Genomic DNA, 53627 nt, shown 5'->3' with positions numbered 1-53627 from the left:
GCCCACCCACTTTCAGCCCGTCCCGGTTCGGGCGGACATGGTTGGCATGGTGGATCATCCAGGCCGAAAGCCAGAGCAGCTTGCGCTCCATGGCGTGCATCAGCCGCAGCCGCTCGCCTTCCGACTCGCGGTCGGCCCGCACCAGGTTGGTTGCGCCATTCGCCAGGACGTTCACCGGGGGTCCTCCCGCATTCTCGGACAGGCCGCATCTGGCCCTGCCTGCCCCCGCTCGGCAAGGGCGCAGCCATCGTTGCGGCATCGGCGCCGCTTGCGGTTGAGCCGGTCACTGGCTAATGCGCTGGATCGAACACGCCGCGAAAGGCCATAGCCGGCGCCATGCCGTTCAACAAAACCATGTTCGGCCGCCTGTCGCTGCTGCTGATGGCGATCGGCTTCGCCGCGCTGCTCACCACCAAGGTCGGCATGCTCTGGCTGGTCGAGGAGACCCGAAGCTTCGCCACCGGCGTCATCACCACCCAGGAAATCCGCACCGCCGCCGGCCGCGTCCTCTCCCTGGTCCAGGATGCCGAGACCAGCCAGCGCGGCTACCTGCTGACCGGCGAGGACGCCTATCTCGAACCCTACCGCCACGCCATGACCGAACTGCCGCGCGAGATGCCCGCGCTGGTCGGGCGCATAATCGCCGATGGGGGCGATCAGGCGGCTGCCCGCACCCTGCAGCGGCAGGTGGAGGCGAAACTCGCCGAACTGGCCGAGACCGTCGCCCTTGGCCAGGCCGGCGACCGGGAGGGCGCCCTGGCCTTGGTCCGCACCGACCGCGGCAGGGCGGAGATGGATGCCATCCGTCAGGTCGTCGCCGGCATCGAGGCCCGCAGCCTCGCCCGCGGCCGGGCCCGCAGCGAAGGACTGGTCAGCAATGGCCGCCTCCTGCTGCTCGGCTCGGCCGGCGCCCTCCTGCTGATGCTCGCCGTCACCATCGGCGCCGGCCTGCTCGCCCGCCGCTACACCCGGGCGCTGGAGGTCGCGCAGGCCGAAGTGGTCACCGCCAATGCCTCGCTCGAAGCGCGGGTCGCGGAACGCACAGCCGCCCTCGCCGCTGCCAATGACGAGGTGCAACGTTTCGCCTATATCGTATCGCATGACCTACGCGCGCCCCTGGTGAACGTCATGGGCTTCACCACCGAGCTGGAGGCAGCCGTCGAGCCGCTCGCGGCGCTGCTGGCCGCCGCCGAGCGGGAGGCGCCCGCCCTCGTCACGCCCGAGGCTCGCGCCGCGGTGTTGGAGGACATCCCCGAGGCGGTCGGGTTCATCCGCTCCTCCACCGCGCGGATGGACCGGCTGATCAACGCCATCCTCCGCCTCTCGCGCGAGGGGCGCCGGCTGCTGCACCCGGAGCCGATCGACTTCCAGGCGCTGCTCGGCGGGCTGGTGGCGACGCAGCGGCACCAGCTCGACGAGGCGGGCGCCAGCGTCAGCCTCGCCCCCGGCCTGCCACGAATCCACAGCGACCGGCTGGCGGTGGAGCAGATCTTCGGCAACCTCATCGACAATGCGGTGAAGTATCTCGACCCGGCCCGTCCCGGCCGCATCGCCATCCGCGGCCGCACCAGCGGCAGCCATGTCGTGGTCGAGGTCGAGGATAACGGGCGCGGGATCGACCCGCGCGACCATGGCCGGATCTTCGAGCTTTTCCGCCGCTCCGGCCGGCAGGACAGGCCAGGCGAAGGCATCGGCCTCGCCCATGTGCGGGCGCTGGCCCGCCGTCTCGGCGGCGATGTCGAATGCCGTTCGGTCCCCGGCCACGGCTCCACCTTCCGCGTGACCCTGGCGCTCACCGCGCCCGCCCAGCCGCAGACGCCGGGCGCAGCAGAGGACATCCCCACATGAACGCTGCCGCCCAGGCCGTCACCATCGTCATGGTCGAGGATGACGAGGGCCATGCCCGCCTGATCGAGAAGAACCTGAAGCGCGCCGGCGTCTTCAACGAGGTGCGCCATTTCCTCGACGGCACCTCGGCGCTCGACTTCCTGATCGGCCAGGGCCGGCCGGAGCACCGGCCGCTGCTGGTGCTGCTCGACCTCAACCTGCCGGACATGTCGGGCTTCGACATCCTGGCCAAGCTGAAGGCCGATCCGCAGCTCAGGCCGGCACCGGTGATCGTACTGACCACGACGGATGACGAGCGCGAGATTCGCAGATGTTACGAACTGGGATGCAGCGTCTATATCACCAAGCCGGTCAACTATGAGACCTTCGCCCAGGCGGTGCGCCAACTCGGCCTGTTCCTGGCGGTGATCCAGGTGCCCCCCACACCATAGGCCGCCCCATCCCTCCCATGGACCCGATGCCCCGCCGCATCCTCTACATCGACGACGAGCCTGGTTTGCGCCGCCTGGTGCAGCGCGACCTGGAGCGGCACGGATATGCGGTGGTCACGGCGGCCGATGGCCCCAAGGGCCTGGCACTCGCCGCGGCGGAGGCCTTCGACGCGATCTGCCTCGACCACTACATGCCAGGCCAGGACGGGCTCGACACCCTCACCCAGCTGCGCGGGCTGACCACGCAGCCGCCGATCATCTACGTCACCGGCTCCGACGAGGGCCGCATCGCCATCGCCGCGCTGCGCGCCGGGGCGGCGGACTACGTCATCAAGGAGGTTGGCGGCGACTTCCTGGCGCTGCTCCGCACGGCGATCGAGAGCGCCATCGAGCGCGAGGCGCTGCGCCGCGCGCACGACGCCGCCGAGGCCGCGGTGCGCGAGGCCCGCGACCGCGCCGAGGAACTCGCCAGCCAGCGCGCCATGCTGCTGCGCGAGGTGAACCACCGCGTCGCCAACAGCCTCCAGCTCATCGCCTCCCTCGCCCGGCTGCAGGAGGGCTCGGTGCAGGACCCGGCGGCGCGCGAGGCGCTGGCCGCCATGCGCAACCGCATCGCCGCCGTCGCCCAGGTGCATCGCCGCCTCTACACCTCGGACGACGTGCGCAGCGTGGCGTTGCACGACTACCTGGCCGGGCTGGTGGAGGAGATCGCCCGCTCCGTCGGCGGCCGCGCCATCGGCTTCGAGGCGGAGCCGATCGAGGTGCCGACCGACCGCGCCGTCTCGCTAGGCGTCATCCTCACCGAGCTCGTCACCAATGCGCTGAAATACGCCTATCCGGCCGGCGAGGACGGGCCGATCACCGTGCGGTTGGAGCGGCGGGACGACCATGGGCTGCTCGCAGTGCAGGACCGGGGCGTCGGTGCCACGGCCACGCCATCGGCCACCGGCACCGGCCTCGGCCGACGCATCGTCGAAAGCCTGTCGCACAGCGTCGGCGGGCTGGTGACGCAGACCGCGGGGCCGGGTGGCACCGCGGTCTCCATCCGTTTCTCCCTGGCCTAGGCGTTCCTCCGCCACCAGGCCGCAGGGTTCAGAACGAGATCGACAGCGACAGGGAGCCGAAGACGAATTCTTTCTTCTGCCCGACGAATTCCTTGCTGCGGAAGTTCTGCGTGTAGCTCAGCCGGACGTTGTGCCAGAAGATCGCCCCGCCCAGCTCCAAGTCGCCGACGAAAGGCCGATGGTCGACCGAGCGGCTGTCCCGGTAAGTGTTGCCTTCGAGGAAGATGTCCCGCGCCACCGCCCTTCCGCCGGCCCCGGCGAAGAGGTACCAGCCGAAGCCCTCGCCCACCGCGGCCGGCGTGTCGGCGATGGTCGGGCGGATGCGTGGCGCGCCGAAGTCGCGGTCCAGCCCCTGGCCGATGCGGACGCGCCCGCCGATGCCAGCATAGGTCTGCACCGTCCCGGCGGCGAGCGTCACGCTCGGCAGCGTGTCCACGCCGAGCCCGCCCGGCAGCGTGGCGACCGGGATGCGCCAGATGCGGTCGTAACTCAGGTTGAAGACCGGCTCGTCACGCAACTGGTAGCGCCAGCCCCGTGCCTCCCGGTCGCCGAGGACGGAATGCACCACATCCTGCGTCGGCCGCGCCAGCGAGCTCGGTCCCACCACGCCGACCTGCAGGCCGAATCGGTCGAGCGTCGTCTGCGTCCGCCGGTCGAGCGAGATCTCGCCATAGAGGTAGCCGGCATAGGGCCGGTCGCGCGGATCGGGATCGCGCAGGCGGGTGTCCGCCGGGGTGAACATGCTCTGGCCGAAGCCGAGGCCCCAGCGGCTGCGCGCCGGGCCGAACAGCTTGCCCAGCGCCTCGTCCAGCGCCGCCATCGGCCCCGGCAGATTGTCCTCGGCCGAGGCCCAGTTGAAGCGGAAGCCGTTGCTGTACCAGCGGTCCGTGTTGCGGGCGTAGCTGTCGTTCTCGGAAATGATGCTGACGGATCCGCGCCGGTCCGGCGCCGGAAGGTCCTGTGCCGCGGCCGTGCCGGCGAGCAAGGTAAGGGCAGGCAGGGCTGCGGCAAGCGATCGCTTCATTTGTCCCATCCCAGGAGAGACGCTAGATGTACCCCCTCGGACGCCGGGCGCAAAGGATGGGTGGCCGAGTGGTCTATGGCAGCGGTCTTGAAAACCGCCGTGGGTGCAAGCTCACCGTGGGTTCGAATCCCACCCCATCCGCCCGGCCTGACCGCGGCCTCTGAGGGCCAGGACCGCCCCGGGCCGCACCCCCTCCCCGACCGCCGCGATTCGCCTGCCCTTTTGATCCCGATCAATGCAGCGCCCGGCCCCGGGCCGCAGGATCGGCGCCACAGGACGCCGCCGGATGCGGGTCCCGCCACGGAGGGGAGCGGCGCGCCGCGCGGCCCGCTCCGGTCCCTGCGGATGCCGCCGGGCAAAGTCAGGAGAATTCCCCATGGCTAGCTTCATGAAAGCCGCCGTCGTCCACGAATTCGGCAAGCCGCTCGTCCTGGAGGCGGTGACCGTGCCGACCCCCGGCCCGGGCCAGATCCTCGTGAAGATCGCCGCGACCGGCGTCTGCCACACCGACCTGCATGCGGCGGAAGGCGACTGGCCGGTGAAGCCCAAGCCGCCCTTCATCCCTGGCCATGAGGGCGTCGGCCATGTCGCCGCGGTCGGCACGGGCGTCCGGCATGTCAGGGAGGGCGACCGCGTCGGCGTGCCGTGGCTCTACACCGCCTGCGGCCACTGCCGGCATTGCCTCGGTGGCTGGGAGACGCTTTGCAAGGATCAGCAGAATACCGGCTATTCGGTGAACGGCAGCTTCGCCGAATACGTGGTTGCCGATCCGGACTATGTCGGCCACCTGCCCGGCAACGTCTCCTTCATCGACATCGCGCCCATCCTCTGCGCCGGCGTCACCGTCTACAAGGGCTTGAAGGTGGCCGACATCAGACCCGGCGACTGGGTGGTGATCTCAGGGATCGGCGGGCTCGGCCATCTGGCGGTGCAGTATGCCAGGGCGATGGGCTTCAACGTCATCGCCGTGGACATCGACGATGCCAAGCTCGACCTCGCCCGCCAGCTCGGCGCGGCGCTGGCGGTCAATGCCATGCAGGAGGACCCGGCCGCCTTTGTGAAGCGCGCGGTCGGCGGCGCGCAGGGCGTGCTCGTCACCGCGGTCTCGCGGAAGGCCTTCGAGCAGGCGATGGGCATGGTCGGCCGCGGCGGCACGGTCTCCTTGACCGGCCTCCCGCCCGGCGACTTCCCGCTCTCGATCTTCGACACCGTGCTCAACGGCGTGACCGTCCGCGGCTCGATCGTCGGCACCCGCCTCGACCTGCAGGAGGCGCTCGACTTCGCCGCCGAGGGCAAGGTCAAGGCAACGGTCTCCACCGACCGGCTCGAGGCCATCAACGACATCTTCGCCCGCATGCACAAGGGCGACATCCAGGGCCGCGTCGTCATCGACTTCGCGCAATAGGAGCCGGATCGGCGCCTATCCTAGTCGGGCCCGAGCACGAAGCGCAGCCCCCGGTTCACCGCCACCGGAATCTCGGAGAAATGCGTCTCGCCGGGGATCTGCTCGAAGCGCGCGGCGATGCCGAGGTCGCGCAGCCGGTCCGTCATCTCCCGCGCCCGTGCCGGGATGCGCAGGCGTCCCTGGCTCTCCCGCCGCATCGCCGCATCGCCCGCCGTCGCCTGGAAGGGCGCCAGCCGCTCCTCGAATTCACCGGCGCCGAGCAGCGCCCGCGGCTGCCCCCGCTCGCCTGGCGGCAGCGCGGCGAAGCGCCCCTGCGCCTGGGCGATCAGCTCCGCGTCGAATTGCAGCGAGGGGCTCATCGCCACCCAATGGGTGAAGGCGCGCGGCCGCGCCAGCAGCGACCAGACCACGCAGAGCCCGCCAAGCGAATGGCCGAAGACCCCCTGCCGCGACCGGTCGAGCGGCACCTGCGCGGCGACGAAGGGCTGCAGCTCCTCCTCGATGAAGCGGAGAAAGCCCTCCGCCCCGCCGGTGCGCCCCTTCTCCGGCGGCGGCGTCAGGTCGAAGGCGCGGCGGCGGTCGTCATAGGCCGCCTCGGTCGGGTAACCGATGCCGACCAGCACGCCGTCGCGGATGCCGGTCTCGCCGGGGAAGGCCGCCTGCACCCGCAACGCGTCGCTGGCGATGCCCATCACCGCATTGGCATCGAGCAGGTAGAGCGCCGGCCAGCCCGAAGCCGGCGCCGGCCCGTCCGGCCGGCGAAGGAAGATGCGCCAGGGCGGCCGCCCGCCAGCACGCGGGGCGAGATCGATCTGCCGCACCCCGGCCAGCATCGCCGGCGCCCCGTTCTGCGCCGACGCGGTCCCGCCGAACGCCGCTGCACCGGCCAGGCCGAGCGCCGCCCGTCGCGACAGCGCCATCAGCACACGGCCCCCTTCGGCAGTTCCCGCTCCACCAGCCGGGCCAGCAGCGCGGCGCCGTAGGGGATAGCGGAATCGTTGAAATTGTAGTGCTGGTTGTGGACGGTCGCGCTGTCGCCGTTGCCGACATGCAGGTATGCGCCCGGCACGCGCTCCATCATGAAGCTGAAATCCTCCGAGCCCATCCCCGGCGGCTTGGTCCGGTCCACCTTCGCCTCGCCCACCAGCTCGGCGGCGGCTGCAGCAAAGCGCTCGGTCTGCTCCGGCGCGTTGATGGTGGGGGCGAAGATCAGGCGGAAGTCGAGGCTCGCCTTGGCACCAAGCCCGGCCGCGACGCCCTCGGCGACGCGCTGCATCCCTTCCTCGAGCAGCCCACGCGCCCGCTCGCTGAAGAAGCGCGCCGTGCCGGAGAGCTTCGCCGTCTGCGGGATGACGTTGTAGGCATCGCCCCCCGTCACCTTGGTGATGCTGAGCACCGCCGTCTCCATCGGCGGCATGTTGCGCGAGACGATGGATTGCAGCGCGGTTGCGATGTGGCAGGCCGCCAGCACCGGGTCGGTGCCCGCCTCCGGCCGCGCCCCGTGCGAGCCCTTACCTTCGACGGTGATATCGAAGAAGGCCCCGCCCGCCGCGGTCGGCCCGCTGCGGATCGCGTATTCGCCGACGGGCAGCCCCGGCCGGTTATGCATGGCGAAGACCTGGTTGCATGGGAAGCGCTCGAACAGCCCGTCCTGAAGCATGGCGAGCGCGCCGCCGCAGCCCTCCTCGCCCGGCTGGAAGATGAAATTGACCGTGCCGTTGAAGGCCCGCGTCTCCGCCAGGTACTGCGCCGCGCCGAGCAGCATGGTGGTGTGGCCGTCATGCCCGCAGGCATGCATCCGGCCGGGCGAGGTGCTACGATAGGGCAGGTCGTTCGCCTCCTCCATCGGCAGCGCATCCATGTCGGCGCGCAGCCCGATCGCCGCCTCGCCATTGCCCGAACGCAGCACGCCGACCACACCCGTGCCGCCGACGCCGCGATGCACCTCGATCCCCCATTCCTCCAGCTTCCGGGCCACCAGCTCCGCCGTGCGGTGCTCCTCCATCCCGAGCTCCGGATGGGCGTGGATATCCTGGCGGATGGCGGCAAGCTCCGCCTGGCGGCGGACGATGGTGTCGAATGCGGTCATGCGGGTGTCCTCGCGGCTCTCTCGCGCCGAGCAGACCCCGCCGCGCCGCCCCCCGCAAGGGTGGCACGGTCGGTTTTGCTCCGGATTAATCAGGCAGCAATCGCATTGATCGACACCAGCATCCAGGACCAGCCCCGCAGGAATCCGCACCGACATGACCCCCGCTCCGCTGAGCGATGACCCGAATGGCCGCCACCGGGACCCGGTAACCGGCACGGTCACCGAGGAGGCCCTGCTGCATTTCCTGGAGGCGGTGCTCGCCATGGCGGAGCCGGTCGGCCCGCAGGTCGGCATGCTCTGCCTCGGCATCGACGGGCTGGAGGGCATCACCGCCCGGCACGGCGTCGCGGTGCGGGACGCGGCCCTGCTCGGCGTGGCCGACCGGATGCATGAGCGCATCCGCGTGCAGGATCTGGTCGGGCGGGTGGACGGCGGCTTCGGCATCTGCCTCGCCGATATCTTCCCCGCCCAGGCGGTCGCAGCGGCCGAGCGCCTGCTGCGCTGCATCCGCGCCATGCCGGTGCCGACGCCGATCGGCGCCCTCGCCCTCACCTGCAGCGTTGGCCTGGTGCTGAGCCGGGGCGGAGCGGACCAGGCTCCGCTCCTGCTTGATCGGGCACGCGACCTGCGCGAGGCGGCCCGCCGGTCCGGCGGCGACAGCCTCGTCACCTCCCTCCAGGGCCGGCCGGGCTAGCAACCCTTCCGCATCGGTGCCCACCCGAAGCCCACGGGTGGTGTTGCGATGGTCCTCAGCGGAACCAGGCCCCGCCGCGGATCACCGCCGCCAGCACCACCCCATAGGCAACGAGCCCCGCCGCCAGCGCGGCGAAGACCCAGGCGAGCGAGCCGGTGAGGTGGAGCGCCAGCCAGCCGCCGCCCACCGCGATCACCAGCCGGATCAGCCCGGCGAGCAGCGGCCAGCCGAGCTTCCCTGCCCCCTGCGACGCGAAATAGAGCGACAGCCCCAGCCCGAAGAAGCCATAGGCCGGTCCGACCACCCGCAGATAGGCCGCGCCCGTCTCCAGCATCCGTGGGTCATGGCCGAAGAGGCCGAGCCAAGCCTCCGGCCAGGCCGCCGCCGCCAGCCCCACCGCCTCCGTAACGAGGAAGGCGAGCGCCCCGCCGGTCAGCGCGATGCGCAGCGCCCGCGCCCCCTGCCCCGCCCCGATATTCGTGCCCACCAGCGCCACCAGCGGTGCGCCGAGGCCGAAGACCAGCGGGATCAGCAGGTATTCCAGCCGCGTTCCCGTGCCGTAGCCGGCCACCGCATCCGGCCCGCCGGCCCGCGCCACCACCGCTGTCGTCAGCGCGATGGTCAACGTCGTCTGCAAGGTGCTGACCGAGGCGACCGCCCCGACGCCGAGGATGTCGCGGAACAGCGCCCAGCGCAGCCGCGCCCACCGCAGCCGGGCGATGCTCCGCCCGGACAGCACCGCCCAACCGAGGATCGCGGTCGAGAGGCCGGTGCCGATCACCACCGCCCAGCCGCCGCCGGCGATGCCCAAGGCGGGCACCGGCCCGTAGCCATGGATCAGCAGCGGCGAGAGCGGCACCAGCACCGCCACGCCGATGACGATGGAGACCGAGGGCAGCAGCATGGCGCCGGTGCCGCGCAGCACGCTGGCGAAGGCATTGCTCAGCCAGACCAGCACCGCCCCGCCGAAGACCACGTCGGAATACTGCAAGGCCGCCTGCAGCGAGCCGCCCTCCCCACCCAGCAGGGCATAGAGCGCCGGGCCGAAGGCGAGCAGCAGCGCGGTGAATCCGAGCCCGAGGACGCCGTTGATGACCAGCGCATGCAGCACCAGCGCATCCGCATCCTCCTGCCGCCCGGCACCGAGCGCCCGGGCCACGGCCGAGGCGATGCCGCCGCCGACCGCGCCGCCGGAGAGCATCTGCATCATCATGAAGCCGGGGAAAACCAGCGCCATGCCGGCCAGCGCATCGGTGCCGAGGTGGGAGACCCACCAGGTCTCGATCAGCCCGACCGAGGCCTGGGCCAGCATCACCAGCGTATTCGGCCAGGCAAGGCGCAGCAGGGTCGGCACCACCCTCCCATGCAGCAGCATGCGGGTGCGCGGGCTCATCACCGCGGCGCCCATGGCCGGCACGCCGAGGCCCGTTGCGGCGCCGCTCATGACGCGCGCCCGGCGCGGGCGTTGTAGACCTGGAGTTGGGCGAATGCGGCGGCGAGCATCGGCGATGCGAGCCCGCAGGCCCGCCCGCGGCGGACCAGGTCGCCGACCACATGCTCGGCCTCGACCCTCGGCGCGCCCTGCTGGATGTCGCGCATCATCGAGGCCGCCCAGCCGGATTGCGGGTCGGTCAGGATGCGGTCGGCATGGGCGATGGCGGGCGGGCGCGGGGCATGGCCATGCGCAGCGGCGATGGCACGGGCCTCGGCCAGCAGGAGGCGGGCAAGGGCCGGACCATCCTCCGTCGCCATCACCTCGCCGACGGTGCCGCGCATCAGGCAGGTGAGCGCGGCGCCCGGCGCCAGCATGCACCACTTCTCCCAGAGATCCTGGACGATCTCCGCCGAGGCCCGCGCCGCGACCGAACCCGCCGCGAAGGCCTCGGCCAGCGTCCGCACCGGCGGGGTGATCGTGCCGGAGCGGTCGCCAAGCACCAGCGTGTCCATCGGGCCGATGTGGCGAATGGTGCCATCCGGCTCCATCATGGTGGCGATCATGGCGACGCCGCCGAGCACCCGCGCCGCGCCGAACCTGCCATCCAGCTCGTCGAGATGCGCGATGCCGTTCAGCAGCGGCAGCACCAGGCTTCCCTGCCCGACCGCCGGGGCAGTGGCCTCCATCGCCGAGCCGAGGTCATAGGCCTTGCAGGTCAGCAGGACGATGTCGAAGAGCCGGTCGACCTGCCCGGACTGGAGCACCGGCAGGCGCTGCCGCCGGACCTCGCCCCGGCTGGCGATCACCAGCCCGTCGCGCTCCAGCTGCGCCGCCCGGCCGGGACGGACCAGCAGGCTGACATCCGCCCCCGCGTCCGCCAGGCGCGATGCATAATAGCCGCCGATGGCCCCGGCGCCGAGAAAGAGGATCCGCATCGCCGCTCCTTTTGATGACGAACGCCATCTAAACGCTATGATTGGCCCCGTCACCAAACCCTGTCAACACCCCCATCGCCAGCGGCATCCAGCCCATGACACAGAGGCTTCGCCCCGGCCTCGGCTTCGGCCTATGATGCCAGGGTGAACCTGCTCGCCCCGCCCCGCGCCCGACTGCCTGTCGAGGTCGTCTTCGACCTGGTCTGCCCCTGGTGCTTCCTCGGCATCAGGCGGCTGCGGCGAACCCTGCGCTCGCGCCCGGACGTGGCGGCGGAGCTGATCTGGCGGCCCTTCCTGCTCAACCCGGATTTCGCGCCGCAGGGCGTGCCGCGGCAGGACTACCTCGTGCGGAAATTCGGCGGCGAGGACCGTGCCCGCCGCCTGCACGGCACCATCGCCGAACTCGGCCGGGCCGAGGGCATCGAATTCCGCTTCGACCGCATCCGCCGCGTGCCGCACTCGCTCGATGCGCATCGGCTGGTCCGCTGGGCGGGCCGTTTCAATGCCGCCGACCAGCTCGTCGATGCGATCTTCGAGGCCTATTTCACCGAGGGCGCCGATATCGGCGATGCCCACGTGCTTGCCGCCATCGCCGGCCAGCAGGGGCTGGACGCGCCGCTCGCCCGCCGCTTCCTCTCGACCGTCGCCGAGGTCGAGGCCGTCCATGCCGACAACCTCCGCGCCCATCGTCTCGGCATCAACGGCGTGCCCTGCTTCGTCGTCGCCGGCCGCAGCGCCATCGCCGGCGCGCAGGAGCCCGAGGTGCTGGAGCGCCTGCTCGACATCGCGCTCGTCGAGAGCTAGCCCGCGACCGGCACCCTTCCCTCGATCGGATACTGCGGGTCGTTGTAGCCCGGCGTCGAGGGATGGCCCGGCGGCACCAGCCGGTCGACCAGCGCCTCATCCTCGGCGGTGAACCGGTAGTCGAGCGCCGCCAGATAGTCCTCCAGATGCGCCTCGGTCCGCGGCCCGAGGATGCTGCCGGTGACGAGCCGGTTGTTCAGCACCCAGCCAGTGGCGAAATGCACCGCCGTCGTGCCGGCGCGCTCCGCATGCTTGCGGATCACCTGCGCGATCTCGAGCGATTCCGGCCGCAGCTCCGTCTCCAGCATCCGCTTGTCCTGCCGCGCCGCCCGGCTGCCCGCCTCGGGCTCGGCGCCCGGCCGGTACTTCGCCGTCAGCACCCCGCGCGCCAGCGGCGAATAGGGGAAGATGCCCAGGCCGAAATGCGCCGCCGCCGGAAGCTGCTCCACCTCCGGCTGCCGGTTCATGGCGTTGTAGTAGGGCTGCGAGACCACCGGCCGGTCGATCCCCAGATCGTCGCAGAGCCGGCAGATCTCGGCGATCCGCCAGGAGCGGTAGTTGGAGACGCCGAAATGCCGGACCTTCCCCGCCCGCACCAGGTCGGCCAGCGCCCGCACCGTCGTCTCCAGCGGCGTCGCATGGTCCTCCTTGTGGAGGTAGAGGATGTCGATGAAGTCGGTGCCGAGCCGCCTGAGGCAGGCCTCCGCCCCCTGCACCACCCATTTGCGCGACAGCCCGCCCTCGTTGCGGCTTGGCCCGACCTTGTTGGCGATCTTCGTCGCCACCACCCAGTCGTGCCGCCGCGTGGCGATGGCCTGCCCGACGACCTCCTCCGACCGCCCGCCGTTATAGGCATCCGCCGTATCGAGGAAGTTGATCCCCGCTTCGGCGGCGCGCGCGATCAGCCGCCCGCTGGTCGCCGCATCCGTCGGCCCGCCGAACATCATGGTGCCGAGGCAGAGCCGGCTGACGCTGAGGCCGCTGCGGCCGAGGGTTCGGTATTCCATGAGCGCCTCCCCGGCATCATCCGGACCCGGATGACGCCAGTCTATCATTGGCGGAGCGGATTCACGCGACGGGCGCCAGCGCCCCTCTGCGACCCACTCCGAAGGCGGCCAGTCAGGCCGCCCCCGGCAGGCGCGTCAAGCCGCCGCGTAGCGCGTCAGGGCGAGATCCCCGGAGTCGATCTCCGGCGTCCGCCCGGTGACGAGATCGGCCAGCAGCCGCCCGCTGCCGCAGGCCATGGTCCAGCCGAGCGTCCCATGCCCGGTATTGAGGTGCAGGTTGCGGTAGCGCGTCGGCCCCACCACAGGCGTCCCGTCCGGCGTCATCGGCCGGAGGCCGGTCCAGAACTTGGCCTGCGCCAGGTCGCCGCCGCGCGGGAAGAGGTCGCCCACCGAATGCGCCAGCGTCTCCCGCCGCGGTCCACGGAGCTTCAGGTTGAAGCCCGCCAGCTCCGCCGTCCCGCCCACGCGGATGCGGTCGCCGAGCCGGGTGATCGCCACCTTGTAAGTCTCGTCCATCACGGTGGAGACCGGCGCGCCCGCCTCCTCGGTGACCGGCAGGGTCAGCGAATAGCCCTTCACCGGATAGACCGGCACGGCGACGCCGAGAGGCCGCAGCAGCGCCGTCGAATAGCTCCCCAGCGCCACCACATAGGCATCGGCCGTGACCCTGCCCTGGTCGGTGAAGACGCCGGAAACCCGGTCCCCCTCGCTCTCGATCCCCTGGATGGTCACGCCCTGGCGGAACTCCACCCCCGCCGCCGCGGCCATCGCCGCCAGCCGCTGGGTGAAGACATGCGCATCGCCCGTCTCGTCCCCCGGCAGGCGCAGCCCGCCGACGAATTTGCCCTCCACCAGCCCGAGCGCCGGCTCCGCGCCGACGCAACCCTTCGGATCGAGCATTTCGTAGGGCACCTGGAAGGCATCCAGCACGGCCGTGTCGCCGCCCACGGCGTCGAGCTGCTTCTGCGTGCGGAAGAGCTGCAGGGTGCCCTGCATCCGCTGGTCATAGGCGATGCCCGTCTCGGCGCGCAGGTCGCGGAGGCAGTCGCGGCTGTACTCGGCGAGGCGGACCATGCGCGCCTTGTTGGTCGCATAGGCATCCTCGGTGCAGTTGGCGAGCATCCGCGCCAGCCAGGGATAAAGCCCGCCGCGCGCCTGCGGCCAGAACACCAGCGGCCGGTGCCGCATCATCAGCCATTTCAGCGCCTTCACGGGAATACCCGGGCCCGCCCAGGGGGCGGAGTAGCCCGGCGAGACCTGCCCCGCATTGGCGAAGCTGGTCTCCATGCCGGCGGCCGGCTGGCGGTCGATCACCGTCACCTGGTGGCCTGCCCGCGAGAGATACCAGGCGCTGGTCACCCCGACCACGCCGCTGCCGAGCACCACAACGCGCATCGCCGCCTCCGCCTCGTTCCCGACTCAGCCTAGGCGCCAGGACATGCGAATTTCACGCCAGACCTTCGCAAGATCTGTCAGCTAAGACCGGAATGGCGCATGATCTGCGTCGATTTCGCAGAAAATTCGATGCAGACCCTGGACGACACCGACCGCGCCATCCTCCGCCTGCTCCGTGCCAATGGCCGGATGAGCAATGCCGACCTGGCCGAGGCCGTGGGCCTCTCCGCCTCCGCCTGCCTCCGCCGGGTGCGGCTGCTGGAGCATCGCGGCACCATCCGCGGCTACACCGCGCTGATCGAGGAGGCGGCACCGCGCGACCTGGTGGTGGTGATCGTGCAGATCACCCTCGACCGCCAGACCGACGACCACCTGAAGCGCTTCGAGGAGGCGGTGCGCCGCTGCCCCGAGGTGCGGGAGTGCTACCTGATGACCGGCATCGCCGACTACCTGCTGCGGGTGGAAGCGCGCGACGCGGCGGATTACGAACGCATCCACAAGGAGGCGCTGTCGCGCATGCCGGGCGTCGCCCGCATCCAGTCGAGCTTCGCCATCCGCACCGTCATCCGGGGGACCGCATGATCCAGATCGCCAGCGACGCGCTCACCGCCGCCATCAAGCCCGAGGGCGCCGAGCTTTGCCGATTGCGGGATGCCGCCGGCCGCGAATTCCTCTGGAACGCCGGCCCCGCTTGGCCGCGCCATGCGCCGGTGCTCTTCCCCATCGTCGGCCGCCTCGCGGGCGACGGCCTGAACCATGCCGGCCGCCGCTACCCCATGCGCCAGCACGGCTTCGCCCGCGACCGAACCTTCACTCTGATCGACCAGGCGCCCGACCGCTGCGCCTTCCGCCTCACCGACGGCGCGGAAACCCACGCCGCCTACCCCTTCGCCTTCGCCCTCGACATCCACTACGCCGTCGCGGGCGGGCGTCTCTCGGCCGACTACCGCCTCTCCAACCCCGGCCCCGAGCCCCTGCCCGCCTCGCTCGGCGCCCATCCCGCCTTCCGCTGGCCGCTGCCCGGCGCCGAGGGCCGCCCCCATGCCCTCAGCTTCGAGTCCGACGAACCCGCCCCTATCCGCCGTCTGCAGGACGGCCTCCTCCTCCCGGAGCCACAGCCGAGCCCCATCGAGGGCCGCCGCCTCGCCCTCTCGCCCGCGCTCTTCGAAGCCGATGCCATGATTCTCGACCAGCCGCACAGCCGCGCCGTCGAATACCGCGCCGAGGGCGGCCCAAGGGGCGGGAGCGGCCTCCGCTTCGCCTTCACCGGCTTCCCCCATCTCGGCCTCTGGTCGAAGCCTGGGGGGGCCGACTTCCTCTGCATCGAGCCCTGGCAGGGCTTCGCCAGCCCGCTCGGCTGGGACGGCGAATTCACCGACAAGCCCGGCCTCGTCACCCTCCCTCCCGGCGGCGAGTTCCGCGCCGGCTGGTCGGTCGAGCTGCTGTAGGGGGTGGCGCGCCCGGCGGGATTCGAACCCACGACCACACGCTTAGAAGGCGCGTGCTCTATCCAGCTGAGCTACGGGCGCAATCGGGTTCAGTGCGTCCAGTTCTCGGGACGGCCGAAGCGGAAGTTGTCCGCATAAACCTTCGCCTTGATGCGGACCGGCTTTGGCTCCTCGACCTCGTAGGGGATGCCGTTCGCCTCGGCATAGGCGATCGCATCCTCCTTGCTGTCGAAGTTGAGGCTCACCTGCGCATTGGTGTCGCCCGAGCCGGCCCAGCCCATCAGCGGGTCCAGCCGCTGCCGCTCGCCCGGCTCATAGGCCAGGGTCCAGCCCTGGGAACGCCCGCGGCCGGACTGCATGTGGGAGCGAGTCATGACGAAGATGCGGGCAAGCTGCGGCATAGGGCACCCTTGTTGCAGGTATCGGGGCGAGAGGATTCGAACCTCCGACCCTCTGCTCCCAAAGCAGATGCGCTACCAGACTGCGCCACGCCCCGACTTGGGCGGGAAACTAGGCCGTCCGCCGCCCCGCGGCAACAGGAGAGGCGGGCACCGCCTCCCCATCTCGCCTAGCGCATCGGCCAGGAATACATCAGCCCGCCATTGGTCCAGAGCCGGTTCAGCCCCCGCTCCAGCCCGATCGGCGTTTGCGGCCCGAGATTGCGGTCGAACAGCTCGCCGTAGTTCCCGATCGCCCTGATGGCATTGGCGGCCCAGGCCGGGTCCAGCTTCAACGAATTGCCGAGCACCGGGTCGACGCCGAGCAGCCGCCGGATCTCCGGGTTGGGGCTGCCCTTCATCTGCTCGAGGTTGCCGCTGTTGACGCCGAGCTCCTCCGCCTGGATCAGCGCCGAGAGCGTCCAGCGCACCACGTCGAACCATTCCTGGTCGTCGCGCCGCACCACCGGCCCATAGGGCTCCTTGCTGAACCGCTCCGGCAGGATCACGAAATTGGCCGGATTGGTGAACTGGCTGCGCAGCGCCGCGAGCTGCGTCGCATCCGTGCCGATGGCGTCGCACCGGCCGGATTGCAGCGCCGTCGCATTGTCCTGCATCCGCTCCTGCAGCAGCGGCGTGAAGCGCAGGTTGTTGGCGCGGAACCAGTCCGTCGTCACCAGCTCGTTCGTCGTCCCCGGCGAGAGGCAGATGGTCATGCCATCCATCCCCTTCGACTCGGTGATGGCCGCATCCTTCCGCACCATGAAGCCATGGCCGTCATAGAGGTTGACCGCGACCATCCGCAGGCCGAGCGAGGTGTCGCGCGTCATGGTCAGCGTCGTCTGGCGGATCAGCACGTCGATCTCGCCCGATTGCAGCGCGGTGAAGCGCTGCACCGCCGTAAGCGGCGCGAAGCGCACCTTGGCCGGGTCGCCGAAGAGCGCGGCGGCGAGGCCGCGGCAGAGATCGGCATCCATTCCCCGCCAGGTGCCCTGGCTGTCGGGCAACGAGAAGCCGGCAATGCCGACATTGACGCCGCAGTTGAGCACGCCGCGGGCCTTGACCGCGTCGAAGGTCTGCCCCGCCTCCGCAGCACCGGTGAGGCCGAGCGCGAGGGCCACGCCGGCCAGTATCCTTTTCAACATGGTCCGGGCCTCAGCGGATCGGGGAGAAGGGGGTGGGCTTCAGCACCATCGTGGTCTGCTGCTTCAGCGCGCCGAGCGGCGCTGTCGCCTTCTGGAACTCCGCCCAGCCGGGGTCGGCCGCCATCGCCGTCCGCCGCTTGTCCCGGTCGCCGAGCGAGCTGTAGGCCCAGGCGAAGACGGCCTGGTTGATCGGCCCGCATTCGGTCACGGCGAACCAGAGCAGCTGGCCGAGCAGCCGGTCCTGCACCGGCTTGCCGAGGTCGCGATAGGCGTCGATCCAGGCCTGCGCCTTGCCGGGGTGGAAGTCGTAGGTGCGATGGTCGACCCACATCTCCCCGCCCTCGATCTTGCGCTCGAAGGGCTGGCCGACCTTCTGCAGGGGGGAGAAGGGCACGGTCTTCAGCAGCTTCGCTTCCTGCGCCATCAGCGCGCCGCTGTCGCGCCCCTCCTTGAGGAAGCGCTGCCATTCCGGGTCGGCGTCGCGCCGGCCCATGCCGCGCTCGCGCTCGTCGATGTCGTCGAAGCCGCGGACGAAGAGGACGCGGTTGATCTGGCCGAATTCGACGGTGAACATGCCGATCAGCGGCGTCAGCGTGCGGGAAGAGGCCGGGCCGCCGATGTCGCGGTAGAGCGCCAGCCAGGCGGGCAGCTTGCCCGGATGCATGGTGTAGATGCGTTGCTCGAGGAACATGGGCTCTTCCCTCCCGTCAGGATGGGCGGAGTGCCGCATGTCCAGGCGCCGCGGTCAATCCGCGGTCAGCGCCCTGCCTCCGCCTCCGGCAGCCGGGCGCCGACCTGCCGTGCGCCCGCCTCCGTCACCTGGAACAGCACCAGCCCCGCCGGCGTGGCGGCGCCGCGCTCCATCAGCCCGCGCTCGACCAGCCGCCCGGCGACCGGATCGTCGCCCGGGGCGGGGTAGTGGTTGCGATAGGGCCTGGCGGCGCGATCGAGGCCGAGGGCCTGGCGGATCGCATCGCCTTCTTCGGGGTCGAGCGAGGGCATACGGGGCGAATGCCCCGCCCCCGCCCGGGTTCCCTCAGACCAGCGGCGCCAGCTCGTCGAGCCGGCGGAGGATGCCGTCGCGGTCGAGGTCCGGCACCTCCAGCAGCACCCGCTCGATCCCCGCCTCGCCGTAAGCGGCGAGCTTCCCGGCCTCCGGCGGCGCCCGGAAGACGGTGATGGAAAGGCTCGCGGGATCCCGCCCCGCCCCCTCCGCCACCCGCCGCAGCCGCTCGCGCGCGACCTTGGGGTCGAAATCGCCACCCGCCCGCGGAAACCAGCCCTGGCAGAAGGCCGCGACCCGCTTCAGCGTATAATCCGTCTCGCCGCCGAGCAGCACCGGCGGATGCGGCCGCTGCACCGGCTTCGGGTAGCACCAGACCGGATCGAAATCGACGAACTCCCCATGGAAGCTCGCCTCCTCCTCCGTCCAGAGCGCCTGCATCGCCCGGATGCGCTCCTCCATCAGCCTGAAGCGCGTCGGATAGCGGGCGCCGTGGTTCTCCATCTCCTCGACATTCCACCCGCCGCCGACGCCGAACAGGAACCGCCCGCCCGAGAGCCGGTCGAGGCTGGCGACGGACTTGGCGGTGATGATCGGGTCCCGCTGCGGCACCAGGCAGACGCCGGTGCCGAGCAGCAGTGTCTTCGTCGCCGCCGCCGCGAAGCTCAGCGCGACGAAGGGATCATGCGTGTGCTTGTACCGCTTCGGCAGCTCGCCCCCGCCCGGGAAGGGCGAGCGCCGGCTGACCGGGATATGCGTATGCTCGCAGAGGAAGAGCGAGTCGAAGCCCCGCTCCTCCAGCGCCCGGGCCAGCTCCCCGGTCTCGATCCCGTATTCCGTCGGGAAGTAGAAGACGCCCGTGCGCATGGTGCTCACCCCTTAGCGTTGCGGCATCGCCGTCGGGACGACGGTCTGGATCAGGCTGCTGTCCAGCGCCTCATAGGCATGCAGGTTGATGACGTCATACAGCTCCGCCCGCGTCTGCATCCTGTCGACCAGCTTGTGCGTCCCGCCATTCTCTCGGATCGACTGGAACAGCTCCTCCATCGCCTTGTTGGCGACGCGCGCGGCGGAGACCGGCCAGATCACCATCTGGTAGCCCATCTCCTCGAACTCCTGCGCGGTGAAGAAGGGCGTGCGGCCGAACTCCGTCATGTTCGCCAGCAGCTTCACCTCCGGGTAGCCCTCGGCCCGGATGCGGCGCGAGAATTCGGTGAACATCTCCCGGCTGTTCAGCGCCTCGGGGAAGATCGCATCCGCCCCGCTGTCGAGATAGAGCTTGGCCCGCGCCAGCGCCCCATCCATCCCCTCGCTCGCGGCGGCGTCCGTGCGGGCGATGATGTAGAGATGCCGCCGCGCCTTCCGCGCCGCCGCGACCTTCGCCGCCATGTCATGCGCGTCCGCCATCTTCTTGTCGTTCAGATGGCCGCATTTCTTCGGCAGCAGCTGGTCCTCGAGATGCACCGCGGCGGCGCCGGCATCCTCGAAGGTGCGGACCATATGCATGACGTTCAGCGCTTCGCCATAGCCGGTATCGCCATCGACCAGCAGCGGCAGCGCGGTCGCGCGGGCGATCTGCCGGATATGGAAGGCGACCTCGTCCACCGTGATCATCCCGAGATCCGGGATGCCCATCGACAGCGTCATTGCCGCCCCCGAGAGATAGAGCCCCTCGAACCCCGCCTTTTTGGCGAGCAGCCCCGCCATGCCGTTATGCGCGCCGGGCAGCTGGAGGATCTGCTTCCGCTCCAGCAGCCGGGCGAAGCGATGGCCGGCGGGCTCCTCCGGGTTGTCGGCGCCGATGACGTAGGGCATGGGACGGTTCCTCAGCGGAAGAAGACGAAGGTCGCCAAGATGAAGGTCGGGACGAGAAAGGCAACCGCCCAGCCGCAATAGCCCGGCATCCGCACCCCCGCGCCTCAACGAGGGCTGCCGGCCCCCCACGGGAATAGCTCCACCGGACAGTGAGGCCAGGGGCCGCGCCCCTCCGCCATCCGCCCCCGCCATACCCCGACCTTCCTGGGCCAGGCCATCTCCGCCGCCAGAGTTTGAACCCGGCCCGATTGCCCCGCGTTGCCCCCAGGCATTGAACGAACCCCCACCCGGACCGATACGGGGTGGGGTTCCCCTCACCCGGCCCGGCCACTAAGGTCCGCGAAAACCCAGGAGACACGCATGGAAATGACCGGCGAGCGGCGCATCCCCGCGCCGCGCCAGCAAGTCTGGGAAGCCCTGAACGACCCGCAGGTCCTGCAGGCCTCCATCCCCGGCTGCGAATCGGTCGAGCGGGTCGGCGACGACCAGTTCCAGGCCAAGGTGGCGCTGAAGCTCGGGCCGATGTCGGCCAAGTTCGGCGGCAAGGTGAAGCTCGAAAACCTCAACCCGCCCGCCAGCTACACCATCAGCGGCGAGGGCAATGGCGGCGCCATGGGGTTCGCCAAGGGTGGCGCCGATGTCGCGCTGGAGGAGCTCGGCCCCTCCGAGACCCTGCTCACCTACAACGTGAAGGCCCAGGTTGGCGGCAAGATGGCCCAGCTCGGCGGGCGGCTGATCGACAGCACCGCGAAGCAGATGGCTGACCAGTTCTTCAACCGCTTCGCCGCCCAGCTGACCCCGGCGCCCGAGCCGGAGGCGGCACCCGCCCCCGCCCCCGCGCCGGCCATGGCGGAGCCCGCCGCCGCCAGCGCCGAGATCCGCGCCCCCGCCATGGCCGGGACGGACACGGAATACCTGCGCGATGCCGGCGGCCCTGGTCCCCTCACCCAACACGGCGCCGACGGGCCGAGCGCAGCCGGCAAGCCGGTCCACCGCCCCAACCCGCGCCCGGTCGACCCGGTGGCGGTGCAGCCGCTCCGCCTGCTCGGCTCCTTCCAGCCCTTCGGCCTGCCGCTGCAATTCTGGGGCGGCTGCGCGGCGATGCTGATCATCCTGGCGCTGCTCTTCCTGTGAGCGACATCCCGGGGAGCGTCGAGGCCACCCAGCAGCTGCTCGCCGCCGGCGGCTATGTCGCCGACCGGGCCTTGTCGACCACGGTGCATCTCGCGCTCCGCATGGGCCGGCCGCTTTTCCTCGAGGGCGAGCCCGGCACCGGCAAGACCGAGATCGCCAAGGTCCTGGCCGGCGGCCTGCCCCGCCGGCTGGTCCGCCTGCAATGCTATGACGGGCTCGACCTCGGCGCGGCGGCCTATGAGTGGAACCACGCCAAGCAGCTGATCTCGATCCGCCTCGCCGAGGCGAGTGGCGAGACGACGGACCGCGAGGCGCTGGAGCGCGGCATCTACGACCGCCGCTTCCTCCAGGAGCGCCCGCTGCTCCAGGCCCTCAGCCCCGAGGGCGGGCCGGCGGTGCTGCTGATCGACGAGCTGGACCGCGCCGACGAGCCGTTCGAGGCCTTCCTGCTGGAGCTGCTGGCCGATTTCCAGCTCTCCATCCCGGAGTTCGGCACGGTGAAGGCCGCCATCCCGCCCGTCGTCATCATCACCAGCAACCGCACGCGCGAGGTGCATGACGCCATCCGCCGCCGCTGCCTCTACCATTGGGTCGACTACCCCGACGCCGCCCGCGAGCGCGCCATCCTCAGGATCCGCGCGCCGCATGTGCCGGAGGCGCTCTCGGCCCAGGTCGTCGCCTTCGTGCAGCGGCTGCGCGGCGGCGAATACTTCAAGCTGCCCGGCGTCGCCGAGACCATCGACTGGGCCTCCGCGCTCGCCGCGCTGGACGCGACCGAGCTGGAGCCCACGGCGGTCGACGAGACGCTCGGCGTGCTGCTGAAATACCAGGACGACATCGCCAAGCTGCGGGGCGCCGAGGCGGCGAAGCTTGTCGCCGAGTCGAAGGCGGCGTGACCCTCGCATGAGCGATATGCCGGGCAATCTTGGCCAGGCGATGCAGCTCGCCAGCGCCGGCATCGGCGCCGGCCGCGGGGCGCTGGCGGGCAACCTGCTTGCCTTCGGCCGCCTGCTGCGCCGCGCCGGCCTGCGGGTCGGCACCGCCGACCTGCTGGCCGCCGGTGAAGCCCTGCGACTGGTCGATATCGGCGACCGGCGCCAGGTGCATGCGGCGCTGCGCGGCGTCCTGGTCCACAGCCGCGACGGCTTCGAGATCTTCGACCAGGCCTTCCTGCTGTTCTGGCGCGACCCGGAGGCCGGCCGCAACGCCGCCGCCATGGCGATGCTCGACGGCTTCAAGGAGCGCGACAAGCCACCACCCGCGAGCCGCCGCCTCGCCGAGGCGATGACCCCGCCGCCCCAATCCGCCACACCGCCCCAGCCGCCCGAGGACCGCCCGCCGGTCGAGGTGGCGATGACGGTGAGCGAGCGCGAGCGCCTGCAGTCGATGGATTTCGAGGCGATGTCCGCCGCCGAGATCGCCGCCGCCAGGCAGGAGATCCGCCGCCTCGTCCTGCCGCTGGACGAGCGTCCCACCCGCCGCTTCCGCCCCGACTCCTCCGGTCCCGTCACCGACCTCCGCGCCACCCTGCGCGAAAGCCTCCGCATGGGCGGCGAGATCATGAGCCTGGAGCGCCGCCGCCGCGTCCACCGCCCGCCGCCCCTCGTCGCCCTCTGCGATATCTCCGGCAGCATGTCGCGCTATGCGCAGGTGCTGCTGCACTTCCTGCATGCGGTGACGAATGACCGCGACCGCGTCAGCTCCTTCCTTTTCGGCACGCGCCTGACCAACGTCACCCGCCAGCTCAAGAGCCGTGACGCCGAGGTCGCCTTCGAGCTCGTCTCCCACATCGTCCCCGATTGGTCCGGCGGCACCCGCATCGGCGAGAGCATCGAGCTGTTCAATCGCCTCTGGTCGCGCCGCGTGCTCGGCCAGGGGGCCGTCGTCCTGCTCATCACCGACGGGCTCGACCGCGAAGGGGCGAAGGGCCTCGCCGAGGCCACCGACCGCCTCCGCCGTTCCTGCCGCCGACTGATCTGGCTGAACCCCCTGTTGCGCTGGGAGGGCTTCCAACCCAGATCACAGGGCATCCGGGCGATGCTGCCGCATGTCGACGAATTCCGCCCGGTCCACAACCTGCAAAGCCTGCGCGCCCTGGTGGCGACGCTGAGCGGGCCGCAGCCCGTAAGGAGACTGGTGGCATGAGCGATTCCGAAGACGTGCTGGCAACCGCCGCCGCCTGGCGCGCGGCGGGTGAACCCGTGGCGATCGCCACCGTCGTCGAGACCTGGGGCAGCTCGCCCCGTCCGGCCGGCTCGCGCCTGGCCGTCAGCGCCTCCGGCCGGCTCGCCGGCAGCGTCTCCGGCGGCTGCATCGAGGGCGCCGTGGCCGATGCCGCCAAGCAGACCATGACGAGCGGCACCCCCCAGCTCCTCGATTTCGGCATCTCCGACGAGCGCGCCTGGGAAGTCGGCCTCGCCTGCGGCGGCAAGCTGAAGGTCTTCGTGGAGAAGCTCTCGTGACACCCGAGGTCCTGGCCGCGCTGGAGGCGGCGAAGGCGGCCAAGCGCCCGGTAGCCCTGCTGACCCGCCTCTCGGATGGCGCCCAGCACCTCTGGCCCGATACCGAGGTCGCGCCGCCCCTCGCCGAAGCCGCCGCGAAGGCTTTGGCGGAGGACGCTGCCGCCAACCTCACCCTCGACGGCCAGGCCTGGTTCATCCACCCGCACAACCCGGCCCTGCGGCTGATCGTGGTCGGCGCCGTCCATATCGCCCAGGCCCTGGTGCCGATGGCGCTCGCCGCCGGCTATGCGGTGACAGTAGTCGACCCCCGCCGCGCCTGGGCCACTGCCGAGCGCTTCCCCGGCATCACCCTGATCCATGAATGGACGGACGACGCCGTCGCCGCCCTCGCGCCCGATGCCCGCACCGCCGTCGTGACGCTGACCCACGACCCGAAGCTCGACGACCCCGCCCTCGAGGCCGCGCTGACGTCGGACTGCTTCTACATCGGCGCCCTCGGCAGCCGCCGGACGCACGCCAAGCGTGTCGCCCGTCTCACCGAGGCCGGCCACTCCGCCGAGGCCATTGCCCGCATCCACGCCCCCGTCGGCCTCAACATCGAGGCGGTGACGGCACCCGAGATCGCGCTCTCCATCCTCGCCGAGGTCGTCGCCACCCGCCGCGGCGCGGCGCTGGCCCGTCGCCCGGCGCTCGCCGCATGATCTTCGGGCCGACCCCGCTCGACGAGGCGCGCGGCGCCGTCCTCGCCCACACCGTCCGCCTGCCGGGCAGGGTACTGAAGAAGGGCACGGTGCTCGACCAGGAGGCCGTCGCCGCCTTGCAGTCCGCCGGCCATGGCAGCGTCATCGCCGCCCGGCTCGAGCCCGGCGACGTGCCGGAGAACGAGGCCGCCGACCGTCTCGCCAATGCGCTGATGGGCCCGCTGCTCGCCCGCTCCCGCGCCTCCACAGGCCGGGTCAACATCCTGGCCGATGCCGCCGGCCTGCTCGTCATCAACCCCACCACCGTCAACCGCCTCAACGCGCTCGACGAGTCGCTGACCGTCGCGACCCTCGCCTCGCACATCCCCGTCGCGGCGAAGGAGATGCTGGCGACCATCAAGGTCATCCCCTTCGCCACGCCCGGCCCGGTGCTGGAGGTGGCGGAGCTGATCGCCCGCACCGGCCCGCCCGCCATCGCCCTCCACCCCTTCCGCCCGCTCAAGGTCGGCCTGGTGCTGACCGAGCTGCCTGGCGTGAAGGAGAGCGTTATGGAGGGCGCCATCGAGGCGACGCGCGACCGGGTCGAGGCGCTCTGCGGCACCCTGCTGCCGCCCGAGCGCACCCGGCACGAAACCCAGGCCATCTCCGATGCGCTCAACCGCCTGCGCCGCGCCGGCGCCCAGTTGCTGTTGGTAGCCGGCGCCTCCGCCGTCGTGGACCGGCGCGATGTCGGTCCCGCCGGCATCGTCCGCTCCGGCGGCGCGATTGATCATTTCGGCATGCCGGTCGATCCCGGCAACCTGATCTGCCTCGGCCATATCGACGACATCCCGGCCCTCGTCCTTCCCGGCTGCGCCAAGTCGCCCAAGCTGAACGGCATCGACTGGGTGCTGCAGCGCCTCTTCGCCGGCCTGTCGGTGACGCCGGCCGATGTCATGGGCATGGGCGTCGGCGGGCTGCTGAAGGAGATGGAGGCCCGCCCCCTCCCCCGCGACCACGCGCCGCAACCCGCCGGCCCCGCCCCGCGCCGCGGCCGGAAGGTCGCCGCCCTGGTGCTGGCCGCCGGGCGCAGCCGCCGCATGGCGCCGCTCAACAAGCTGCTGGTGCAGGATGACCAGGGTGTCCCAATGGTCGCCCGCGTGGTGGAAAATGCGCTCGCCTCCCGCGCCCGCCCCGTCGTCGTCGTCACCGGCTACGAGCATGAGCGGGTTGAGGCGGCGCTCACCGGCCGCGGCGTCATCTTCGCCCATGCCGAGGACTATGCCGAGGGCCTCTCCGCCAGCCTCAAGGCCGGGCTCGCCGCCCTGCCGAAGGACATCGAGGGCGTCGTCATCTGCCTCGGCGACATGCCCCTCGTCGCCGGCCCGATGATCGACCGGCTGCTCGCCGCCTTCGACCCGGAGGAGGGCCGCGCCATCGTGATGCCGACCTTCCGCGGCAAGCAGGGCAACCCGATGCTCTGGGCCATGGAATTCCTGCCGGAGATGATGACCATCACCGGCGATGTCGGCGCCCGCCACCTGGCCGGCAAGCATGCCGACCGGGTCGCCGAGGTGGAGATGGCCGACGACGCCGTGCTGCGCGACTTCGACACCACGGACGCGCTCAAGAAGGCGCCGGGCTTCGAGAAGGTCAGGTAGAGGCCGCGCGAACCCACTCTGCCCAGGCCAGCGCCTCCCGGTCCTGGCCGAAGCCGGCGACCACCTGCGCCCCGAGCGGCAGCCCCCGCGGCCCCGTGCCGACCGGCACCGTCACGCAGGGGACGTGCAGCAAGGTCCAGAGCGAGTTGAAGGCCGGGTCGCCGGTCCAGCCGAGTCCTTCCGGCGCTTCGCCCGGGGCGCTCGGCGTCAGGATGGCGTCGAACCCGGCCATCACCCCGGCGAAGGCCGCCCGCGCCACGGTGAAGGCAGCGCGCGCGTCCAGCAGCGCCGCCCGCCCCTGGCGGCTTCCCCAGTCCAGCCGCTCCCGCAGCCCTTCGGTGAGCTGCGCCGCCGCATGGTCGAGTTCCCAGGCCAGCGCCTCGGCCGACTCGCCATTCATCACCAGCGCATGCGCCTCGTAGCCGGCGAGGACTGCCGCCGGCAGCTCGACGGCCTCCACCTGGGCTCCGGCCCGCGCCGCGGCAGCCGCGACCCGCTCGATCGCCTCCCGCGTCTCCGGCGCCGCCTGTTCTGCCGCCGGTCCCCAGCAGAGGCCGATCCGCGGGGCCCGTCCCGGGCGCCGCTCTTCCGGCGTGCCGTAATCGCCGCCGGTCAGCCCTGTCATGACCAGTGCCGCATCGCCCACGCTTCCGGCGATGACGCCGATCGTGTCGAGCGATTCCGCCATTACCTTCATCCCCGCCCGGTGCAGCGTGCCGAAGGAGGGCTTGAACCCGACCGCCCCGCAATAAGCAGCCGGCCGGATGATGCTGCCTGCCGTCTGCGTCCCGAAACCGGCGTGGAAGAACCCCGCCCCCGCCCCCGCCGCCGAGCCGGAGGAGGAGCCGCCCGGCGTATGCGCCGGATTGTGCGGGTTGCGCGTTGGCCCCGGGTGCCGCGTGGCGAATTCGGTCGTCACCGTCTTGCCGAGGATCACCGCCCCCGCCCGCCGGGCAAGCGCGACGCAGGCGGCATCGGACCTAGGCCGGTGCCCGGCCCAGACGGGCGAGCCGTATTGCGAGGGCTGGTCTGCCGTATCCAGCACGTCCTTCACCCCGAAAGCGAAGCCGGCCAGCGGCCCTGCCCGTCCCGCCTTCACCGCCCGGTCGACCGCCGCCGCCTGGCGCAGCGCCAGCGCCGCGTCGAGATGGACGAAGGCCCGGACCTCCGGCTCGCGCGCCGCGATCCGGTCAAGCAGCGCCTCGGTCAGCGCGGTGGCGGAGAGGCGGCCATCGCGGACGCGCCGGGTGGCCTCGAAGGCGGAGAGGGTCGCGGTATCGGTCATGGGGTGAGCTTAGGGCAAACCCCGGATGGCGCGACAGCGCCCGCGGCGGTTTCCGGCGCCCAAAAGAATCGCCTGCCGCAACGCCGCTGGCACCAGCCCCCTGCAGCCCCCAGATTGAAGCCGATGCCCCTCCCCATCCGCGTGGCAGAGGCGCCGAACGGCGCGCTCACCTACGCCATCCCCCTGCCGCCCGAACGCCTGCCCCCGGTCGCCCCGCGCCAGCTCCTCGCTGCCTGGGAGCTGGCCCGCGAGGCAGCCGACCGCCAGCAATGGGGCAAGCCGCGCCGCCTGCTCTTCCCCCGCGCCGAAGGCGAGCCGATGGAACTCGCCATCGCCGACCGCGACGCCGCGGCCTGGGCGGAGGCCATCGACTCGGCGGTGGGGCTGGATACGATCGGCGGCCTCAGCCTCTGCCTCCGCCTGCTCGCCCTGGTCGAGATCCTCGGCCGGGCGCCCTGGCTCACCGCGCTTTTCGCCGTAACCCGCCAGGGAATCGACCTGCACCCCGCCCTGCTTTCCGCCGCGGCCGCCATGCCGCTGGACGGCGGGGCGCGGTTCGACGAAACCGGTCTGCGTCGGCTATTGTCCCGGCCGCTGCCCGCGGGCGGCGCTTCGAGCCTGGGCCGCATCGCATGACGGATGACCTGATGACACGCCTCTTCCCCCTCGGCCTGCTCGCCCTCCTCGCCGCCTGCTCGGGTGGGCCGGACCCGGCCGTGGTGCCGCTGACGGGCAATGCCGTGCCGAGCCGTGCCGCCATCGCCCCCGGCCCCGGCGCCGTCCCCACCGTGCCGCCGCCGAGCGCCGCGCTGCGCGACCAGGCCGCGCTCGCGGCCGCCTGCCGGGCCGATGCCGACCGCATCGTCACCTTCCGTGACCGTGGCCAGCTCATGCGCGAGGACGAGCGCGACGCCCGCATCGGCACCGATGCCAGCATCTATGCCCGCCGCAGCGAGACCGACCGGCTCGGCCGCATCTACGAGCGTGACCGCATCGCCGCCGACTGCGTGCAAGAGAACAGCCGGACCGCGCCGCGGCGCTGATGGCGTTCGGTGGCCTGGCCGCCTTCGGTGCGCTGGGCCGCGCCCTTTCGCATCGCGACGCGCGGCTGTTCTTCGGCGCCTCCCTCACCTCCTGGACCGGGCTCTGGGTCCACCAGATCGCCGTCGCCTGGCTCGCCTGGGAACTGACGCGGAGCGCCTTCTGGGTCGGCATGGTCGCCTTCTGCGACCTGGCGCCCGCCGTCATCTTCAGCCCCATCGCCGGCGCCGTCGCCGACCGGATGGACCGGGTGAAGCTCACCATGGCCTCCCAGGCGACCATCGCGCTGGAGGCGGCGGCGATCGGCACGCTGCTCGCCACCGGCCACCTCTCCATCGGCCTGCTGCTCGCGCTGGAGGTGGTGAAGGGCACCGCCTCCTCCTTCGCCCAGCCAGCGCGGCAGAGCCTGATGCCCGGCCTCGTCCCGCGCGCCGACCTGCCGGCCGCCGTCGCCTGCAACTCGCTTTGCTACAACGTCGCCCGCTTCATCGGCCCCGCCATCGCCGGGCCGCTGATCGCCACCGCCGGTGTCGTCCCTGCCGTCTTCCTCAACAGCCTCGCCTATCTGGCGGCGACCCTCACCATGCCCAGCCTCCGCGTCGATGCCGCCCAGCGCCGCGGCCAGCCCTCGGGGGCCGGCGTCCTCGCCGACACCCTGGCCGGCTTCCGCTATGCCGGGCGGCACCCGGGCATCGGCCCGCTGCTCGCCTTCGCCGCCGTCGCCGCCGTGTTGATGCGCGGCGTGCAGGAGATCCTGCCGCCCTTCGTCGAGCGCCTCTTCGCCCGCGGCGCCGACGGCCTGGCGATGCTCACCGCCTGCATCGGCATCGGCGCGCTCTTCGCCGGCCTCTGGGTCGCCGGCCGCGGCAAGCTGGAAGGCGCGGTGACGCTCGCCATCGCCGCCGCCGCCTGCCAGGCGCTCTTCACCATCGGCTTCGTCTCGACCGGAATCTTCCCCGTCGCCCTGCTCTGCGCCGCGCTGATGGGCGCCAGTGCCTCGGTCCACGGCATCCTGGTACAGACCCTGGTGCAGAATGCGTCCGACGCCTCGATGCGCGGCCGGGTGCTGAGCCTCTGGGGCATGATCACCCGCGCGTGCCCGGCGAGCGGGGCGCTGGCGCTCGGCACGGCCGGCGAGTTCCTCGGCCTCCGCTGGCCGACCATCGGCGCCATGCTGGCCGCGCTGCTGGTGGTGGGCTGGGGCTGGCGGCGGAAGCCTGCGATGGTGGCCTCGCTCGAGACGAGAAGCTGACCGGAGGACACGAGACCATGGACGACCTGCCGCTCCCCGCCGGCATCAAGGCGCGCTTCATCGACGGCATCAACGGCCTCCGCATGCACCTCCTCGAGGCCGGCGACCCGCAGGCGCCCTGCCTGCTGCTGCTGCACGGCTTCCCCGAGCTCGCCTATTCCTGGCGCAAGGTGATGCTGCCGCTGGCCGAGGCCGGCTACCACGTCGTCGCCCCCGACCAGCGCGGCTATGGCCGCACCACCGGCTGGAGCGCCGAATACGACGGCGACCTCGCCCCTTTCCGCCCCTTCAACATCGTCCGCGACGCCATGGGCCTCGTCGCCGCCCTCGGCCATGACGGCGTCGAGGCGGTGATCGGCCACGACTTCGGCTCGCCCATGGCCGCCTGGTGCGCGCTGCTCCGCCCCGACCTGTTCCGCCGCGTCGTGCTGATGAGCGCGCCCTTCGCCGGCCCGCCCGCCCTGCAGGAAGGGGCGACGCCCCGCCCCGCCGCCCCCGACATCCATGCCGCGCTCGCCGCGCTGCCGCGGCCGCGCAAGCACTACCAGTGGCACTACTCGACGCGCGGGGCGAATGCCGAGCTGCAGCACGCCCCACTGGGCCTGCACGCCTTCCTGCGCGCCTACTACCACGCGAAGAGCGCCGACTGGCCCGACAACCGCCCGTTCCCGCTCGCTGCCTGGACGGCGGAGGAACTGGCCAAGCTTCCCGGCTACTACGTGATGGATCTCGCCAAGGGCATGGCCGCGCAGGTCGCCCCCGACATGCCCTCGCCGGAGGCCATCGCCGCCAACCGCTGGCTCCCCGAGTCAGAGCTTGCCGTCTACGCCGCCGAATACGCCCGCACCGGCTTCCAGGGCGGCTTCCAATGGTACCGCTGCGGCACCTCGCGCCGCTTCGAGGCCGAGCATCAGCTGATGGCCGGCCGTCGCATCGCGCAGCCCTCGCTCTTCATCGCCGGCGCCAGCGACTGGGGCATCCGCCAGATGCCCGGCGCGCTGGAGCGGATGCAGCGCGAGGCCTGCGCGGACATGCGCGGCTGCCACCTGATCGAGGGCGCCGGCCACTGGGTGCAGCAGGAGCAGCCGGAGCGGACGGCAGCCCATCTGCTGAATTTCCTCCGCCCTTCCTGAGCGGCAGCGGCGCGGTTAGTGTCCCGGCCGAAACGCAGGACACCTCATCATGTTGAACACCGCGATCATCGGCATGGGCCGCTGGGGCCGAACCCTGGTGGAGAGCGTGCAGCGGAAGAACGGGGCGGGCCTCCGCTTCGTCGCCGGCACCACCGGCACCCTGTCGAAGGCGACGGACTGGGCCGCCGAGCAGGGCATCCGCCTGCACCCAAGCTACGAGGCCGTGCTCGCCGACCCCGAGGTGAAGGCCGTGGCGCTCGCCACGCCGCACAAGCAGCATGCCGAGCAGGTCATCGCCGCCGCCGCCGCCGGCAAGCATGTCTTCGTCGAGAAGCCCTTCACCCTCAGCAAGGCCAGCGCCGAGGCCTGCGTCGCCGCCTGCCGCCAGGCCGGCGTGGTGCTGGCCCTCGGCCACAACCGCCGCTTCCTCCCCGCGACGCTCGAGATGAAGCGCATGCTCGCCGAGGGCGAGCTCGGCACCGTCCTGCATGCCGAGGGCCATATCAGCGGCCCCGGCGCCTTCGCCTGGAAGCCCGGCATGTGGCGCGCCGACCGCGAGGAGAGCCCGCTCGGCGGCATGGGCGCCATGGGCATCCACATGATCGACATGCTGGTGAACCTGATGGGCCCCATAGGCGAGGTCACCGTGCAGTCCTTCCCCCGCGTCTCGCCGCATATCGACGACACCACGGCGATGCTGGCGCGCTTCGCCTCCGGCGCCACCTGCAACTTCGCGACGCTATCGCTGACCGCGCGCTACTGGCGCGTCGCCCTGTTCGGCACCAAGGGTCATCTGGAGATGCAGGGCCAGGACCGCCTCGTCTTCACCCCCGTCGAGGGCCAGGGCTGGGCCCGCGACTTCGACAAGGTGGATATCGAGGCGGCCGAGCTGGAGGCCTTCGCCGCCGCCACGGCCGGCGGCCCCGCCTACCCGCTGCCCGTCGAGCAGGCGATCCACGGCGTCGCCGTCTTCGAGACGATGATCGGCGCAGCGGCCTCCGGCAGCACCTACGCGGTAGCCTGAGCGGGGGCCTGACCGCGCGTCTTGTCGCTGCCGTGACCCGGCCCTAGAACGGCCCTTCCTTGAAGGAGGGGCAGCCGATGTCGAAGATCACCCGCCAGGGCAGCAACACGATTCTCTCGGGTTCCGTCGAGTATCATAATTTCGTCTACCTGGCCGGCATGACCGCCGACGACCTCTCGCTGGACGTCACCGGCCAGACGAAGCAGGTCCTCGACAAGATCACCGCCGCGCTCGAGGCCAACGGCACCGACACCACCCGCCTGCTGACCGCGCAGATCTGGCTGAAGCACATCACCGACCGCGATGCGATGAACAAGGTCTGGGTCGAGTGGCTTGGCGATGCCGGCCGCCCGGCTCGTGCCTGCGTTGAGGCCAATATGGCCGATCCTCGCCACTTGGTTGAGATCATGGTCACTGCCTGCCGCTGACCAGGCATGACTCGCATGGGCGGCACCTCCGGGTGCCGCCCTTTTCGCGACTGTTGCATGCCAGCCGTCACACTGTTGCAAAACTCATTTCTGAGACCTCGTCTAGGACGATCCTCCGTTCACGGACCAGTAACCGGCGCCTCTTCGGGTAAATCACGCCGGATTCCCCAAGGTTTTCCCGCTCCCGGTTGCGCGAGACATTTGCGACCCGGATAACCCCGATTGTGTCGCGAGGTTACAGCGTCGCGAGGGGAAGCGGCCCGCGCGTGCAGGGGGATGGGTATGCGGATGCATCGTACGGCAATGGCGTGGTGCGTGGTGATCGGTGCGCTGGCGGCGTCGGGGGACGCCATGGCCACGCAGCGGGACCAAGCCCAGCAGCGCCCTGGCCCGGACGCGGTGCCGAAGGTCGGCATGACGGCGCATCAGGCCTATGTCGTGCCGCACCGGGCCACGAGCCGCCTTCACACCGCCCGCCGCAACCAGGTCCGCCTCGCCGCCGCCCTGGCCGAGAGCGGCGGCATCTCCTGCGTCCCCTATGCCCGCGCCGTCACCGGCATGCAGGTCAGCGGCAATGGCGGCGACTGGTGGTCCAATGCCGCCGGCCTATATGATCGTGGCCAGCGGCCGGAGCCCGGCTCCGTCATGGCCTTCCGCGCCACGGGTGGCATGTCCCGCGGCCATGTCGCCGTGGTCCGTCGCGTGGTTGCCCCACGCGAGGTCCGCATCGACCATGCCAATTGGGGCGGCCCCGGTATCCGCCGCGGCACGGTCATGCAGGATGTCAGCGTGATCGACGTCTCCGACCGGAACGATTGGTCCGAGGTGCGCGTCCAGTCCGGTCGCGACGACAGCGCCTTCGGCCGCGTCTATCCGACCTATGGCTTCATCTACAACCGTCCGGACGACGGCGCGAACACCGGCACCGCCTATGCCGGCCTGCAGCTCCGCCACAGCACCCGCTACGAGCAGGTGGCGGAGACGCTCGAGGGCTACGGGGCCCGCGCCTACAGCCAGCAGGGCTTAGTCCCGCTCCGCAGCGCACAGGCCCGCACCGCGCGGTAGGCGATCGCGTCTTGCGCCCCCGCGCCGGCATGTCACTGTCCGGGGAATGACGCGCTTCCGCCCTGCCGGCTGATGGTCCTCGAGATCCGGGACCTCGCCGTTACCTTCCGCACCGATCGCGGCCCGCTCCGGGCCGTCGATGGCGTCTCCTTCGCGGTGGAAGCCGGCCGGACGCTGGCCATCGTCGGCGAAAGCGGCTGCGGCAAGTCGGTCACGGCGCTCGCCGCCATGGGCCTGCTTCCCGGTAATGCCCGCCTCTCCGGCTCCATCCGCTTGCGTGGGCGGGAGATGGCGACGCTCGCCCAGGCCGAGTGGCGCCGCCGCCGCGGCCGGGAGATTGCCATGGTCTTCCAGGAGCCGATGACCAGCCTCAACCCCGCCTTCACCGCCGGCGAGCAGATCGCCGAGGTGCTGCGCCTGCACGAGCGCTTGGGCGAACGCGCCGCCTTCGACCGCGCCATCGCCCTGCTGGATCGCGTCCGTATCCCCGATGCGGCGCGGCGTGCGCGGCAATACCCGCACCAGCTCTCGGGCGGCATGCGCCAGCGGGTGATGATCGCCATGGCGCTTGCCTGCCGGCCCCGCCTGCTCATCGCCGACGAGCCCACGACCGCGCTCGACGTCACCGTCCAGGCGCAGATCCTCGCCCTGCTCGACGAGTTGAAGCGCGAAACCGGCGCGGCGGTCGTGCTCATCACCCATGATCTCGGCATCGTCGCCGACCATGCCGACGATGTGGTGGTGATGTATGCCGGCCGCGTCGCGGAGCGAGCCCCGGCCGCCCGCCTCTTCGCCCGCCCCGAGCACCCGTATACGGTCGGCTTGCTCGGCGCCGCCCCGCGCATCGAGGGCGGCCCCTCACGCCTCGCCAGCATCGAGGGCACCGTGCCCGACCTGCTGCGCCCGCCCGAGGGCTGCCGCTTCGCCCCGCGCTGCCCCTTCCGCGGCGCCGACTGCATCCGCCAGCCACCTCTCGCCGAGGTCGAGCCGGGCCACGCCACGGCCTGCTGGCGCGCCCCGCTCGACCGCGTGCTCGCCGCATGAGCGAGCCGCTGCTGGAGCTGCGCAACCTCCGCAAATACTTCCCCCTGCGCGACGCGCTTGGCCGCCGGCGCGGCGCGGTGCGCGCGGTGGACGGCGTCTCGCTCTCCGTCGCACGCGGCACGGTGCTCGCCATCGTCGGCGAAAGCGGCTGCGGCAAGTCGACCCTCGGCCGCCTGGCACTGCGCCTGATCGAGCCCGATGTCGGCAGCGTCCTGTTCGAGGGCGAGGACCTCCGCGCCCTCTCCCCCGCCGCCTTGCGCGCCCGCCGGCGCGACATGCAGCTGATTTTCCAGGACCCCTTCGCCAGCCTCGACCCGCGCATGACGGTCGGCGCCGCCATCGCCGAGCCGCTTCGCCTGCATCGAATCATCCCTCGCTCCGGCGAAGCCGCCCGCGTCGCCGAGCTGCTGGAACGCGTCGGCCTCCGCCCCGAGGCCGCCCGCCGCTGGCCGCACGAATTCAGCGGCGGCCAGCGCCAGCGCATCGCCATCGCCCGCGCTCTCGCCAGCAATCCGCGCCTTGTCATCGGCGACGAGCCGGTCAGCGCGCTGGATGTCTCGGTACAGGCCCAGGTAGTGAACCTGCTGGCCGATCTCATCCGCGACCTCGGCCTCACCTTCGTTCTCATCAGCCACGACCTCGGCGTGGTGCGCCACATCGCCGACCGCGTCGCGGTGATGTATCTTGGCAGCCTGGTCGAGGAAGCCCCGGCCGAGGCGCTCTTCGCCGCCCCGCGTCATCCCTACACCCGGGCGCTGCTCGCCGCCGTCCCCGGCCGCGGCCTCCGCGCCCCGCCCCTCGAAGGCGACGTGCCGAGCCCCATCGCCCCGCCCCCCGGCTGCCGCTTCCATACCCGCTGCCCCCATGCCGAGGCCATCTGCCGCGAGCAGGTGCCCGCGCTCACGGGCGAGGCCCACCGCGCCGCCTGCCATCTGCAGGACCGCCTGCCGCCAGCCCCGCCGCTGCGCGAGGCCGAGCCCGGCGGCGAGCGCCTCCGCCGCCTGCAATCCTTCTTCCAGCCCGCCGGGAGCGACGCATGATCCGCCGAACCCTCCTCGCCGCCCTCGCCTCCCTCGCCCTCGCCGGGGCGGCGGACGCGCAGACCCTGCGCATCGGCCTCCGCGAGGATCCCGACATCCTCGACCCGACGCTCGCCCGCACCTTCGTCGGCCGCATCGTCTTCGCCACGCTCTGCGACAAGCTCTTCGACATCAACGAACGGCTGGAGATCGTCCCGCAACTCGCCTCCGGCCATGCCTGGGAGGACCCGAAGACGCTTCGCATCACCCTCCGTGAAGGCGTCCGCTTCCACGATGGCGAGCCGATGGATGCGGAGGCGGTGCGCTACTCGCTCAACCGCCACCTCACCCTGTCGGGCAGCTTCCGCCGCAGCGAGATCGGCGCGATGGAGTCCGCTGAGGTGGTCGATCCGCGCACCCTCCGCATCCGCCTCAAGGTGCCCTCCTCCCCCTTCCTCTCCCAGCTCACCGACCGCGCCGGGATGATCGTCAGCCCGAAGGCCGCCGAGGCCGCCGGCCGCAATTTTGGCAACGCGCCCGTCTGCGCCGGCCCCTACCGCCTGGTCGAGCGCGTGGCGCAGGACCGCATCGTGGTGGAGCGCTTCGACGGCTACTGGGACGCCGCGCGCATCCACATCCCGCGCATCACCTTTCTGCCGATCCCCGACAGCACCGTCCGCCTCGCCAACCTGCAATCCGGCGCGCTGGAGGTGGTGCAGACCATCGAGCCGGACGACATGAAGGCGGTGCAGGCCAACCGGCGGCTCCGGGTCGCCGCCTATGACGAGCTCGGCTACCAGAGCATCGTCTTCAACATCGGCAACGGCCCGCGCGCCAATGCCGGCATCGCCCGCGACCCGCGCCTCCGCGCCGCCTTCGAGCTGGCCATCGACCGCGATGCCGTCAACCAGGTGGTCTACGAGGGCGCCTACACGCCGACGGCGCAGCCCATCCCGCCCGGGAATCCCTATCACGTCCCGGCCTTCCGTCCCGAGGGCCGCGACCTGGCCCGCGCCCGCGCCCTGCTGCGCGAGGCCGGCGTCACGGCGCCCGTCCCGGTCGAGATGACGGTGCCGAACAGCCCCGACCTCCGCCAGGCCGGCGAGGTGATCCAGGCCATGGTGCAGGAAGCCGGCTTCGCCCTGAAGCTGAACACCATGGAGTTCGCCAGCAGCCTGCAGGCCGCCAATCGCGGCGAGTTCGAGACCTATCTCGTCGCCTGGTCCGGCCGCGTCGACCCGGATGGCAATACCTGGACCTTCCTGCACAGCCAGGGCGGCCAGAACGACGGCAAATACGCCAACCCGGAGGTCGACCGCCTGCTGGATGCCGCCCGCACCGAAACCGATGTCGCCGCCCGCCGCGCCCTCTACGGCCGCATCTTCGAGATCGCGTTGCGCCAGGACCGCAGCCGCATCATCCTTTGGCACCGCAAGAACATCGTCGCCCACACATCGCGGCTCAGCGGCTTCGTCCCCGTCGCCGACGGCCTGATCCGCCCGCAAGGGCTGCGGCTGAACTAGCATGCTCCTCTGGCTTCTCCGCCGGCTCGGGCAGATCGTCCCGACCCTGCTCATCCTTTCGGTGCTGATCTTCGGCCTCCAGCAGCTGATGCCCGGCGACCCGGCGCTGATCCTCGCCGGGGAGGAGCGCGGCGACCCGCAGGTGCTGGCGCAGATCAGGGCCGAGCTCTTCCTCGACCGCCCCCTGCCGGAGCAATACCTCCACTGGATCACCCGCGCGGTGCAGGGCGATTTCGGCTTCTCCTGGCGCATCCGCCAGCCGGTGGCGCAGCTCATCCTGGAGAAGCTGCCCGTCACCTTCCAGCTCGCGGTGATGGCCTTCCTCATCGCGCTCGCCATCGGCATCCCGGCCGGCGTGCTCTCCGCGGTGCGGCGCGACCGGCCGACCGACTGGCTGGCCAACGCCGTCGCCCTCTTCGGCATCTCGATGCCGAATTTCTGGCTCGGCATCATGATGATCCTGCTGTTCAGCGTGCAGCTCGGCTGGCTTCCGCCCTCGGGCTATGTTCCGCTCAGCGAGGACCCGTTGCAGAGCCTCGCCACCACCATCATGCCCGCCTTCGTGCTCGGCTCCGGCATCGCCGGCGTGCTGATGCGCCACACGCGCGCCGCCATGCTCGGCGCGCTCGGCCAGGACTATGTCCGCACCGCCCGCGCCAAGGGCCTCGACGAACGCGCGGTGGTCGGGCGGCACGCGCTGCGCAACGCGCTGATCCCGGTGGTGACGCTCGGCACCATCGAATTCGGCCGGCTGCTGGCCGGCGCGGTGCTGACCGAGCAGGTGTTCACCATCCCCGGCTTCGGCAAGCTGATCGTCGATGCCGTCTTCAACCGCGACTACCCCGTGGTGCAGGGCGTGGTGATGGCGACAGCGCTGATCTTCGTCGCCCTCTCCCTCGTCGCCGACCTGCTCTACATGGCGGTCAACCCGCGGCTGCGCGCGGCATGAGCGCCGCCTCGGACAGCCCGGCGCGCCGCGCGCTCCGGCGCTTCCTCCGCCACCGCCTCGCCGTCTTCGGCCTCGCCGTCGTCCTCCTCTTCCTGCTCGCTGCGCTGCTCGCCCCCTGGCTCTCGCCGGCCGATCCCTTGCAGACCTCCTGGACGGCCATCCGCAAGCCGCCCTCCGCCGCGCACTGGTTCGGCACCGACGAGAACGGCCGCGACGTGCTGGCACGCGTGCTCTACGGCGCCCGCGCCTCGATGGCGGCCGGCGTCCTCTCCGTCACCGTCGCGCTGCTGATCGGCGTGCCCATCGGCCTGCTGGCCGGCCTCGCCGGCGGCTGGGTGGATGCGGTGATTGCCCGCATCGCGGATGCGATGCTCTCGGTGCCCTTCCTCATCCTCGCCATCGCGCTGGCCGCCTTCCTCGGTCCGGCGCTCGAGAATGCGATGCTGGCGATCGCCGTCACCGCCTCGCCCATCTTCGTCCGGCTCGCCCGCGGCATGGCGCTCGACGCCCGCGCGACCGATTGGGTGGAAGCGGCCCGGGCGCTGGGCAACCCGCCCTGGCGCCTCGGCCTCGTCCACGTCCTGCCGAACATCGTCCCGGCGCTGCTGGTGCAGGCGACGCTCTCCATCGCCGAGGCCATCATCGCCGAGGCCTCGCTGAGCTTCCTCGGCCTCGGCCAGCAGCCGCCCGCGCCGTCCTGGGGCAGCATGCTGAACAGCGCCCAGCGCTTCCTGACGCAAGCGCCCTGGCTGGCGATTTTCCCCGGCCTCGCGATCTTCCTCGTCGTGCTCGCCTTCAACCTGATGGGCGACGGCCTCCGCGACGCGCTCGATCCGCGCGGGGAGCGGCGCTGAAGCCTCAGGCCGTCGGCCGCCGCGCCGACGGGGCGAGGCTTCAGGCGAGGTTGCGGTCGGCGGCGAGTAGCGTGGCATCGCCTAGCCGGATGAGCATGCTGGTCCGGCTGCGGTCGCGACGAGACCGATCCTAACCCCTTGCCGCCCTGGCCCCAATCCTGTTATTAGGAACTTTTGCCCAAGGTGGTGCCTCATCACCAGGCGCCTCAACGATAAAATCCTTCAAATTCGGACCATTGCTGCAACCTTTTCAAAGGTTTGGCGGAAGCCACCTTCAAGGTTTGAGCCGTTGAGGATCGGCTCACCCCGCATAGACCGCCCGCTCGAAGGCGGCGAGCAGGTTGAGGATGCGCGGATCGGCGAAGGGGAAGGTCTGGGTCAGCAGCACGCCGCAGCGGTCATGCGCCGGGTCGATCCAGTAATAGGTGTTGCCGAGTCCCGCCCAGGCCATGCTGCCCGCCGCGCGGCCCCCTTCGGGATGCGCTTCCTCGTTCAGCATGAAGGCAAGGCTCCAGCGCTTGCGCTGGCCAGGGAAGAACTCCGCATCATGCGAGACGCCGGGCTGCGCCGTGGCGAGCGGCCCGACCAGCAGCTCGCCCATCTGGTTGCGGCCGAGCGCCTCCACCGTGCCGGGGTCGAGGATGCGCGCCCCGTCCAGCGTCCCGCCGTTCAGCACCATGCGGCAGAAGCGAAGGTAGTCGGGCGCCGTGCCGTAGAGGCCGCCGCCGCCCATGTCGAACTCCTGCTCCTCCGGGATCGGGAAGGGGATCGGGGCGAGCCGTCCGTCCGCGCCACGGCTGTGCATTGCCGAGAACCGTGCGCGCTGCCCAGACCCGGGGCGGAAGCTCGTGTCGTGCATCCCGAGCGGACCGGTGATGCGCTCCTCGATCACATCGCCGAGCCGCCGCCCGGTGACGGCCTCGACGGCGAGGCCGGCCCAGTCGATGCCGATGCCGTAATGCCAGGCCGTGCCCGGGTCGGCGACCAGCGGCAGGGCCAGCGCCTGCAATTTGCGCGAGGCAACGCCGGGTATGCCCGTCATCTGCATGTAGCGGCCGATATCCGCATTCCACATCGGGTAGCTGAAGCCGCTGGTATGGGTCAGCAACTGGCGAAGCGTGACGGCGCCGCGGGCCGGGCGAAGGATCGGCTCGCCGGCCGCGGAGAAACCCTCCAGCACCCGCGGGCTGGCGAGGTCGGGGAGCACCTCCGCGATCGGCTCGTCGAGGGCGAGCCGGCCTTCCTCGACCTGCTGCAGGGCGGCGACGCTGGTGATGGCCTTGGTCATGCTGGCGATCCAGCCAACGGTATCGAGCGTCATCGCCTCGCCGCCGGCCGCGGAGCGGAAGCCGGCCGCGCCCTCGTAAAGCGTCCCCGCCGCATTGCCGGCGACGGCGACGACGCCGGCCACGGCGCCACTGTTCACGGCATCATCCAGCAGCTTGCCGATCGCCTGCATGGCCCTGCTCCTCCCTCTGGTTGCGGAGAGGCAACCCCCGCCGGATCGCCCGGTCAAGACTGCCCGCGCTTATGCGCGATGAGCGCCATCAGCCGCCGGTCACGCCAGGCGCTCCGTCCCTCGATGCCGTCGAGCGGCAAGGCCGCCCGCCGCTCCCCCGCGACCCGCCCAACCGTCTCCTGGTCGTACAGGTAGGGCGTCTGCTCTTCGGTGATGCCGCCCATCAGCGGCCCGAAACGCTCGACGTAATCGGCGACGCCACCCGGCGCATTCAGGTCGATGGTCTCGAAGGGCCCCATGAAGGACCAGCGCAGGCCGAGCCCGTCCTTCACGCAGGCATCGACATCCTCGGCCGACATCACCCCATCGCGCACCATGCGGAAGGCCTCTGCGACCAGCGCCGCCTGCAGGCGGTTGAGCACGAAGCCGCGCGTTTCCTTGTGCGCCGTGACCGGCACCTGGCCGACGCGTTCCATCAGCGCGCGTGTCCGCGCAACCGCCGCGGCATCGGTCCAGGGTGCGCCCACCAGCTCGACCAGCGGGATGAGATAGGGCGGGTTCACCGGATGGGCGACGAGGCAGCGACCGCGGCCGGGAAGGTTCCCCGTGAACTCGCTCGCCGGGATGCCGCTGGTGGAGGAGGCCAGCACCACCTCCGGCCCGCAGAGCCGGTCCAGCTCGGCGAAGAGCTCCTGCTTCGGCCCGAGCCGTTCCGGCCCGTTCTCCTGCACATGGACGGCACCCGCGACGCACTCCGCCAGCGTCGCCGCGGCCGTGACGCGTGCGGCGATGGCGGCGGGCGCCTCGGTGACGAGGCCCGCGGCATGCAGGTCGGCGAGGCTCTCGCCGATCAGCTCCAGCGCCCGCTCCGCCACGCCCGGCGCCTTGTCCCAGAGGCGGACGGGGTGGCCGGCGCGGGCGAAGACGATGGCCCAGGCGCGCCCGATCAGCCCGGCGCCCACCACTGCGATCTGCTCCATGAAAATCGTCCTTCCGTGACGTTCCGCCCGGGAAGGTGGCTTGATCCCGGCCTTCCCGAGGGCGATCTAACGACCCGCCATGGCCGAACGCAACGTGACCTCCCTTCCCGTCTCCCCGCCGCTCACCACGCCGCTGGTTTGGGCCTGGGGCGGCGTTCTGCTGACCGCCACGACCTGGCTGGTCGGCATCGTCGCCCTCTTCCGCAGCATCGGCGGGCTGTTCGGCTGATGCTGGACCGGGCCCTCGGCGCCTGGATCGGGCTGCGCACTCGCTGGCGCGGGCTGGCACTGCCGATCTTCGCCTCGCCGCTGCTGCCGGCTGCGCTGCTCTTCGCCATCGACGGGAACGAGCGGGGCGTGACGGGCGCTGCGCTCGGCTTCGGCGGCAGCCTGCTGGCCGCCCGCGCCCTGCGGCGCGGCCGCCAGGGCGATTCGCATCGCGCGGCCTGGCTGATGGCCGTCGGCACTGGGCTCTCCGCGCAGATGGCCGGGCATCTCGGGATTCCGATGTCGCTCATCATGGCGACAGGCGCCCTCTTCGGCACGCGGATGATGTACCGGGCGCTGCCCGAGACCGCCCCGCCCCCGCCGCCCGAGCCGCCCCCGCCGCCGCCCGGCCCGATCGAGGAGAGCCGCCTGCGCCTCGCCCGCATCGAGGCGGTGGCGGCGCGGCGCGGCGACGGGAAGCTCCAGGGCGTAGCCTCGGCGATGGAGGGCGTGCTCGACGACCTCACCGCCCATCCGGACCGCCTGCCCCAGGCCCGGCGCTTCCTGACCGTCCATCTGGACGGGCTTGAGCGCATCGTCGAGCGCCTGGAGGCCGGTGCCGCCCCGCCCGAGGGGCTGCCCATCCTTCTCGATGATTTGGCAACGACGGCGCAGGAACTCCGCGGGCGGCTGACGCGTGAGGAGAGCGCGGCGCTCGACATCCAGGTGAAGGTGCTCTCCGACCGCCTGCGCGAGGAAGGATTCCGATGAGCGAAACCCAGCAGACGATGGTCGAACAGAAGACGGTTGAGCTGGAGCCGGTGTTGCCGCCGCGCGAGGCCGAGGTGACACGGCTCGCGGCGCAGCTCGATGTCGCCGACCCCGCCAGCATCCTGCGCTTCGGCCAGGAGGCGCAGAACCGCGCCACCATCGCCGCCGACGCCATGCTGGAAGGCGCCCGCAACCGCGAGGCCGGCGAGGCCGGCGTCACCCTGTCCACGCTGATCGGCACGCTGCGCGGCTTCGACATGCGCGGCCTCGGCGAGAAGACCGGCTGGCTGGCACGCCTCTTCGGCCGTGCCAGGGCCGAGACGGCCCGCGTCCTGCAGCGCTACGAGAGCATCAAGGGCCAGGTCGAGGCGGTCGGCGACAAGCTCGACACCCACCGCACCCGGCTGCTCGAGGATGTCGAGAAGCTGGAGCGGCTCTACTCGGCGACGCTCGAATGGTTCCACGCCCTCGGCGACCACATCGCCGCCGGCGAGAGCGTGCTCGGCCGCGTCGAGCGTGAGGCGATCCCCGCCATGGCCAAGGCCGTCGAGGGCGGTGATTCGACGGCGGCGCAGAAGCTGCGCGACCTGCGCACCGCCCGCGACGAGCTGGAGCGGCGTGTCCACGACCTTCGCCTGACCCGCCAGGTGGCGATGCAGGCCCTGCCCTCGATCCGGCTGATCCAGGAGAATGACAAGGCCCTCGCCTCCAAGATCCAGAGCGTCATCGCCAATACCGTGCCGCTCTGGCGCCAGCAGCTGGCGCAAGCGCTCGCCATCCAGAACATGCGCGAGGCCGGGCGGACGCTGAAGGAGGCGACCGACCTCACCAACGAGCTGCTGACCGGCAATGCCGAGCGCCTGCGGCAGGGCAACCTGGAAGCGCGCCAGCAGATCGAGCGCGGTGTCTTCGACATCGAGGCTGTGAAGCGCGCCAATGCCTCGCTGGTGGCAACCATCGAGGACAGCCTCCGCATCGCCAACGAGGCGCAGGCGCAGCGGGCGAGCGCCACGAAGGAGCTAGAGAAGGCCGAGGGCGAAATCCGCCGCGTGCTGACGGCGGCCAAGGCGTCGGGCGGGTCAGCGCGGCCGCTTTGAGCGGTGGTCAGTTCGGGAAGAGGTTGCCCCAGAAGCGGAAGGGCTGGGGCGGCATGGTGTAGATGCCGTATTCGAGCTCGGCCGGGGTCCAGCTCGATCCGCGATAGATCGGGCGGATGAAGCAGAATGTGCCGGGGTTCTCGACGGCGAAGCGCTCCATCCGCCGCCATTCGCCGCCGCGGTTCACCGCGGCGAGTTGCGGGAAAAGGTTGATATCGGTCCCGCCGCCCATGGTGTGGGCGAAGAAATGGCCGCGGTCCCGCCCGGCATAGGTCGGGGACCAGACGCCGTTGAGGAAGCCGGCCATGCGGCTGGTGTCGCGGGTGTTGGCCGGCTCGGATTTCGAGATGCCCCAGACGGCAACGACGCGGTCCTCGGTCTTCGAACCCTTGGGCTGGAGGTCAAAGAGGGTGCTGACCGCGCCTGCCTCCCCCGGCTTGCCGCCGAGGGTGACGGTCAGCAGTTCGCCACCGGTCATTGGGTAGGCTTCGATCCAGATCTCCTGCAGGCGCTCGTCCAGCTTGGCAAAGGCAGTGTCGCGGGCGACCGGCTGCGGGATCTCCTCGATTAACTTCAGGTAGATCTCCACCGGCAGGGCTCCCGCTGACGATCCGTGTGGGAAGAGTGTACCGGATTTACTGCGCCATGGTGCCGTAGAAAGCCTCGCGCACCTCGTTCGCCGCGGCGCCGCCATTGGTCGCGGTCTGGGTCATGACGATGGTGGCCAGCCGGTTCACCGGATCGACGAAGAAGCCGGTGCCGTAGATGCCGCCCCAGCCATAGGTGCCCACCGGCTGGCGGGTCTTCGCCCCCGCCGGGTCCGTCACCACGCTGAAGCCGTAGCCGAAGTCATAGCCCGCCCCGCGAAGGTTGACGGGCAGGCCGCCGGTCTGGCCGCGCGTCATCTCCGCCACTGTCTCCGCCTTCAGGATGCGTACGCCGTCCAGCTCGCCGCCGTTCAGCAGCATGCGGGTGAAGCGCGCGTAGTCGCCGAGATGCGCCGTGGCGCCCGCCCCGCCCGAGGGATAGGCGGTGCGGCTGAAGGCGCGCTCGGGGTCGGAGACCCAGGTGCCGCGGGTCAGCGGATAGGGTACCCGGTCGCCTGAGCGGATCGGGCGCAGCCCCTCCGGCGTCGGCTGCATCGCCGCCACCATGCGCGGGCGCACGGCCTCGGGGACATGGAAGGCGAAGCTCGTCATCCGCAGCGGGCCCGCGATGCGCTCCTGGATGTAGGCATCGAGCGGCTTGCCGCTGACGCGCTCGACGACGGCGCCGAGCACGTCGGTCGCCAGCGAATAGGCCCAGACCGTGCCGGGCTGCGCCTGCAAGGGCGCACGGGCCAGGCGCCGCATGTTGTCGCGCGTCGTGCGGCCCGGCGCGGCTAGCCCGTCATCCACGCCCTCCCGCGCATAGGCCTCGACCATGCCGGGGAGGTTGAGGAAGCTGTAGGAGAAGCCGCCCATGTGCCGCAGCAGGTCGCGGATCGTCGGCTGACGGGCAGCGACCAGCCCGCCATTCGCCTCGCGCACGCGCAGGCCGCGGAATTCCGGCAGGTGCTTCGCCAGCGGATCGTCGAGCCGCAGCCTGCCGTCCTCCACCAGCGTCATCACCGCGACGCTGGTGACGGGCTTTGTCATCGAGGCGAGGCGGAAGAGACTGTCGGGATTCGCGCCGCCTGCATGGCCCTCGTAGAGTACCTCGCCATCGGCGCGGATGACCACGGCGGAGATGGCCGCGACCTTGCCGCCCTCGACCTGCTGGCGCAGCGCGCCATCCAGCACCGCTTGGCGCGAGGGCGTGGCGGCGGTCGGCGCGCGGTCCTGCCCGGCGCAGGCGAGCAGCGGCAGCAAGGCCAGCGGCCAGAGATGGCGGCGCAGCATCATGGATGGTTTCCTCCGGAGTCGTTCTTGGTTGTCCGCCGAGGCTAGCGGGCGGGAGCGGCGCCCGTCCATCGCCGGCCTTGACCGCAGCGGCGGCTTCGCGGCCTAAAAGCGGAAACAGGGAGGTCCAACCATGCTGACCCGCCGCACCGTGCTCGGCACGGGGCTCGTCCTCGCCGCGCCCGCCATCGCCCAGCCTGCCTGGCCGAACGGCCCTGTCCGCCTCGTCGCCCCCTTCCCGCCCGGCGGCAGCGTCGATGCCATCTCGCGCCTGTTGCAGCCGCATCTCTCGGCGGCGCTCGGCGTGCCGGTCGTCGTCGAGAACAAGGCCGGCGCCTCGGGGGCGATCGGCACGCGCGACGTGGCCCGCTCGGCGCCGGACGGCAACAGCTGGGTGCTGGTCTTCGACACCCATGCGGTGAACCCGGCGCTGATCTCCAACCTCGGCTTCGACACGCAGAAGGACCTGGCGCCGGTGCTGCTGATCGGCACCTCGCCCATGGTCATCACCGCCTTCCATACGCGGCCCTGGCGGGACTTCCCCGCCCTGGTGGCGGCGGCCAAGGCGAAGCCGGAGACGGTTACCTACGGCACCATCGGCAACGGCTCCCTCGCGCATCTGACGATGAAGCTGGTGGAGAAGGAGGCGGGGATCAGCCTCGTCCACGTCCCCTATCGCGGCGGCGGGCCCCTCGGCGTCGCCGCCTCCGCCGGCGAGGTCGACCTGCCGACGGCGACGGGCACGATCTTCGTCCCCCAGCTCGAGGCCAAGGCGATCCGCCCGCTGGCCAGCACCGGAACGAAGCGCTCCACCGTCGCCCCCGATGCGCCGACGCTCACGGAACTCGGGGTGAAGGTGACGGCGGAGGCCTTCTGGGGCGTGCTCGGCCCGGCGGCGACGCCGGCGCCGATCCGCGCCCGCTTCGAGGCGGCGCTACGCGAGGCGCTGAAGGTCCCCTCCGTGCTGGAGCGGCTGACCGGAACGCTCGGCGTCGATGTCGACCCGAAGGGCCCGGCCGACTTCGCCGCCTTCCTAGACCGGCAGATCGGGACCTGGGGCCGCGTCGTCCACGAGAACGGCATCCGGCCCGATTGAGGCGCCGCCGCATCCTCCACCCCCGAATGGGCCGGGTCTTGGAGGAGCGCGGGATCGCCGCCGACCAGAGCAGCCTCCGTCCGACCGTGCTCGCGGACGCCGCTCCGGCTCTTCGTTCGAACGACCCAGTTACCCGCCCGGGCGAGCCCGGCCGCCCGGGGTTTGCTCTCGCCCCGCTTGACCGCAGCCGCGCGGCGCGGTCCCATCGGCTTATCAAGTGGGAGAGAACGCGATGCGCGCCTGGGCCGTGGTCGAGACGGGACAACCGTTGCAGGAAATCGAGATGCCGACGCCCGAGCCGAAGGGCGCCGAGGTGCTGCTCGAGGTGACGCATGCCGGCGTCTGCCATTCCGATCTGCATATCTGGGAAGGCGAGTATGACCTCGGCAGCCGCGGCAAGATGCGGCTGACCGACCGCGGCGTGAAGCTGCCGCTCGCCATGGGGCATGAAATCGTCGGCCGGGTCGTCAAGCTCGGGCCCGAGGCCGCGAACCAGGGCAGCAAGGTCGGCGACATCCGCGTCGTCTACCCCTGGGTCGGCTGCGGCAAATGCGCCATCTGCCAGCGCGACGAGGAGAATATGTGCCTCAACGGGCGCAGCCTCGGCGTCTACCAGAACGGCGGCTACGCGACGCATGTGCTGGCGACGCATGTGAAGCACCTGATCGACATCGAGGGCGTCGACCCCTCGCTCGCCGCGACCTATGCCTGCTCCGGCGTCACCGTCTATTCGGCGGTCAACAAGCTGCTGCCGCTGGAGCCTGACGAGCCGGTGGTGCTGGTCGGCGCCGGCGGTCTCGGGCTGAACGCCATCGCCATCCTGAAGGCGCTCGGCCATCGCCGCATCTGCGTGGTCGATGTCGCCGAGGACAAGCTGGCGGCCGCCAAGAAGCAGGGCGCCAGCGACACCGTGCTCGCCTCGGGCGAGGACACCACCCAGCGCATCATTGAGGCCTGCGGCGGGCCGGTGGCGGGCGTGGTCGACCTGGTGAACGGCACCCAGACCGCGCGCTTCGCCTTCGATGCGCTGCGCAAGGGCGGCAAGCTGGTGCAGGTCGGGCTGTTCGGCGGCGAGATGAACATCCCGCTGCCCCTCATGCCGATCAAGGCGCTGACGGTCCAGGGCAGCTATGTCGGCAACGTCAAGGAGCTGCGGGCGCTCATCGACATCGCCAAGCAGGGCCAGATCCCGCCCATCCCGGTCGAGAACCAGCCGCAGCGCAATGCCGATGCCGTGCTGCACCGGCTGAAGGAGGGCAAGATCACCGGCCGCGTGGTGCTCGTCGCCGGGTAGGCGGCGTCACCCTTCCTCCGGGATGTCCCAGGTCTCGCCCCAGCGGTCGAGGAAGGTGATGTCCCGGAGTGGGCCGCGCCCGACCGGCCCGAAGCGGCCCATCGGATAACCGATGGGCAGGATCGCATAGGAATGCACGCCGGGGGGCAGGCCGAGCGCCGCCTCCGCTTCCTTCTCATAAAGCAGGTGCCGCGTCGTCAGCGTCGCACCCAGGCCAAGCGCCCGCGCCGCCAGCAGTATGTTCTGCACCGCCGGGTAGATCGAGGCGCCGGACCACCGCGTCGGCTTTTCCTCGGCGATGCAGGCGACGATCCAGACCGGCGCCTCGTGGAAATGCTCCGTCAGGTACTCGACCGCGGCATGCTGCCTTGCGTAGCGCTCCGCCGTGACGCCGGGCGGCGGCGCGCTGCCGGCGTAGCGTGGGCCGATCACCTCGTCATAGGCGCGCTTGTACCAGACCTGCACGGCCTTCTTCACCGCCGGGTCCTTCACCACGAGGAACCGCCAGCGCTGGGTGTTGCCGCCATTCGCGGCCGAGGCGCCGGCGCGGAGGATCTTGGCGATCAGCGCATCCGGCACCGGATCCGGCTTCAGCCTGCGCATGGCGCGGGTGCTGTGCAGGATCTCGAAGAGTTCGGTCATGACAGGCTCCTCCATGGCCGGCGAGCCTGTCATGGCCCGGTCACAGCGGCCAAGGGGCGCCGGTGACGGGCTCACCCGGCGGGTCCGGCAGGGCGGGGATGGCGGCGATGGCCCGCTCATGCTCGCCGGGCCGGCCGCGATATTCCTCCGGCGCCTGCCCCGGCGGATAGGCGCCGACCACCAGCAGGTCCGGGCTGGCGCCGAGGTTGCGGTGCCCCGTGCCGGCCGGCAACACCACCACATCGCCCGCTTCGAGATCGAGCGCCTGCCCCCGCTCCCCGCCCAATATCACCTGCACCCGGCCCCGGGCGATCGCCAGCGCCTCATGCGCATTCGGATGGTAGTGGTGATAGGGGTAGATGCCGTTGCGCCAGGCCGGCGGCCAGCCATGCCGGGCGAAGAGCGCCTCGGCCGCCTCCGGCCCGCCCGCGGGCACCGCACCGCGGAACAGCAGCACGGGCAGGCGCGGGTTGTTCGGGATGGTGCCGTCATCGGCGAAGACCAGCAGTTCCGGGCTCATCGGCGCCTCCTTGTTGCTGGCATGAAAACGCGTTGTCACGGAAACCCGTTCCAATGCGGCGCAGCCGCGATAAGCTTCCATGCCTGAGGGAGGGACTGACATGTCAGGACTGATCAGGCTCCGGGGCTTTATCCAGGCCATGACCCGGCTGGCCGATTCCGGGGCTGGGGAGGCCCGCTGGCTGACCGAAGGGGCCGGGCTGTTGCGCGGCCTGGTCGCGAAGGACGACTGGCTGCCGGCGGAGATGGCCGAGGCCGGGCCGACCTACCGACAATACCTGCTGCATTGCGATCCGACGGAGCGCTTCTGCGTCGTCAGCTTCGTCTGGGGGCCGGGGCAGCGCACGCCGGTCCACAACCACACCGTCTGGGGCCTGGTCGGCATGCTGCGGGGCGAGGAGGTCTCGACCGAGATGCGGCCGGGCCCGGTCGGCGGGCCGATGCGCCCGGGCCAGGTGGACCGGCTGCGGCCCGGCGAGGTAGTGCCGGTTTCGGCCGATACCTACGACATCCATGTGGTGGAGAACGCCTTCGCCGACCGCGTGAGCATCAGCATCCATTGCTATGGCGGCAATATCGGCGCCATCGCCCGCAGCGTCTTCGACCCGGCAACGGGGGCGGCGCGGCCCTTCATCTCCGGCTACCACAACAAGGCGGTGCCCAATCTCTGGGACCGCAGCCAGGAACTGGCGGCCTGAGGCTGTTGGCGGCGCGGCGTGCCCTCGCTATCACCGCGTCATGCAAGACATGCCCGAAGGACAGGCCATGACCGAGACCCTGCCGGACCGCCTGGCGACCGACCCCCGCAGCCCCTTCCACGATGCCGCACTGCTCGCGCGCGGCATCGGCATCCGCTTCAACGGGGCGGAGAAGACCAACGTGGAGGAATACTGCGTCAGCGAGGGCTGGGTGCGGGTCGCGGTCGGCAAGACGCTCGACCGCAAGGGAAACCCGATGACCATCAGGCTGAAGGGGACAGTCGAGCCCTATCTCAAGGCCGAATGAGCCGGGCGGGGGGCGGTACCGCCCCCCCTGCCCTGCCTTACAGCTTCACCTTCAGCCAGTTGCCGATCTCGCCGACGATGCCGCGGCGGAAGGCGAGCACGCAGATGACGAAGATCACGCCCTGGATCACCGTCACCCAGGCGCCGAGCTCGGCCAGGTAGTTCTGCATCGTCACGATCACCGCCGCACCCACGACCGGGCCGAAGACGGTGCCAAGGCCGCCGACCAGCGTCATCAGCACCACTTCGCCCGACATCGACCAATGCACGTCGGTCAGCGTGGCGATGCCGAAGACGATCGACTTGGTCGCCCCCGCCACGCCGGCGAGGCCGGCGGAGAGGATGAAGGCGAGCAGCTTGTAGTCGTCCGTCCGGTAGCCGAGCGAGATCGCCCGCGGCTCGTTCTCGCGGATCGACTTCAGCACCATGCCGTAGGGCGAGTGGATGATCCGGTGGATCATCAGGAAGCCCAGCAAGAAGATGCCGGCGACGACCCAATAGAGCGTCAGGTCCCGGTCGAGCGGGACGACGCCGAACAGGCTGCCGCGCGGGATGGCCTGGATGCCGTCCTCGCCCCCGGTGAAGGGCAGCTGCACGCAGAGGAAGTAGATCATCTGCGCCAGCGCCAGGGTGATCATGGCGAAGTAGATGCCCTGGCGGCGGATCGCCACCCAGCCGGCGACGGCGCCGAGCAGCGCCGCCGTCACGCCGCCGGTGATGATGGCGAGCTCCGGCGTCAGCCCCCAGACCTTCGCCGCATGGCCGGCGAGGTAGCCGCCCATGCCGAAATAGGCGGCGTGGCCGAAGCTCAGCAGCCCGACATAGCCGATCAGCAGGTTGAAGGCGCAGGCGAAGAGGGCGAAGCAGAGCAGCTTCATCAGGAAGACGGGGTAGAGCAGGAAGGGCCCGATGGCGAGCACGGCCAGCATCACCCCGAGCGCCCCGAACTGCGCCCGCGAGAAGCCCCAGATGCCGTGATTCTCGGCCGCAGGGGCCGGGATCGAGTTGGCGGTGATGGCGGTGGAATCGGCCATGTCAGGCCCTCCCGAACAGGCCGGCGGGCCGTGCCAGCAGCACGATCGCCATGATGACGAAGATGACGGTTGCCGAGGCCTCCGGGTAGAAGACCTTGGTCAGCCCCTCGACGATGCCGAGGCCGAAGCCGGTGATGATGGACCCGAGGATCGAGCCCATCCCCCCGATCACCACCACGGCGAAGACGACGATGATCAGGTTGGTGCCCATCTGCGGGTTCACCGAATAGATCGGCGCCGCCAGCACCCCGCCGATGGCCGCCAGCGCCACGCCGAAGCCGTAGGTCAGCGTCACCATGCGGGGGACGTTGACGCCGAAGGCCTGAACCAGCGGCGCATTCTCGGTCGCCGCGCGGAGATAGGCGCCAAGCCGCGTCTTCTCGATCAGCAGCCAGGTGGCAAGGCAAAGGATGAGGGCCGCGATCACCACCCAGCCGCGATAGATCGGCAGGAACATGAAGCCGAGGTCCCAGGCGCCCTGAAGCTCGGGCGGGATGCGGTAGGGCAAGCCGGAGGAGCCGAACTGGTTGCGGAACACGCCCTCGATGATGAGGCCGAGGCCGAAGGTCAGCAGCAGGCCGTAGAGGTGGTCGAGCTTGTAGAGCCGGCTGATCATCAACCGCTCCAGCACCACGCCGGTGAAGCCGATGATGATGGGCACCAGCAGCAGCGCCCACCAGTAGTTCAGCCCGGCCCATTCGAGCAGCATCCAGGCGGCGAAGGCGCCCATCATGAACTGCGCGCCATGGGTGAAGTTGATGATGTTGAGCAGGCCGAAGATCACCGCCAGCCCCAGCGACATCATCGCATAGAAGGCGCCGTTGATGAGGCCGAGCAGCAGCTGCCCGAAGAGCAGCGGTGCGGGGATGCCGAAGATGTCTTCCATGCGGCGTGGGAGTCCTTAAGTTCGAACGAAGGGGCAGCCGCCTTCGGCGAGCGGGCGGGCGGCCTCCTCGGCCGGGGTGGTGGCGACCAGTTTATGCACGTCGAAGGGGCCACGGCTCTCGGCCGGGGACTTCACCTGGAAAAGATAGCCGGGCGTCAGCTTGCGTCCATCCTCGCGGATGCGCCCCGGCCCGAAGGCGTCGTCATCGGTCGGCATCGCCTTCATGCGGTTGACGACCTCGAGGCCCGAGGCGCGGGCGCGCTCCAGGCCAAGATCCTTCACCGCCTTCAGGTAATGCAGCGTGACGCCGTAGCAGCCGGCGCAGGAAGCATGGACCACGGCGCCCTGCCGCTTGCCCTTCACCCGCTCGGCGAAGGCGCGAGTGCGGTCGTTGAGGTCCCAGTAGAAGCTCTCCGTCATCAGCAGCCCCTGCGCCTCGGGCAGGCCGAGGGCGATGCTGTCGACGACCGTCATCAGCAGGCAGGCAAGCTTCACCCCGCTCCGCAGCAGGCCGAATTCCCGTGCCTGCTTGATGCAGTTGATGAGGTCCGCCCCGGCATTGGCGAGGCCGATGACCTTGGCGCGCGAGGACTGCGCCTGGAGCAGGAAGGAGGAGAAATCCGTCGTCGCCGGGAAAGGGTAGCGCGCGGCGCCGAGCACCTTGCCGCCCGCCGCCTCGACGAAGCGCGAGGTATCGGCCTGCAGCGCATGGCCGAAGGCGTAGTCGGCCGTGATGAAGAACCAGCTATCGGCGCCCTGCTTCACCAGCGCATCGCCGGTGCCCTTGGCGAGCATGTAGGTGTCGTAAGTGAACTGGATGCTGTTCGGACTGCATTGCGCTCCGGTGAAGACGGTGGAGCCGACGCCCGAGCCGAGCACCACCTTGTTCTTCTCCCGCGCGATGCCGGAGACGGCCAGCGCCACGGCGCTGTTCGGCAGGTCGACGATCGCCTCGACGCCCTCGCGGTCGAACCACTGCCGGGCGATGTTGGCGCCGACATCCGGCTTGTTCTGGTGGTCGCCGACGATCACCTCGACCGCCATGCCGGTCGCCGCCGAAAACTCCTCCGCCGCCTGCCGGGCGCCGGCGAAGCTGCCGGGGCCCGTCAGGTCGCGGTAGGGGCCGGACATGTCGGTGAGGACGCCGAGGCGCAAGGCCCCCCCCTGCGCCCTCGCCCGGCCGCCGGCCAAGGCGAGGCCGCTGCCGGCCAGCAACACGTCGCGGCGGTGCAGCGGCATCGCCCTTAGCTCCGCACGAGGGAGCAACCACCCTCGTTCATCGGGCGGAAGGCTTCCTCGGCCGGGGTGGTCTGGAGCAGCTTGTAGTAGTCCCACGGCGCCTTGCTCTCGGCCGGCGACTTCACCTCGAACAGGTAGGAGGGGCAGAGCTTGCGCCCATCCGCGCGGATGCTGCCCGGGCCGAAGGCGTCGTCGTCGCAAGGCATCGCCTTCATCCGGTTGACGACATCAACGCCCGAGGCCTTGGACGCGGCGACGCCCATATCGGCCACCGCCTTGAGGTAGTGCAGCGTACAGGAGTAGTTGGCGATGGAGGCCATGTTCGGCTTCACATCGCGGAGGCGCGGGCGCAGCCGCTCCGTCACCGCACGGGTGCGGTCGTTGAGGTCCCAGTAGAAGCTCTCGGTCAGCACCAGCCCCTGCGCCGTCTGCAGGCCGATCGCATGCACGTCGGGCAGGAACATCAGCAGCGCCGCCAGCTTCACCCCGCGCCGGGTGATGCCGAACTCGGCCGCCTGCTTGATGCTGTTCACCGTGTCCGCGCCGGCATTGGCGAGGCCGATGACCTTGGCCCGCGAGGCCTGGGCCTGGACGAGGAAGGAGGAGAAGTCCGAGGTCGCCGGGAACGGGTACTTGACGCTGCCATTCACCTTGCCGCCGGCGGCCCTGACGAAATTCGTCGTATCCCGCTCCAGCGCATGGCCGAAGGCGTAGTCGGCGGTGATGAAGAACCAGCTGTCGCCGCCCGCCTTCACCATCGCGCCGCCGGTCGACTTCGCCAGCATGTAGGTGTCGTACATCCAGTGCACCGTGTTCGGGCTGCACTGGGCGCCGGTGAGGTCGGAGGTCGCCGAGCCGGTGTTGATATAGGCCTTGTTCTTCTCGCGAGCGACGTTGTTGACCGCGAGCCCGACCGAGGAGGTCGGCACGTCGATGATGAGGTCGACGCCCTGGTCGTACCACTGCCGAGCGATATTGGCGCCGAC

58 protein-coding genes and 3 tRNA genes (2 of these 61 cut by a window edge) are annotated in these 53627 nt (G+C 71.0%); 34 read left to right on the top strand and 27 right to left on the bottom strand.

The features are described from left to right. Nucleotides 1-175: the 5' end (the start) of a 1-deoxy-D-xylulose-5-phosphate synthase N-terminal domain-containing protein gene (locus JMJ56_RS06250; RefSeq protein ID WP_456318777.1), read on the bottom strand. Its footprint begins 2222 nt before the window's first position; the window shows 175 of its 2397 coding nt (coding positions 1-175); it begins with the start codon at nt 173-175; its stop codon lies beyond the left edge, outside the window. 161 nt (nt 176-336) lie between these two features. Here JMJ56_RS06250 and JMJ56_RS06245 point away from each other — a divergent pair, with 161 nt between their 5' ends. Genes JMJ56_RS06245 through JMJ56_RS06235 form a run of 3 tightly spaced genes read left to right on the top strand, consistent with a single transcriptional unit; the run spans nt 337 to nt 3343 of the window. Next, nucleotides 337-1848, top strand: a complete 1512-nt coding sequence (locus JMJ56_RS06245; RefSeq protein ID WP_202830692.1) for a sensor histidine kinase — start codon at nt 337-339, stop codon at nt 1846-1848. Further along, nucleotides 1845-2279, top strand: coding sequence for a response regulator (locus JMJ56_RS06240; RefSeq protein WP_202830691.1), 435 nt, complete (start codon nt 1845-1847; stop codon nt 2277-2279). The genes JMJ56_RS06245 and JMJ56_RS06240 overlap by 4 nt, the downstream gene beginning before the upstream one ends. Nucleotides 2280-2305: 26 nt before the next feature. Next, nucleotides 2306-3343, top strand: a complete 1038-nt coding sequence (locus JMJ56_RS06235) for a sensor histidine kinase (RefSeq protein WP_202830690.1) — start codon at nt 2306-2308, stop codon at nt 3341-3343. A gap of 28 nt (nt 3344-3371) precedes the next feature. Here the strand turns inward: JMJ56_RS06235 and JMJ56_RS06230 are convergent, their stop codons facing one another. Continuing rightward, a complete protein-coding gene (locus tag JMJ56_RS06230; RefSeq protein ID WP_202830689.1) occupies nt 3372-4367 on the bottom strand; it encodes a lipid A deacylase LpxR family protein in 996 nt (331 codons plus the stop codon). A 54-nt stretch (nt 4368-4421) separates the two neighbouring features. On the opposite strand from JMJ56_RS06230, the gene JMJ56_RS06225 reads away from it, so the two are divergent. Next, nucleotides 4422-4508, top strand: a tRNA-Ser gene (locus JMJ56_RS06225). Between the two features lie 235 nt (nt 4509-4743). Next, complete coding sequence (adhP, locus tag JMJ56_RS06220) at nt 4744-5772, top strand: alcohol dehydrogenase AdhP (protein WP_202830688.1); 1029 nt, start codon at nt 4744-4746, stop codon at nt 5770-5772. Between the two features lie 20 nt (nt 5773-5792). On the opposite strand, the gene JMJ56_RS06215 is transcribed toward adhP, so the two are convergent. Both JMJ56_RS06215 and JMJ56_RS06210 read right to left on the bottom strand, forming a co-directional pair. After that, a complete protein-coding gene (locus tag JMJ56_RS06215; RefSeq protein ID WP_202830687.1) occupies nt 5793-6692 on the bottom strand; it encodes an alpha/beta hydrolase in 900 nt (299 codons plus the stop codon). Further along, a complete protein-coding gene (locus JMJ56_RS06210) occupies nt 6692-7861 on the bottom strand; it encodes a M20 aminoacylase family protein (protein ID WP_202830686.1) in 1170 nt (389 codons plus the stop codon). The genes JMJ56_RS06215 and JMJ56_RS06210 overlap by 1 nt, the downstream gene beginning before the upstream one ends. Nucleotides 7862-8015: 154 nt before the next feature. Here JMJ56_RS06210 and JMJ56_RS06205 point away from each other — a divergent pair, with 154 nt between their 5' ends. Further along, a complete protein-coding gene (locus JMJ56_RS06205; protein ID WP_202830685.1) occupies nt 8016-8555 on the top strand; it encodes a GGDEF domain-containing protein in 540 nt (179 codons plus the stop codon). A gap of 55 nt (nt 8556-8610) precedes the next feature. Here JMJ56_RS06205 and JMJ56_RS06200 read toward each other — a convergent pair whose 3' ends face one another. Together JMJ56_RS06200 and JMJ56_RS06195 are read right to left on the bottom strand one after the other, a co-directional pair. Continuing rightward, entirely contained in the window at nt 8611-9999 is a 1389-nt protein-coding gene (locus tag JMJ56_RS06200; protein ID WP_202830684.1) for an MATE family efflux transporter, read from the bottom strand. After that, nucleotides 9996-10925, bottom strand: coding sequence for a ketopantoate reductase family protein (locus JMJ56_RS06195; RefSeq protein WP_202830683.1), 930 nt, complete (start codon nt 10923-10925; stop codon nt 9996-9998). Before JMJ56_RS06195 ends, JMJ56_RS06200 begins: the two co-directional genes overlap by 4 nt. 144 nt (nt 10926-11069) lie before the next feature. Between JMJ56_RS06195 and JMJ56_RS06190 the strand changes: the two genes are divergently transcribed. After that, the gene (locus tag JMJ56_RS06190) at nt 11070-11729 is read left to right on the top strand and encodes a DsbA family oxidoreductase (protein WP_202830682.1); all 660 of its coding nucleotides are present in this window, start codon (nt 11070-11072) and stop codon (nt 11727-11729) included. On the opposite strand, the gene JMJ56_RS06185 is transcribed toward JMJ56_RS06190, so the two are convergent. Together JMJ56_RS06185 and JMJ56_RS06180 are read right to left on the bottom strand one after the other, a co-directional pair. After that, complete coding sequence (locus tag JMJ56_RS06185; protein WP_202830681.1) at nt 11726-12736, bottom strand: aldo/keto reductase; 1011 nt, start codon at nt 12734-12736, stop codon at nt 11726-11728. The genes JMJ56_RS06190 and JMJ56_RS06185 overlap by 4 nt on opposite strands. A gap of 135 nt (nt 12737-12871) precedes the next feature. Beyond that, on the bottom strand, nt 12872-14131 hold the full coding sequence (locus JMJ56_RS06180; protein WP_202830680.1) for a D-amino acid dehydrogenase: 1260 nt from the start codon (nt 14129-14131) through the stop codon (nt 12872-12874). 99 nt (nt 14132-14230) lie between these two features. On the opposite strand from JMJ56_RS06180, the gene JMJ56_RS06175 reads away from it, so the two are divergent. Next, on the top strand, nt 14231-14713 hold the full coding sequence (locus tag JMJ56_RS06175) for an Lrp/AsnC family transcriptional regulator (RefSeq protein WP_236037429.1): 483 nt from the start codon (nt 14231-14233) through the stop codon (nt 14711-14713). Beyond that, complete coding sequence (locus JMJ56_RS06170) at nt 14710-15579, top strand: aldose 1-epimerase family protein (protein ID WP_202830679.1); 870 nt, start codon at nt 14710-14712, stop codon at nt 15577-15579. Before JMJ56_RS06175 ends, JMJ56_RS06170 begins: the two co-directional genes overlap by 4 nt. Before the next feature lie 4 nt (nt 15580-15583). Here JMJ56_RS06170 and JMJ56_RS06165 read toward each other — a convergent pair. From JMJ56_RS06165 to prpB, 8 genes are all read right to left on the bottom strand, one after another. Then, nucleotides 15584-15660, bottom strand: a tRNA-Arg gene (locus JMJ56_RS06165). Nucleotides 15661-15668: 8 nt separating this feature from the next. Further along, nucleotides 15669-15980 carry an ETC complex I subunit gene (locus JMJ56_RS06160; protein ID WP_202830678.1) on the bottom strand — a complete coding sequence of 104 codons (312 nt, stop codon included), beginning with the start codon at nt 15978-15980 and terminating at the stop codon, nt 15669-15671. 21 nt (nt 15981-16001) lie between these two features. Further along, a tRNA-Pro gene (locus tag JMJ56_RS06155) sits at nt 16002-16075 on the bottom strand. Between the two features lie 72 nt (nt 16076-16147). Further along, nucleotides 16148-17137 (bottom strand): amino acid ABC transporter substrate-binding protein, encoded by a 990-nt coding sequence (locus JMJ56_RS06150; protein WP_328702284.1) that lies wholly within the window; start codon nt 17135-17137, stop codon nt 16148-16150. Nucleotides 17138-17171: 34 nt separating this feature from the next. Beyond that, nucleotides 17172-17852 carry an NIPSNAP family protein gene (locus tag JMJ56_RS06145; protein ID WP_202830676.1) on the bottom strand — a complete coding sequence of 227 codons (681 nt, stop codon included), beginning with the start codon at nt 17850-17852 and terminating at the stop codon, nt 17172-17174. Between the two features lie 65 nt (nt 17853-17917). Next, on the bottom strand, nt 17918-18163 hold the full coding sequence (locus JMJ56_RS06140; RefSeq protein WP_202830675.1) for a hypothetical protein: 246 nt from the start codon (nt 18161-18163) through the stop codon (nt 17918-17920). A gap of 34 nt (nt 18164-18197) precedes the next feature. Further along, entirely contained in the window at nt 18198-19031 is an 834-nt protein-coding gene (locus JMJ56_RS06135; protein ID WP_202830674.1) for an LLM class F420-dependent oxidoreductase, read from the bottom strand. Between the two features lie 12 nt (nt 19032-19043). Next, a complete protein-coding gene (gene prpB, locus JMJ56_RS06130; RefSeq protein ID WP_202830673.1) occupies nt 19044-19979 on the bottom strand; it encodes a methylisocitrate lyase in 936 nt (311 codons plus the stop codon). 360 nt (nt 19980-20339) lie between these two features. Here prpB and JMJ56_RS06125 point away from each other — a divergent pair, with 360 nt between their 5' ends. Genes JMJ56_RS06125 through JMJ56_RS06100 form a run of 6 tightly spaced genes read left to right on the top strand, consistent with a single transcriptional unit; the run spans nt 20340 to nt 25916 of the window. Further along, complete coding sequence (locus JMJ56_RS06125) at nt 20340-21113, top strand: CoxG family protein (protein ID WP_202830672.1); 774 nt, start codon at nt 20340-20342, stop codon at nt 21111-21113. Further along, nucleotides 21110-22009 carry an AAA family ATPase gene (locus tag JMJ56_RS06120; protein ID WP_202830671.1) on the top strand — a complete coding sequence of 300 codons (900 nt, stop codon included), beginning with the start codon at nt 21110-21112 and terminating at the stop codon, nt 22007-22009. The genes JMJ56_RS06125 and JMJ56_RS06120 overlap by 4 nt, the downstream gene beginning before the upstream one ends. Nucleotides 22010-22016: 7 nt before the next feature. Next, the gene (locus tag JMJ56_RS06115; RefSeq protein WP_328702283.1) at nt 22017-23258 is read left to right on the top strand and encodes a VWA domain-containing protein; all 1242 of its coding nucleotides are present in this window, start codon (nt 22017-22019) and stop codon (nt 23256-23258) included. Beyond that, nucleotides 23255-23575, top strand: a complete 321-nt coding sequence (locus JMJ56_RS06110; RefSeq protein WP_202830670.1) for an XdhC family protein — start codon at nt 23255-23257, stop codon at nt 23573-23575. Before JMJ56_RS06115 ends, JMJ56_RS06110 begins: the two co-directional genes overlap by 4 nt. Continuing rightward, complete coding sequence (locus tag JMJ56_RS06105; protein WP_202830669.1) at nt 23572-24276, top strand: XdhC family protein; 705 nt, start codon at nt 23572-23574, stop codon at nt 24274-24276. Before JMJ56_RS06110 ends, JMJ56_RS06105 begins: the two co-directional genes overlap by 4 nt. After that, nucleotides 24273-25916, top strand: a complete 1644-nt coding sequence (locus tag JMJ56_RS06100; protein WP_202830668.1) for an NTP transferase domain-containing protein — start codon at nt 24273-24275, stop codon at nt 25914-25916. Before JMJ56_RS06105 ends, JMJ56_RS06100 begins: the two co-directional genes overlap by 4 nt. Here the strand turns inward: JMJ56_RS06100 and JMJ56_RS06095 are convergent. Then, the gene (locus tag JMJ56_RS06095) at nt 25909-27201 is read right to left on the bottom strand and encodes an amidase (protein WP_202830667.1); all 1293 of its coding nucleotides are present in this window, start codon (nt 27199-27201) and stop codon (nt 25909-25911) included. The genes JMJ56_RS06100 and JMJ56_RS06095 overlap by 8 nt on opposite strands. Nucleotides 27202-27324: 123 nt before the next feature. Here JMJ56_RS06095 and JMJ56_RS06090 point away from each other — a divergent pair, with 123 nt between their 5' ends. The 12 genes from JMJ56_RS06090 (at nt 27325) to JMJ56_RS06035 (ending at nt 38533) form a co-directional block, all read left to right on the top strand. After that, on the top strand, nt 27325-27837 hold the full coding sequence (locus tag JMJ56_RS06090) for a hypothetical protein (RefSeq protein ID WP_236037428.1): 513 nt from the start codon (nt 27325-27327) through the stop codon (nt 27835-27837). Between the two features lie 11 nt (nt 27838-27848). Then, nucleotides 27849-28244: a hypothetical protein gene (locus JMJ56_RS06085; RefSeq protein ID WP_202830666.1), complete on the top strand. Its 396-nt coding sequence runs from the start codon at nt 27849-27851 to the stop codon at nt 28242-28244. Then, nucleotides 28244-29494 carry an MFS transporter gene (locus JMJ56_RS06080; protein WP_202830665.1) on the top strand — a complete coding sequence of 417 codons (1251 nt, stop codon included), beginning with the start codon at nt 28244-28246 and terminating at the stop codon, nt 29492-29494. Before JMJ56_RS06085 ends, JMJ56_RS06080 begins: the two co-directional genes overlap by 1 nt. Nucleotides 29495-29511: 17 nt before the next feature. Next, a complete protein-coding gene (locus JMJ56_RS06075; RefSeq protein WP_202830664.1) occupies nt 29512-30627 on the top strand; it encodes an alpha/beta hydrolase in 1116 nt (371 codons plus the stop codon). A gap of 49 nt (nt 30628-30676) precedes the next feature. After that, complete coding sequence (locus JMJ56_RS06070) at nt 30677-31651, top strand: Gfo/Idh/MocA family protein (RefSeq protein ID WP_236037427.1); 975 nt, start codon at nt 30677-30679, stop codon at nt 31649-31651. A 77-nt stretch (nt 31652-31728) separates the two neighbouring features. Then, nucleotides 31729-32079, top strand: a complete 351-nt coding sequence (locus JMJ56_RS06065; protein ID WP_202830663.1) for a RidA family protein — start codon at nt 31729-31731, stop codon at nt 32077-32079. 288 nt (nt 32080-32367) lie between these two features. Continuing rightward, nucleotides 32368-33144, top strand: a complete 777-nt coding sequence (locus tag JMJ56_RS06060; RefSeq protein ID WP_236037426.1) for a CHAP domain-containing protein — start codon at nt 32368-32370, stop codon at nt 33142-33144. A 72-nt stretch (nt 33145-33216) separates the two neighbouring features. Continuing rightward, nucleotides 33217-34188, top strand: a complete 972-nt coding sequence (locus JMJ56_RS06055; protein ID WP_202830662.1) for an ABC transporter ATP-binding protein — start codon at nt 33217-33219, stop codon at nt 34186-34188. After that, nucleotides 34185-35228: an ABC transporter ATP-binding protein gene (locus tag JMJ56_RS06050; protein ID WP_202830661.1), complete on the top strand. Its 1044-nt coding sequence runs from the start codon at nt 34185-34187 to the stop codon at nt 35226-35228. Before JMJ56_RS06055 ends, JMJ56_RS06050 begins: the two co-directional genes overlap by 4 nt. Further along, a complete protein-coding gene (locus JMJ56_RS06045; RefSeq protein ID WP_236037425.1) occupies nt 35225-36730 on the top strand; it encodes an ABC transporter substrate-binding protein in 1506 nt (501 codons plus the stop codon). Before JMJ56_RS06050 ends, JMJ56_RS06045 begins: the two co-directional genes overlap by 4 nt. Before the next feature lies 1 nt (nt 36731). After that, complete coding sequence (locus JMJ56_RS06040; protein WP_202830660.1) at nt 36732-37679, top strand: ABC transporter permease; 948 nt, start codon at nt 36732-36734, stop codon at nt 37677-37679. Further along, nucleotides 37676-38533: an ABC transporter permease gene (locus tag JMJ56_RS06035; protein WP_202830659.1), complete on the top strand. Its 858-nt coding sequence runs from the start codon at nt 37676-37678 to the stop codon at nt 38531-38533. Before JMJ56_RS06040 ends, JMJ56_RS06035 begins: the two co-directional genes overlap by 4 nt. A gap of 301 nt (nt 38534-38834) precedes the next feature. Here JMJ56_RS06035 and JMJ56_RS06030 read toward each other — a convergent pair whose 3' ends face one another. Next, complete coding sequence (locus JMJ56_RS06030; RefSeq protein ID WP_202830658.1) at nt 38835-39992, bottom strand: serine hydrolase domain-containing protein; 1158 nt, start codon at nt 39990-39992, stop codon at nt 38835-38837. 53 nt (nt 39993-40045) lie between these two features. Then, nucleotides 40046-40972, bottom strand: a complete 927-nt coding sequence (locus JMJ56_RS06025) for a 3-hydroxyacyl-CoA dehydrogenase (RefSeq protein ID WP_202830657.1) — start codon at nt 40970-40972, stop codon at nt 40046-40048. Nucleotides 40973-41051: 79 nt separating this feature from the next. Between JMJ56_RS06025 and JMJ56_RS06020 the strand changes: the two genes are divergently transcribed. Genes JMJ56_RS06020 through JMJ56_RS06010 form a run of 3 tightly spaced genes read left to right on the top strand, consistent with a single transcriptional unit; the run spans nt 41052 to nt 43047 of the window. Beyond that, nucleotides 41052-41201, top strand: coding sequence for a hypothetical protein (locus JMJ56_RS06020; protein ID WP_202830656.1), 150 nt, complete (start codon nt 41052-41054; stop codon nt 41199-41201). Further along, the gene (locus tag JMJ56_RS06015; protein ID WP_202830655.1) at nt 41201-41950 is read left to right on the top strand and encodes a hypothetical protein; all 750 of its coding nucleotides are present in this window, start codon (nt 41201-41203) and stop codon (nt 41948-41950) included. Before JMJ56_RS06020 ends, JMJ56_RS06015 begins: the two co-directional genes overlap by 1 nt. Next, the gene (locus tag JMJ56_RS06010) at nt 41947-43047 is read left to right on the top strand and encodes a toxic anion resistance protein (protein ID WP_202830654.1); all 1101 of its coding nucleotides are present in this window, start codon (nt 41947-41949) and stop codon (nt 43045-43047) included. Before JMJ56_RS06015 ends, JMJ56_RS06010 begins: the two co-directional genes overlap by 4 nt. A 7-nt stretch (nt 43048-43054) precedes the next feature. Here JMJ56_RS06010 and JMJ56_RS06005 read toward each other — a convergent pair whose 3' ends face one another. After that, the gene (locus JMJ56_RS06005; RefSeq protein WP_202830653.1) at nt 43055-43636 is read right to left on the bottom strand and encodes a DNA/RNA non-specific endonuclease; all 582 of its coding nucleotides are present in this window, start codon (nt 43634-43636) and stop codon (nt 43055-43057) included. A 46-nt stretch (nt 43637-43682) separates the two neighbouring features. Next, a complete protein-coding gene (locus tag JMJ56_RS06000; protein WP_202830652.1) occupies nt 43683-44930 on the bottom strand; it encodes a serine hydrolase domain-containing protein in 1248 nt (415 codons plus the stop codon). Between the two features lie 130 nt (nt 44931-45060). On the opposite strand from JMJ56_RS06000, the gene JMJ56_RS05995 reads away from it, so the two are divergent. Beyond that, nucleotides 45061-46023 carry a Bug family tripartite tricarboxylate transporter substrate binding protein gene (locus tag JMJ56_RS05995; protein WP_202830651.1) on the top strand — a complete coding sequence of 321 codons (963 nt, stop codon included), beginning with the start codon at nt 45061-45063 and terminating at the stop codon, nt 46021-46023. Nucleotides 46024-46255: 232 nt separating this feature from the next. Then, nucleotides 46256-47317: an alcohol dehydrogenase gene (locus JMJ56_RS05990; RefSeq protein ID WP_202830650.1), complete on the top strand. Its 1062-nt coding sequence runs from the start codon at nt 46256-46258 to the stop codon at nt 47315-47317. A gap of 6 nt (nt 47318-47323) precedes the next feature. On the opposite strand, the gene JMJ56_RS05985 is transcribed toward JMJ56_RS05990, so the two are convergent. Continuing rightward, nucleotides 47324-47959 (bottom strand): nitroreductase family protein, encoded by a 636-nt coding sequence (locus JMJ56_RS05985; RefSeq protein ID WP_202830649.1) that lies wholly within the window; start codon nt 47957-47959, stop codon nt 47324-47326. Nucleotides 47960-47999: 40 nt separating this feature from the next. Beyond that, nucleotides 48000-48479 (bottom strand): cupin domain-containing protein, encoded by a 480-nt coding sequence (locus tag JMJ56_RS05980; protein ID WP_202830648.1) that lies wholly within the window; start codon nt 48477-48479, stop codon nt 48000-48002. A 100-nt stretch (nt 48480-48579) separates the two neighbouring features. On the opposite strand from JMJ56_RS05980, the gene JMJ56_RS05975 reads away from it, so the two are divergent. Together JMJ56_RS05975 and JMJ56_RS05970 are read left to right on the top strand one after the other, a co-directional pair. After that, nucleotides 48580-49176: a cysteine dioxygenase family protein gene (locus tag JMJ56_RS05975; RefSeq protein ID WP_202830647.1), complete on the top strand. Its 597-nt coding sequence runs from the start codon at nt 48580-48582 to the stop codon at nt 49174-49176. A gap of 67 nt (nt 49177-49243) precedes the next feature. Then, the gene (locus tag JMJ56_RS05970) at nt 49244-49483 is read left to right on the top strand and encodes a DUF3297 family protein (RefSeq protein ID WP_202830646.1); all 240 of its coding nucleotides are present in this window, start codon (nt 49244-49246) and stop codon (nt 49481-49483) included. 37 nt (nt 49484-49520) lie between these two features. On the opposite strand, the gene JMJ56_RS05965 is transcribed toward JMJ56_RS05970, so the two are convergent. The 4 genes in view from JMJ56_RS05965 to JMJ56_RS05950 are tightly spaced (at most 15 nt apart) and all read right to left on the bottom strand, a layout consistent with a single transcriptional unit that may run on beyond the window. After that, nucleotides 49521-50516, bottom strand: a complete 996-nt coding sequence (locus JMJ56_RS05965; protein WP_202830645.1) for a branched-chain amino acid ABC transporter permease — start codon at nt 50514-50516, stop codon at nt 49521-49523. A gap of 1 nt (nt 50517) precedes the next feature. After that, entirely contained in the window at nt 50518-51402 is an 885-nt protein-coding gene (locus tag JMJ56_RS05960) for a branched-chain amino acid ABC transporter permease (RefSeq protein ID WP_202830644.1), read from the bottom strand. 15 nt (nt 51403-51417) lie between these two features. Beyond that, complete coding sequence (locus JMJ56_RS05955; RefSeq protein ID WP_202830643.1) at nt 51418-52641, bottom strand: ABC transporter substrate-binding protein; 1224 nt, start codon at nt 52639-52641, stop codon at nt 51418-51420. Nucleotides 52642-52646: 5 nt separating this feature from the next. Beyond that, nucleotides 52647-53627: the 3' portion of an ABC transporter substrate-binding protein gene (locus JMJ56_RS05950; protein ID WP_202830642.1), read on the bottom strand. 249 nt of this gene lie beyond the right edge of the window; the window shows 981 of its 1230 coding nt (coding positions 250-1230); its start codon lies beyond the right edge, outside the window; the stop codon is at nt 52647-52649.

The organism is Belnapia arida (assembly GCF_016773205.1).
GTDB lineage: Bacteria > Pseudomonadota > Alphaproteobacteria > Acetobacterales > Acetobacteraceae > Belnapia > Belnapia arida.
This window is presented reverse-complemented; position numbering and strand designations above follow the sequence as displayed.

Coding starts and splice junctions, on each gene's coding strand:
- JMJ56_RS05965 (WP_202830645.1), bottom strand. CDS start 50,516: ATGGCCGATTCCACCGCCATCACCGCCAACTCGATCCCGGCCCCTGCG.
- JMJ56_RS05970 (WP_202830646.1), top strand. CDS start 49,244: ATGACCGAGACCCTGCCGGACCGCCTGGCGACCGACCCCCGCAGCCCC.
- JMJ56_RS06015 (WP_202830655.1), top strand. CDS start 41,201: ATGCTGGACCGGGCCCTCGGCGCCTGGATCGGGCTGCGCACTCGCTGG.
- JMJ56_RS06185 (WP_202830681.1), bottom strand. CDS start 12,736: ATGGAATACCGAACCCTCGGCCGCAGCGGCCTCAGCGTCAGCCGGCTC.
- JMJ56_RS06205 (WP_202830685.1), top strand. CDS start 8,016: ATGACCCCCGCTCCGCTGAGCGATGACCCGAATGGCCGCCACCGGGAC.
- JMJ56_RS06010 (WP_202830654.1), top strand. CDS start 41,947: ATGAGCGAAACCCAGCAGACGATGGTCGAACAGAAGACGGTTGAGCTG.
- JMJ56_RS06175 (WP_236037429.1), top strand. CDS start 14,231: ATGATCTGCGTCGATTTCGCAGAAAATTCGATGCAGACCCTGGACGAC.
- JMJ56_RS06030 (WP_202830658.1), bottom strand. CDS start 39,992: ATGCAGGCGATCGGCAAGCTGCTGGATGATGCCGTGAACAGTGGCGCC.
- JMJ56_RS05960 (WP_202830644.1), bottom strand. CDS start 51,402: ATGGAAGACATCTTCGGCATCCCCGCACCGCTGCTCTTCGGGCAGCTG.
- JMJ56_RS06035 (WP_202830659.1), top strand. CDS start 37,676: ATGAGCGCCGCCTCGGACAGCCCGGCGCGCCGCGCGCTCCGGCGCTTC.
- JMJ56_RS05995 (WP_202830651.1), top strand. CDS start 45,061: ATGCTGACCCGCCGCACCGTGCTCGGCACGGGGCTCGTCCTCGCCGCG.
- JMJ56_RS06210 (WP_202830686.1), bottom strand. CDS start 7,861: ATGACCGCATTCGACACCATCGTCCGCCGCCAGGCGGAGCTTGCCGCC.
- JMJ56_RS05955 (WP_202830643.1), bottom strand. CDS start 52,641: ATGCCGCTGCACCGCCGCGACGTGTTGCTGGCCGGCAGCGGCCTCGCC.
- JMJ56_RS06055 (WP_202830662.1), top strand. CDS start 33,217: ATGGTCCTCGAGATCCGGGACCTCGCCGTTACCTTCCGCACCGATCGC.
- JMJ56_RS06085 (WP_202830666.1), top strand. CDS start 27,849: ATGACACGCCTCTTCCCCCTCGGCCTGCTCGCCCTCCTCGCCGCCTGC.
- JMJ56_RS06090 (WP_236037428.1), top strand. CDS start 27,325: ATGCCCCTCCCCATCCGCGTGGCAGAGGCGCCGAACGGCGCGCTCACC.
- JMJ56_RS06235 (WP_202830690.1), top strand. CDS start 2,306: ATGCCCCGCCGCATCCTCTACATCGACGACGAGCCTGGTTTGCGCCGC.
- JMJ56_RS06200 (WP_202830684.1), bottom strand. CDS start 9,999: ATGAGCGGCGCCGCAACGGGCCTCGGCGTGCCGGCCATGGGCGCCGCG.
- JMJ56_RS06060 (WP_236037426.1), top strand. CDS start 32,368: ATGCATCGTACGGCAATGGCGTGGTGCGTGGTGATCGGTGCGCTGGCG.
- JMJ56_RS05990 (WP_202830650.1), top strand. CDS start 46,256: ATGCGCGCCTGGGCCGTGGTCGAGACGGGACAACCGTTGCAGGAAATC.
- JMJ56_RS06040 (WP_202830660.1), top strand. CDS start 36,732: ATGCTCCTCTGGCTTCTCCGCCGGCTCGGGCAGATCGTCCCGACCCTG.
- JMJ56_RS06045 (WP_236037425.1), top strand. CDS start 35,225: ATGATCCGCCGAACCCTCCTCGCCGCCCTCGCCTCCCTCGCCCTCGCC.
- JMJ56_RS06075 (WP_202830664.1), top strand. CDS start 29,512: ATGGACGACCTGCCGCTCCCCGCCGGCATCAAGGCGCGCTTCATCGAC.
- JMJ56_RS06070 (WP_236037427.1), top strand. CDS start 30,677: ATGTTGAACACCGCGATCATCGGCATGGGCCGCTGGGGCCGAACCCTG.
- JMJ56_RS06215 (WP_202830687.1), bottom strand. CDS start 6,692: ATGGCGCTGTCGCGACGGGCGGCGCTCGGCCTGGCCGGTGCAGCGGCG.
- JMJ56_RS06080 (WP_202830665.1), top strand. CDS start 28,244: ATGGCGTTCGGTGGCCTGGCCGCCTTCGGTGCGCTGGGCCGCGCCCTT.
- JMJ56_RS06050 (WP_202830661.1), top strand. CDS start 34,185: ATGAGCGAGCCGCTGCTGGAGCTGCGCAACCTCCGCAAATACTTCCCC.
- JMJ56_RS06025 (WP_202830657.1), bottom strand. CDS start 40,972: ATGGAGCAGATCGCAGTGGTGGGCGCCGGGCTGATCGGGCGCGCCTGG.
- JMJ56_RS06020 (WP_202830656.1), top strand. CDS start 41,052: ATGGCCGAACGCAACGTGACCTCCCTTCCCGTCTCCCCGCCGCTCACC.
- adhP (WP_202830688.1), top strand. CDS start 4,744: ATGGCTAGCTTCATGAAAGCCGCCGTCGTCCACGAATTCGGCAAGCCG.
- JMJ56_RS05980 (WP_202830648.1), bottom strand. CDS start 48,479: ATGAGCCCGGAACTGCTGGTCTTCGCCGATGACGGCACCATCCCGAAC.
- JMJ56_RS06000 (WP_202830652.1), bottom strand. CDS start 44,930: ATGATGCTGCGCCGCCATCTCTGGCCGCTGGCCTTGCTGCCGCTGCTC.
- JMJ56_RS06065 (WP_202830663.1), top strand. CDS start 31,729: ATGTCGAAGATCACCCGCCAGGGCAGCAACACGATTCTCTCGGGTTCC.
- JMJ56_RS06125 (WP_202830672.1), top strand. CDS start 20,340: ATGGAAATGACCGGCGAGCGGCGCATCCCCGCGCCGCGCCAGCAAGTC.
- JMJ56_RS05985 (WP_202830649.1), bottom strand. CDS start 47,959: ATGACCGAACTCTTCGAGATCCTGCACAGCACCCGCGCCATGCGCAGG.
- JMJ56_RS06140 (WP_202830675.1), bottom strand. CDS start 18,163: ATGCCCTCGCTCGACCCCGAAGAAGGCGATGCGATCCGCCAGGCCCTC.
- JMJ56_RS06145 (WP_202830676.1), bottom strand. CDS start 17,852: ATGTTCCTCGAGCAACGCATCTACACCATGCATCCGGGCAAGCTGCCC.
- JMJ56_RS06230 (WP_202830689.1), bottom strand. CDS start 4,367: ATGAAGCGATCGCTTGCCGCAGCCCTGCCTGCCCTTACCTTGCTCGCC.
- JMJ56_RS06095 (WP_202830667.1), bottom strand. CDS start 27,201: ATGACCGATACCGCGACCCTCTCCGCCTTCGAGGCCACCCGGCGCGTC.
- JMJ56_RS06110 (WP_202830670.1), top strand. CDS start 23,255: ATGAGCGATTCCGAAGACGTGCTGGCAACCGCCGCCGCCTGGCGCGCG.
- JMJ56_RS06135 (WP_202830674.1), bottom strand. CDS start 19,031: ATGCGCACGGGCGTCTTCTACTTCCCGACGGAATACGGGATCGAGACC.
- JMJ56_RS06160 (WP_202830678.1), bottom strand. CDS start 15,980: ATGCCGCAGCTTGCCCGCATCTTCGTCATGACTCGCTCCCACATGCAG.
- JMJ56_RS06170 (WP_202830679.1), top strand. CDS start 14,710: ATGATCCAGATCGCCAGCGACGCGCTCACCGCCGCCATCAAGCCCGAG.
- JMJ56_RS06100 (WP_202830668.1), top strand. CDS start 24,273: ATGATCTTCGGGCCGACCCCGCTCGACGAGGCGCGCGGCGCCGTCCTC.
- prpB (WP_202830673.1), bottom strand. CDS start 19,979: ATGCCCTACGTCATCGGCGCCGACAACCCGGAGGAGCCCGCCGGCCAT.
- JMJ56_RS06180 (WP_202830680.1), bottom strand. CDS start 14,131: ATGCGCGTTGTGGTGCTCGGCAGCGGCGTGGTCGGGGTGACCAGCGCC.
- JMJ56_RS06195 (WP_202830683.1), bottom strand. CDS start 10,925: ATGCGGATCCTCTTTCTCGGCGCCGGGGCCATCGGCGGCTATTATGCA.
- JMJ56_RS05975 (WP_202830647.1), top strand. CDS start 48,580: ATGTCAGGACTGATCAGGCTCCGGGGCTTTATCCAGGCCATGACCCGG.
- JMJ56_RS06245 (WP_202830692.1), top strand. CDS start 337: ATGCCGTTCAACAAAACCATGTTCGGCCGCCTGTCGCTGCTGCTGATG.
- JMJ56_RS06115 (WP_328702283.1), top strand. CDS start 22,017: ATGAGCGATATGCCGGGCAATCTTGGCCAGGCGATGCAGCTCGCCAGC.
- JMJ56_RS06240 (WP_202830691.1), top strand. CDS start 1,845: ATGAACGCTGCCGCCCAGGCCGTCACCATCGTCATGGTCGAGGATGAC.